The organism is Corynebacterium tuberculostearicum, from assembly GCF_046097255.1.
In the GTDB taxonomy this organism is placed as follows: domain Bacteria; phylum Actinomycetota; class Actinomycetes; order Mycobacteriales; family Mycobacteriaceae; genus Corynebacterium; species Corynebacterium tuberculostearicum_J.
On the sequence record NZ_CP175770.1, the window covers coordinates 2218499 to 2274838 of the forward strand.

Sequence of the window (56340 nt, forward strand, 5' to 3'; positions counted from 1 at the left end):
CGCGGTAGTGGATCCAGACCTAAAACAGACATGCCTCTAGCATTCCATACTCTCTAATGCGCGGTTGCGCTACGTTGTCGCCTAGACTCAACCAAGTGACTATTGCTACCGCTGCCCCATCGCGCCCCACGCACGACACCGTGGCTCCGCCAGCACCCCGCGCCTATCAGTGGGGCAAGGCTGACTGGATAAGCACTAGCGTCGTCGGCGTCCTTGCGCTCATTACCCGTTTTGTCGGACTTACTGCGCCCGTTTCCAAGGGCACGCCCGTCTTTGATGAAAAGCACTATGTTCCCCAAGCCTGGGACATGGTGCGAAGCTGGGATAACCTTTTTATCGGCGGCATTGAAACCAACCCCGGCTACGGGCTGGTGGTTCACCCACCGCTGGGCAAGCAGATCGTGGCACTTGCCGAATGGATCTTTGGTTATTCCCCAATGGGCTGGCGTTTTATGACGGCGCTTTTCGGAGCAGCCACCGTGCTCTTGACGATGTCCCTGGCCCGCCGAGTCTCTTCATCCTGGCAGGTAGCAACCCTAGCTGGCCTCATCGCCGTATTTGATGGCGTGCTCTTGGTCTCCTCCAAGTTCGGCATGCTGGATATCTTCCAGGTCTTTTTCGTGGTAGCCGCCGCCTGGGCGCTCGCCCGCGATCATAACCAGATGCGCGAGCGCCTCCACAACGCGTTTGTGAAGGACCGGATGGGCTCGTCCGCCTTCGGCCCGCGCTTTGGATTCCGCTGGTGGCGCCTCCTTGCAGGCGTCTGTCTTGGCCTTTCCCTGGGCGTGAAGTGGTCCGGGCTGTACTTCATCATGTTCTTTGGCCTGATGTCCGTCTTTAGCGACCTTGCCTTGCGCAAGCGCTATGGGGTACGCCGCTATATCCTCGGCACCCTGGTGCGCGATACCCCTGCTGCCTTGGCCTCCCTTGTGCTCGTGCCGGTACTGCTCTACGCCTGGACCTGGCGGGCGTGGTTTTCCTCCGAAACCGCCGTGTACCGCCATGCCAAGGTGGATGGCACCATCGAGGATGGATCGTGGCTGCTGAACCTGCCCGATTCCTTAGCCGGCTGGTTCTACTACCACTCCTCTGTCCTGGAATTCCACGCCAGCCTGACCTCCTCCGGCGGCCATCATCACCCGTGGGATTCCAAGCCTTGGGCCTGGCTCGTTGCCGCCCGCCCGATCTTGTACTACTCCTCCACCGACCTGCAGTGCGGTGATGGCAGTAACGAATGCCGCAAGATGCTCTACCTCTTTGGCACCCCGGCCATCTGGTGGCTGGTCATCCCGGCCGTGCTGTGGGGCCTGTGGTCGCTCATTATTCGCCGCAACCGCGCCTTTCTTATCCCCTTGGTGGGCTTTGCGGCAGGCTTCTTGCCTTGGCTCGCGGCCTTTGACCGCCAGATGTACTTCTTCTACGCCACCGCTTTTATCCCCTTTGTCATCGTGCTTATTGCGTTAGCTTTAGGCCAGCTCATCGGGCATGGCAGGCCTGTGCGGTGGGGATGGCTGAAGAGCTTGGCCGGCGGCCCCGTACGTTGGGGCACCATCGCCGCCGTGTTCTACCTAGCCCTGGTAGTGGCGATGTTCTTCTACTTCTCCCCCATTTTGTACGGCTACAAGATTCCAGATTCCTGGTACCACTCCATGATGTGGCTGCCTAGCTGGACTTAACCTGGCCAGAGCGGAGTTTATTGCGGCTGCGCGTTGAGGGACTTCCACCACGCGCGCACCAGGTAGCCCTTTTCCGCCGCCCAGGCCCACGCCAGGCTCAGAGTTGCCAGTGCGGTGGCGATAAGGAAATACACCTGCTCAATGGTTACGGTACCCAGCGCTATATCGCGCATGCCAAAGCCGAAGAGGAAGGCAAACATGGTCGCTGAGACTGGCAGCAGTCCGGTGACCGCGGCGGGGCGCCAGGCGCTGAAGAATAGACCACAGGCCATGCCGAAGCGCACTGCCGCGCCCTCCATCAGCAGGTTGGCTCGCTCCGGATCCGCAGTAGGATCCAAAATCTTTCCTTCCGCGCCCAACGGTACGAGCCCGGAGGCGTGCACAATGAGCACCACTGCCCAGATCGCAAAGATTGCACCCATAACCACCATGGCGGCGCGTGCGACCGTGAGGTTAGCTTGGCGCGCGCTCGAGGTACGCCGCCATTCCGGCTCCACACCGGCCAAGATGACATCAGAAAGATCCGTGGGCGGCGCCATGCCGGAATCCGCAGGCTCCACAAAGCTCAATGAACGCGATAGCGCGGCCGCCTTGTCGCGGAAAGCGCGGCATTCGGTGCAGCTTTCCAGGTGGGTATCAATGACGTCCTGGGACAGATCGGAGTGCTCTCCATCCATGTGCGCGGAGATTGCCGCCTGGACCTGGCTATGCGTCAACATTGCTGAGCACCCCGTCCATGCTGGCTCTACCGGAGCCAAAAATTACGATCATCAGCAGGGATAGCAGCAATACCAGTGGGTATTCGATTCCGCCGTCGGCAGCAAAAAGCCCGTGGCCCAGGTGCACGAAATAGAGGGCACACCCCATGAGCAATGCGAGTGCCCCGGCGACAAAAGTGGTGAGCAGACCAACGACGAGGAATGCACCGCCGGCCATCTCCCCGATGGCGGCGATATAGCCGGAAAGCTGTGGCTGCGGCACCCCTAGGGCGGAAAATTGCCCCACGGTTTCATCCATGCCGGTCATAAACATCTTGTCCACGCCGTGTGCGATAAAGATTAATCCGAGGACCGCTCGAAAAATAAGCAGTGCGGCATCGCGTACGGCAGGTCTATTCATGCTGAACAGATTACCCTGAACCCCTCACCCGATGCGAAGGCAATGGACTACACCCATACTCCTGGGAAATTCACCCTTTGGCGGGGGAAGGAAAAGAACACGGCCGCGCAGGCTGTTTCAATGGAAACCACGCACAAAAGATAAAAGGAGAACACCATGAGCGAACCAACTACGCAGTCCGAAGAGCGCACCACCTTGGTCTATGACGATGATGGCCTGGGCCGCCCGCCTTGGGCGATGTCCTCGCCGATGTTAAAGGAGTATTACGACACCGAATGGGGCCTGCCCATTTTCGATGAAGCTGCACTCTACGAGCGCTTGAGCCTCGAATCTTTTCAGTCCGGCCTTTCTTGGGCGGTGGTGCTCAAGAAGCGCGAGGCCTTCCGTGCGGCCTTTTGCAACTTCGATCCGGACAAGGTCGCCCAATTCGACGAGGCGGACGTGGAGCGTTTGCTTGGCGACGCCTCCATTATCCGCAACGAAACCAAAATCCGCGCCGCGATTAATAACGCCAAGGCGACCATCGCTCTGCGCGAGGAAGGCGGGCTGGCGGAGTTCATCTGGGCCTACCAGCCTCCGGAGAACCTCTACCCCACCGTGATGGAAGATATTCCGAAAAAGAGCTACGAGTCGAAGCTCATGTCCCGCGAACTCAAGAAGAAAGGCTTTCGCTTCGTTGGACCGGTTACCTGTTTCGCCCTCATGGAGGCCATCGGCATGATTGATACGCACCTTATCGGCTCCCATCGCCGCGGTACCTCCGGCGTGTGGCTGGAGAGCGGCGTGCCGAATTATGGCCTAGCGCAGGAATACAACGCGCTCGCGAACTCGCAGACAGCGGGCGCTGACGAGCTTCACGACGCTGCTAGCTAGTCCGCCTCGCGCGCTTATCCAGCGCGGCGGGCCGCTAGGTCATCGCGACGGCCATAACCATCGGGCCCGGCGTGCGGGCCGTCAAAGTCGCCGTCCTCACCATCGCTATAGCTCAGCGGAAGGTGCACGAAGTCCGGGCTCTCATCGTCGATTTCCACAACCACGGCGCCCGGGCGGCGCAGGTTGCGCGGAATCTTTAGCTCTTCATCCTCGGCGTTGCGCACGCCCAAACGGGCGCGGCGCAGGTGGCGCACACGGCGGCGCATCAGTGCCTGTTCCTGGCGTACCTGAGAGCGAAGGGCGATCAAGTAGGCCACGGTGAGCACGCCAGCGACGGCAGCCAACCACCAAGTCCAGCCACCGACCACAATGCCCAGGGCTACTGTGAGCACCACGGCCACAGCCAGCCCCAACAGGGTGCGCTGACGTCGCTGGTAGCGCGTTGCAGACTTTTCCTTTTCCGCTACCGGATCCCAGCCACCGCGGCCCAAGCGACGCTGGGCAAACTCGACCTCGTCCTCGGACAGGTCAGTATCCATGCCGGCTTCGTCTGCGTCCGCGGCCGCTGCTTCGTTCTCGGAGCCCTCAGCCTCGTCTGCCGTCTCCACGCCGGCGGGATCTGCGGAGTCATTCTCACTGGCCTCGGCCTTGTCAACGGCTCCCGGATACATGAGGTCTACCGGCGAGGTATAGGTTTCGTCGTAGGCATATGCATCGCTCGCCACGCTTGAGACAGCTGGGGCGCTAAAGACCTCAGCCTCGGCGGCGGCAACATCGGAGGCTTTGTCCTTAGTGGGCTCGTCCGCGGCGTCGTCCTCGTCCTCAAGGAGCACGTCATCGACATCGTCCGTCTCTGCGGTGTTGGCTTCCTTGTCCGCATCAGCCTGCTGAGAGGCAGGAACCGCAGTTGCCTGAACCGCAGCTGCCTGGGGCTCGACTGCAGACGAGTCTTCTTCTGCAATCGCTTCTTCCACCAATTCGCCGTCGATAGTTTCTGCCTGTTGCGTGAATTCTTCACCGGCGGTGGAAGCGGATGCAGCAGTAAACGCCCGGCTTCCGCTACCGAAGGGCTGGGACTTGGCCCGGCGTGCGGCACCGGCAATGGTTACGGAGCGCGACGAGGACTTGGTGGCCTCGGTATCGGATTCACTGTCGGCAGCGTCTGCAGCCTCGACGACTTCGTAGTCCGCCTCGTCCTCATCGTCACGGCGGTGGACGTCGCCGGCACGCAGGCGCGGACGACGCCGGCCGGCGACCTTGCCGGAATCTCCTTCAAAGAGGACCCGGGTATCTTCAAAGGCCTCACCGGTATGGCTCATTGGGCGGTTATTCCTACCCAGTAGCCACGGTGCGAGTACGAAGAGCCACACCACGATGATCGCGATAATCGGCACAGCTGTCGACACGAAAAGGACCTTCCCCTTGAATACAGATGATTACTCCACCTTAAACGGTGAAACCGCACCGTAGCACCCCAAATTCGCGCAAATTACAATGTTGTGACTTATGTGAAAAATGAGGTCGGATTCCCAGCGATTGGGACGCTATTTCACGCCAACCGTCCAGCTTGGCGGAGACGCTCCACCGCCGTAGAGGCAAAGTCTTCTTTCACCAACGCCACGTAGTGGTGGTCCTGCCACGCGCCGTCGATATGCAGATTGCGCCGCAAATACCCCTCATGCCGGAATCCGTTGGCGGCCAAGACGCGACCCGAGGCCGGATTGTGCTCCAGATAGGTGGCGGTCACGCGGTGTAAACCCACTCGCCCGAAGGCGTGGTCCACGCCCAAGGCGGTGGCCGCCGTAGCCACTCCGGCGCCATGAACCGCGGAATAGACCCAGTAGCCAATCCAGCAATCGCGAATGCTGCCATGCTGAATATTTCCTAGGGTCACCTGCCCGGCGAACTTTCCCTCCACCTCAATGACAAGCGGGATCACCAGCGCCTCACGCGCGGCGGTGCGCAGGTACATCAGGTGATTCCACCACGCCTGCTGGCTATGCGCCGCCGCCCACGGTGCGGCTTGGGTCGGCTCGACCGGGCGGAGGGAGCATTCATCGTCGATGCGCTGACGCCGCCACTCGTGGCCGTCGGAACGCAGCAGGGGGCGCAAACGCATCCGCGCCCCCGAGGGAAAGACAGAAGAGGAGGGAAGCTGGACAATAGGAGTGGATTCCGGCCACCCCGGATGCATGTCATCGGTGGGGCCGGTAGCAGGATGGCGGAACCTATCCGCCGCGTTGCCGAAAGGATCGAGCATTAGCTGCGCTGGGTCAAAAACAACACATCAACCACATCGCCCGGGCGGATTTCCGTGACCTCTTCCGGCACGCGAATCATGGCGTTGGCCTCTGAGAGGCCGGCCAAGAGGTGGGCTGGGGCACCTGCGGCACCGCCGAGGCCTTCTACCAAATAGTCCGCAGTTTCGGCATCGCGCATCAGGCGAGCACGGATGAAGCCGCGCCGGCCGGGGCGGGAATCGATGTGGTTCAACGCGCGCGCACGCACCACGCGGCGGTGCGCATTGCGCTTGCCCAGCGCCAAGCGGATGAGCGGGCGGATATATACCTCAAAGACCACAAGCGCGGACACCGGATTGGACGGCAGCAAGAAGGTAGGAATGCGCTCCTCTCCCACCAGCCCAAAGCCTTGGACGGAGCCGGGGTGCATGGCCACGCGGGAGGTATCGACATCACCAAGATCGTCGAGGATCTCGCGAATGGCCTCGGCGCCAGCGCCGCCCACTGCGCCGGAGATAACCAGCACCTCGCTGCGGGCAATGTGCTTTTCCAATGCTTCGCGGATGCGGCGCGGCTCGCCCTCGGCAATGCCCACGCGGTGCACCTCCGCCCCGGCTTCGCGGGCCGCGGCGGCCAAGGAATAAGAGTTCACGTCAAAAACCTGGCCCAGTGCCGGTTCTTGGTCCAAGTCAACCAACTCGCGGCCAAAAGAAATAATGGTAATACGCGGCCGCGGGTACACCAGCACCTTTGAGCGGCCTACCGCGGCTAGAAGGCCAATCTGAGCTGGACCCAAGACGGTGCCGGAGGATACGGCGACATCACCAGGCTGGATATCGTCGCCCACTCGGCGCACAAAGTCACCAGAGCGCACCGGGCGGTGGGCGGTAACGCGCTTGCGACCGCGGTCGGTCCACTCGAGGGGCAGGACGGCGTCGGCAAGCGTGGGCAAAGGCGCACCCGTATATACGCGCACCGCTTGCTTAGGTTGCAGGCGCAGCGGCTGCTTGGAGCCGGCCGGAACCTCACCCACCACGGGCAAGGAACGCTCTACCTCCGGCTGCGGGGAATCCGCATCCTCTTCGCCCTCGGCGGACTGTTCTTCCTGGTCCTTGTGGCGGCGCACCCGCAGGCCCCGCTCGCCACCGATATCCACGGCGCGCACCGCGTAGCCGTCGATAGCCGCCTGCGGGAACCCCGGCAGGGGTTGATTAGCCTGTACCTGCTCGGCGCACATCAAACCCAGCGCGTTGGAAATACCGATGCGCACCGGCTCCGGCGTCGTCGCCGCATCCGTTACCAGCGCCAACTGGTCATCAACTGAACGCATAAGGTCTATGCCCGCCCTTTCTTCGCTTCCACGTCCTTGGCCACTGGGAAGAATCCCTAGGCTAGGCCGTGCTCGTCCTCATACTCGGCCATGATTTGCTTAATCGCTTTATACAGCGTGGGACCATACTTTTCATCGCGCAGGCCAAAGTCCACGTTGGCGGGGATATAGCCGCCGGGATTGCCCAAATCATGGCGCTTTCCTTGGTGGACTACCACGTGGACGGGCTCGCCTTCCTCAATGAGGAGCTCGATGGCGTCAGTCAGCTGCAGCTCGCCGCCCTTGCCCGGCTTAATGCGGCGCAGGGCATCAAAGATCTTGCGGTCCAAAAGGTAGCGGCCGGTGGCCACGAGGTTAGAAGGAGCATCCTCTACCGCTGGCTTTTCCACCATGCCCACGACCTTCTTCACGCCAGGGGCATCGGTATCCTCCACGTCAAAGACGCCGTAGTTGTAGGTCTGCTCGCGCGGGACCTCGAAGGCGCACAGCACGCTGCCGCCCAATGCCGCGCGCACGCGCGCCATATCCGCCATGACGGTGGCGGGCAGCACAATGTCATCAGGGAGCATGACGGCGAAGGAATCCTCGTCTTCCCCAAGCACCTCTTCGGCAAGGCCCACCGCGTGGCCCAAGCCCAGCGGCTTTTCCTGCTCCACCGCAACGGGGTGAATGATCTGGTTGGCGCGCTTGACCTTGGCCACCTGCTCGTCCTTGCCGCGGGATTCAAGGGTCTCTACCAGCTCGGGGAAAGCCTCGAAGTGGCGCATGACCTCTTGCTTATCGGGCGCGGTAATCACCGCAAGGCGGCGCGCGCCGACAGAGGCCGCCTCCTCTGCGATGAGTTCGATGCCGGGAGTATCAACAACGGGCAGCAGTTCCTTGGGAACCGTCTTGGTGGCGGGCAAAAATCGGGTGCCCATACCTGCCGCTGGAACTACAACCGTGGTGATTCCGCGGGCGGAATCTTCGCGTTCTATAGCCATGCACAATAGCGTACAACGCCACATTATTTTCCCGTGCACCGCTACGCCGCGGGGTTATGATTTATTTATGACCTCTTCCATCACCGCCAAAAACGAGCTGCGCGCCCGCTTGGTCCAGGCCCGCCGCGAACTTTCCTCCGAGGACCACGATGCTTTCACCGCCGCCGTGCGCAAGCATCTCGAATCCGAGCTCACCGAGTCCATGACCGTGGCCGCCTACTGGCCTTTGGGCTCCGAGCCCGGCGGTGCGGACTTTGTGCCGTGGCTCAAGGCGCATGTCTCCCGCGTCCTCCTGCCAATTTCCGGCGAGAATGGCACGTTGACCTTTGCCGAATACCGCGGCAAGGAAGCCATGCACACCAGCCCACTGGGATTGAATGAGCCCCAGGGCCCAAGCTTTGATAGCAGCGTGCTGGCCGAGTGCGACCTGGTGCTCGCCCCTGCCATGGCAGTAGATGCCAAGGGCAACCGCATGGGCAAGGGCGGCGGCTACTATGACCGCGCGCTAGAGCCGCTTCCCCACGGCAAGCCGCCGGTTTTCGCCATGGTCTACCCCTCCGAGTTTGTAGACGAGCTGCCTACCGAGGACCATGACCGCAAGGTTGATGCCGCCGTCACCGCAGAGGGCATCACCCGCTTCTAGTTTTTAGGGTGCGGGAACCATGCGCGGTTTCGGGCAGTCTAAAAGAGTATGCCCACTTCGCGTATGCCCCGCCTCGTTTCCACCCTTCGTACCCCTGGCCACCGCCGCGGCGTTGTAGTGCGCCGCGCCATTGCGGTGGCCCTTCTTATTGCCGCGCTGGCTTCGGCCTTATCTGCGGCCAAGGAACTGCCGCGCGTTCCCGTCTTTAGCCGCGATCTGCCTGCGGGCGCGGAGCTGGCGCTTGCCGACGTCGACTTGGCCCGCCTTCCTTCCTCCTCCATCCCCGATTCCGCGGTAGCGGCAAAGCCAGAAGAACTCACCGGCCGCGTTATTACCGCCGCAGCCGGCAAGGGCGAAGTGATTACCGATGCTCGCCTTCTAGGAGAAGAACTTGTCTCTAGCTTGGTGGGCGGCTCCGAAGACGCGGCCGCGCGGATGATCCCGGTCAAGCTCGCCGAGCCAGACATCATCCCCCACCTACACCATGGCGATACCGTGGACGTGGTAACCGCCGTCGATGCCGCCTCCTCCCCTTCTGATGTTGGAGAGGGCGAGGCGCCCACCGCACCCACCGCGCGCGTTATCGCCACCGGCGGGCGCGTGGTGTCAACCTCCAGCGCCGAAGGCGAGGCCTCTTCCTCGACCGTTTTGCTCGCGCTGCCCCATGACCACGCCAATGATGTAGCCGCGGCGTCGTTAAGCCAACCACTCACAGTCGTTATTGTGGGTGACCGCGCCCACCCACAGCAGAGCTAGACCTTTTCAGACACAGCAGTTGTGGTTGGTTACCGGCTGCACTAATGTTTCGCGGTGTCCATGGTTTTTAACTACCCTTAGTTATTCCCAGAAAGGTTTGTGCATATCACCATGCTCAAGGGTTTCAAAGACTTCATCATGCGCGGCAACGTCATCGAACTTGCCACCGCAGTCATCATTGGTTCTGCCTTCACCGCAATCGTCAAGTCCGTCACGGACTCCATCATCCAGCCGATCATTAACTCCCTCGGCTCCGCTGAGGTTGGTGCCGTTGGCTTCCACATCACAGATGCCGAAAACACCTTCGTGGACTTCGGCGCCGTCATCTCCGCAGCGATTAACTTCCTCATCATCGCCGCAGTGGTCTACTTCCTCATCGTCATGCCGATCAACAAGCTCACCGAGGCCGCTAAGCGCCGCCACGGTGTGGACCCTGAGGCCCCTGCCCCAACCTCCGAGGAACTGCTCGCGGAAATCCGCGACCTGCTCGAGGCCCAGAATGTCTCCGATAAGGACATCCCGGGTACCGGCATCGACGGTTCCACCCGCGGTGCTACCGACGCCGATTACGGTTCTACCGGCGGCGGCCGCCACCAGGCCTAGTTCCCTTCGCTGCCTGCGCAGCACAGAGCCCGTGGTTTCATTCTTCGGAAGAAACCACGGGCTTTTGTATACCTCTGTAGCTACCTACCTGCGGCCCGCCCTAAGCACTAGCCGCCGTAGTGTGGGGGCTGGTTTTCTCGGTAGAACTGTTCATCGCGCTGGCCAGACTCCCCCTCTGCCGCCACCGAATCCGCGTCATCGACGGTAACGATTCTCTCTTCATCAACACCGTGGGAAGCGGGTACTCCGGGCTTATCAGCACTACGGTCATAGCCGGCAGCATCGGATTGGCGGAATACTCGCCGGCGATTTCTCCGCGACGTCATAGAAACTGCCCTGCGATTACTGCACGCTCGATTGCTGCAGCTGGTCAATCAGGTGGTGCACCAGAGGCGCCAAGGTAGCCATGCCATCACGGACCGCAGCACGCGAGGAAGCAAGGTTGACCACGACGGTAGAACCCGAAACGCCCGATAGGCCGCGAGACGTGCAGGCATCCACCGCGCCGCAGGCTTGGCCAGAAGAACGCAAAGCTTGAGCTACGCCCGGCACCATCTTGTCGATGACAGACCGGGTAGCCTCCGGAGTCTTATCGCGCGGGCCTACACCGGTACCGCCCACGGTGAGGACCACGTCCACGCCACCGACCACGGCGGTCTCAATGGCCTGGCGGATCTTGGATTTCTTGGAACGCACCACGATGGCGCCATCAACGCGGAAATTAGCTTCCGCGAGCAACTCGCTTACCAGCTGCGAAGTGCTATCGGATTGCTCACCAGGATGGTCAGTGACAATCACAATAAGCCCACGGCGCGGGGCAGCAAGGCTATCCTCCTGCTCGCTTGCCAGCAGGAAGGCATCATCGGGTTCGGCTACATCCATCAAGGAATCGCGCATATTCGCGCTGTCGGGCTGCGCGGAGTCGGTCACATCGTGCTGCGAATCTGGCATTTTTCTCCTTAAGTTAAGGCAGTACGGCCTTATGGCGGGGTGAGGTACGGCGCATTCAGCACCTAATGAGGTCTTGCACAGTAATTTACTCGCCTGAGAGGGTTACCTCTACCTGACGAGAATCATTCGAGTCTTCGCGGGTAACCTCCAAGGTCACCGTCGCGCCAAAGTCCTGCGATCGCGCCGCCGCGATGAGCGCATCAGCGTTTTCAATCAGGCGATCGTTGACGCGGGTGACAATGTCGCCATCCTTCAAGCCCGCCTTATCTGCTGGACCGCCCGGCTCCACCTCGGCGATGCGGGCACCATTGCCGTCGTCACGCGCCAGCACCTTCACGCCAAGGGTCGGGTGGGAAACTTTGCCGTCATTAATGAGCTCATCTGCCATGCGCTTGGCAAAATTGGATGGAATTGCAAAGCCCAAGCCAATGGAGCCGCCCTCGCCGGAGGAGTCATTAGACAGCGAAGCAATCATGGAGTTCATGCCCACGATATTGCCGTCTCGATCCACCAGCGGGCCACCGGAGTTGCCAGGGTTTACCGCAGCATCGGTCTGAATGGCGTCAATCAATGAGGACTCGCCACCCTCCTGGGACGCGCGCACGGGACGGTTCTTTGCCGACACGATGCCCGAGGTCACGGTAGCGTTCAGGCCCAAAGGTGAGCCCACGGCCACCACCTCTTGACCCACGGCAACGGAATCGGAGTCGCCGAACTGCAAGAAGGGCAGGTCCTTGACGTCCTTGATCTTCACGATGGCTACGTCCGTATTCGCATCCGAGGCCACCACGTCAGCTTCATGCTTGCTGCCGTCATTCATGGTCACCTGCATCATGCCACCGTGCTCAGCACCGGCAACCACGTGGTGGTTGGTCAGTACATAACCATCTGGGGAGATGACAGAACCGGAGCCTTCAGCCCCACCAGTACGAGTCATCGTCTGGATAGAAACCACCGCCGGCAAAACCTTAGAGGCAACTTCTTCAACGGAACCCTGCTCCGGTTCCTTACCGGTGCTATTGTTGGCCGGCTCAGCCTTGAGGGCTTCATTGACTACAGAGGTATCGTTATTGCCTCCCCCGGAACTCATACCGACCACAGCACCGGCAATCGAGCCTGCGGCGATGGCGGCAACGGCCGCCAAAGCGGTGGCGGCACCCAAGCCGATTTTCTTCTTTTGCTCCGGCTGCGGAGGCAGCGGGGTGACCATCGGGCCTTCCTGCCCCTGACCGCTAAAGCTTTGGGTCTCCGGTGCATTAGGATAGGGGCCCAGCGAACCTAGCGTTCGCGGGTCATCACCTTCAGCACCGCCGCGCGGCTGATTCCAGCCCTGCGAATAGGAACCGGTCTCATACGCCTGCGCACCGACGCCACCATAAGGACCAGTGCCATTGCTGTAGGGGCCAGCATTTCCGGCACCCGCATCCGGCTGTCCGGTCTCCCCAAAGTTCGGACCACCCTGAACCGGCTCGGCCCTACCCGGACCTTCCTGGGATTCTCCCTCTGGGGAGTTTCCATCAAAGCCGCGGTAATCGTCATTCCTCATGTTCATGAGAAAACTATGCCTCACTTCGCTTGGTCAAGACTGATACTGATCTGCCAACCTACTAGGAATTCCTGAAAGGTTGCTGCATTACTTCACCAGTATAAACGCTTATACGCTAGCCCTGGTTAAACCAACGCTGCGCAAAGATTTCACCCCGGTCGCTTGGGTCTTCCTTACCACCCGGCAGCCCCTCATGCGGGTCTGCCAAACCGTCCACGTAAATCTCACCCGGCACAGGCTTGCCCGGCAAGATGACTTCCATGCGGGTGCCACCATCATTAGACTCGCGGATCTTGATCGTGCCATCGTGGCGTTCAATTACCGATTTCACAATGGCCAAGCCCAAGCCCGATCCCGGCATGGAACGCGCTTCCGCCGAACGGTAGAAGCGTTCAAAGACCTTCTCCCGCTCCTCCGGTGCAATGCCAGGCCCAGAGTCATCAAAGCGCAGGCGCACCTCGTGGGAGGATAGCTGCTCCATAGATACACGCACCGTGCCAGTTGCCGGCGACCACTTAGCCGCATTGTCCATGAGGTTAAGCGTGGCACGGCCCAATGCGAAGGGGTCGCCGTCCAGCTCCCACGGGATAAAGCGCACCAAGAACTCAACATCGGGACGGCGGCGGCGCGCACGCTCCAGCGAAGCCATCATGACTTCACAAAGGTCAACCGGTTCCGGTTCGCGCTCATTGCCGTCCTCGCGCGCCAAATCAACGAGGTCTCCAATCAAGGTGGAGAGCTCATTCATCTGGGACATGACGTCATCTTCGAGGTCCTTGCGGTCCTCATCGCTCATGCCAAAGCCACCACCGGCGCGATTGAGCATCATCAAAAGCTCAATATTGGTACGCATAGAGGTCAGCGGGGTCTTTAGCTCGTGTCCAGCATCGGCTACGAACTGAGACTGCTGCGAACGGGATTCCTGCAGTGCCTCCAGCATCTGGTTAAAGGAGGTGGTCAACTGCGCCATCTCGTCGTTATTGGAGACCTCAATAGGACGCAGGTCGTTGGTCTGCGTCACGTAATCCACCGCTCGCTTCAGCCGGGCGATGGGTTGCATACCGGTTTTGGACACGATGAGGCCTGCAAAAATGGCGAGCACGATACCAAGGGCAACGATAATCAGTAGCACCGTGCCCAAGATGGCTATGAGCTCTTGCGTAGATGCGAGAGACTGAGCGACGACCACGGTAGAGCCGAGATCATGACGCTTGGCCAACACCCGCTCGCCGCCGACGGTACGCACGGAAGTTTCCGTGTAATTCTCCGTCCGGTGGAAGTCCCCGCCCACAGGAATGGTGTCGCCGTAGGAAAAGCTCATGGAGGGCGGTGATAGGGCTACACGGGTGCCAGGGTTATAGGACTTAAAGTCCTCGATTTCCTGGTCCACGTTATCCATGAACCGCGGGTCTTGGCTTTGCCGCAACAAGACATCGGCCTTGGCCTCCAAGCGGTCATCGACGGAGGCGGTAAGGGACATAGAAACTACCCAATACGTTGCCAACGTCATCAAGGCAACGGCTACGGCCACCACAAGGCCAGTAACAGTAGCAAGGCGCCACCGCAGTGGCGCCCGTGAAGCCCAACTCCCCTGACTATCAGAGAACTCGGTAAGAGGGGTGGACTGTGCTTTCCCGGAAGCCACCGCAAGGGAAGCGGGCTTCCTTAAAATCACGGATTAGACTCCCTCAAAACATAGCCCACACCACGGACGGTGTGGATGAGGCGAGCGTCGCCCTCGCCCTCGGTCTTCTTACGCAGGTAGCCGATATAGACCTCGAGAGCATTGCCGGAGGTAGGGAAATCGTAACCCCATACCTCTTCCAGGATCTTGCTGCGGGAGAGAACCTTGCGGGGATTTTCCATCAGCAATTGCAGCAGCGCAAACTCGGTGCGGGTCAAGGAAATGGCGCGGCCACCGCGGCTTACTTCGCGGGTATCGGCGTCAAGCTCAAGGTCCTCGAAGCTGAGCTTGCTTTCCACCGGGGCTTCAGCCGCGATGGAATCTGCAGAGGCACGCCGTACCAAGGAGCGCACGCGGGCCAAGAGCTCTTCCAATGCGAATGGCTTTGGCAGGTAATCATCCGCGCCGGCATCGAGGCCAGCCACACGGTCCGAAACACCATCGCGCGCAGTCAGCACGAGGATTGGACGGTCCCAACCCTCACTGCGCAGGGTGCGGCATACCTCAAGGCCATCCATGTTGGGCATCATGACGTCCAGAATCAACAATTCTGGATTCTCAGCGCGCACCGTCTCGACGGCTTCCAGGCCGTCGTTAGCGGTCAGCACTTCGTAGCCGTTAAAACGTAGGGAACGGCGTAGCGATTCGCGGACGGCTTGTTCATCATCCACCACAAGGATTTTCATAGTCCTAATTATTACTGATGGCAGTCAACTTCATGAAGTTAAGAGAAATATTTACCCCCCATAGCCCCCCAAATACGGTTAAAACATGCTTATAGGAGGTTTCTAAAGCTAAAAAATCCCCGCCCAGCCCTCTAAGGAGAGCGGACGGGGAGATTTAAGAGCCAGCTTAGAACTGCTCTACGTCAACCAGGCCCAGCTTGGCAGCCTTAACCAGGCGGCGCGGGATGCGAACGGTCTGGCCGTCGATGGTGACTTCCTGGAGGGCTACGTTGTCAGCCTTCCACTGGGAACGGCGTGCGTGGGTGTTCGCACGGGACTTCTTAAACTTAGGAGTTGCCATTTTCTACTCTCCTCCTTACGCGTTCTTCTTCTTGCGGCGTGCCATGCCACCGAAGCGCTGGTTGAAGCGCTCGACGCGGCCGGCGGTATCCATAACGCGCTGTGCACCAGTCCAGAACGGGTGGGACTCAGCGGTAACGTCAACGACGATCAGGGGGTACTCGTTGCCGTCTTCCCACTCAACGGTGCGGTCGGAGGAAGCGGTGGACTTGGTCAAAAAGGAGTGACCGGTACCAGCATCGCGGAAGACTACCGGGTGGTAATCCGGGTGAATATCTTTCTTCATATATATTCCCTCAGGGTTGGACTACGGGTCGGTTCCACACGCTTAGTGAGGATCGTGCCCGAGTTGGGACGTACAAATTTCACTCTGTTAACCGCGCGCCGCGTGGCACGGGTCAACAACCTGAATTATCCTACAGTCAACTAACCCATATACGAAATCCCCGACCAGCGGCGACCACACATTTCACTCACGTTTCTTGCATCACGCTTGGCGGCACCCCACAGGCAAACACCACCCCAGCACGGCAAACGGCTCACTTGCCACAGCAAGATAGCGATTAGGTAATTCGCGTCCGAGGCTGTAAGATTTTCCCTTGCTGTTGTCAAAATATACGTTTTACGCCCCGTCTACTGGTGTTTGACAATGGCGCCGCACCCGCTCACACCTCACTTTTGAGCACTGCCACCCTCACACGGCAGTCGGCGCTTCATTGTCTATAGCCATGATGTGGGCGGCTAGGAGAAAGAAGACCCATGTCGGCTATTTGCCAGGTAACGGGCCGCAAGCCGGAATTCGGCAAGCAGGTCTCGCACTCGCACCGCCGCACTTCGCGCCGTTGGAACCCCAACGTGCAGCGTCGTCGCTACTACCTGCCCTCTGAGGGCCGTACCATCACCCTGAATGTTTCCACCAAGGGCATGAAGATCATCGACCGCGATGGCATCGAGTCCGTTGTGGCTAAGATTCGCGCACGTGGGGAGAAGATTTAAGTATGGCACGTAACGATATCCGCCCAATCATCAAGCTTAAGTCCACTGCGGGCACCGGTTACACCTACGTGACCCGTAAGAATAAGCGCAACAACCCGGATCGCATCACCTTGAAGAAGTTCGATCCGATTGCCCGCAAGCACGTCGAATTCCGCGAGGAGCGATAATCAATGGCTAAGAAGTCCAAGATCGCTAAGAACGAGCAGCGCAAGGAAATCGTCGCCCGCTACGCGGAGCGTCGCGCTGAGCTCAAGAAGATCATCAAGAACCCGAACACCCCGGATGAGGAGCGCCTGGAGGCTCAGTTCGAGCTGAACCGCCAGCCTCGTGACGCTTCCCCAGCCCGCGTACGTAACCGTGACGCTGCCGATGGCCGCCCACGCGGTTACCTCCGCAAGTTCGGCCTGTCCCGTGTCCGTATGCGCGGCATGGCTCACCGTGGTGAGCTGCCGGGCGTTCGTAAGTCCAGCTGGTAAAGGGGTAATTGCACAATGGCTAATAAGCGCAATAACCAAAAGAAGTTCCGTATGGAGCAGAGCCGTCGCCCGAAGAAGAACCCTTTGAAGGCTGAGGGCATCGAGAAGGTGGACTACAAGGACACCAAGACTCTGCGTCTGTTCATCTCGGATCGTCACAAGATCCGTTCCCGTCGCGTCACCGGTCTGACCCCGCAGCAGCAGCGTCAGGTTGCTACCGCAGTCAAGAACGCACGCGAAATGGCTCTCCTGCCGTTCACCACCCGCTAAACAGTAGCTGGGTATCAACAGCGCACTTTTGCCGCTGGCAAGTGTGACACGGTAAAAGAACCATAAACTTTCGCCGCCTCCCTCCTCGAGGGCAGGCGGCGAAAGTCGTTTTGGCCTCCCACTCCTTCCACCCGGCCCACATGCCCGGATCACAGAACTGAAGTGTTAGATTGAAAGCATTCGTGCACCCCGCAGCCGGCGGGGAAGCACCGGCCCCGCACTAGTGAAAGGCAGTGAGCAATGGCCCTGCACCAATCCCTACTCGATCTTTCCGAGCTCGCCCCGCACTGCCAGTCCCGCGCTACGGCCCGCGGACTGCTCGCAGAGGCCCAAGATATCTTGCGCAACGCGGTCGCCCACCAGGACAATGAGATTGAATTGGCCCACTGGTATTCCCGGCTGATTACGGATATTGTTCGCTCCCCGGGGGTCAACTCCCCAGTCCGCCTCAGCGGCGCTGCGGCCCGCGGCGACCAGCTGCCGTCCATGCCTGTGGAGTGGATGGGCGACGATGCCGATCTCCAAGACGTCTTCGCCGATGTCGGTCTCCAAGCTCACGCAGCCGCCGATTCCATCGCCGCGCGCGTCGACGCCGGCCTGCCCCTCGGAAACGGCGGAGAACAAGCACTACTGGAAGAAGCCTTGGCCCAGCGTCCGCCTGCCCTCAAGATGGTCGATGGGCTGCCGGACCGCGATGCAGCGGTAGACATCAAGGCCACGCTGCTCTCCCCCATTGCAGCTATCGCGCGCTGGGCGGCACCGGGGCCGCGCCCGACGGTGGATCGCCTGGCGATTGGCGTGGAACGCGATCTCCTCAGCGCCGCAGACGCAGAGTCTTTGGACCTAGCGTGGCGCACCGGTTATGCGTTAGAGTTGCGCCGTTGGTATGAGGGCGTTAGCGATCGCCCGGCCACGCTGCGCGATCTCCCCCCGTTGGACCGCACTGCTTATGGCTCCGCGTGCCGCATTGTCTCGGCGGCGTTTGAGTCTATTTCCCGGCGGGCGGAAGAATATAAATAGTCTCTACGGTGCGGATTCGGAAGCAGTACCTAGTCGGGCATAAGATTGTACAGTTGATTATTAAAAGCGATTTCTCTTTTGTGAAAGGAGGCGTCCCACCGCATGGCAGGCAATGTCGGTAGGCCGCGTAAACACAGCCCGCGGCGCAGGGGCAATAGCGCCCGTGAGGAGATTTTGGACGCCTCCTCCGAGCTTTTCACTACTCAGGGTTTTGCTACCACGTCCACGCACCAGATCGCAGACGCGGTAGGCATCCGTCAGGCGTCGCTGTACTATCACTTTCCGTCCAAGACGGAGATTTTCCTGACGCTGCTCAATTCCACCATCGAGCCTTCCTTGGAGTTGGCCGATGAGTTGGCGGGCACCGACGCGGACCCGGCACAGCGCCTGTGGTCTTTGGTCGCCGCGGAATCGCGCCTACTGCTCACCAGCGGCTGGAACGTGGGCCGCCTGTATCAGTTGCCGGTGGCCAATTCCCCGGAGTTCTCCGAGTATCACGAGTCACGCGACCGCCTGCAGAACCATTTCCGCTCCACCGCCGCCGCCATCGTGGGCGAGGATGACCCCCGCGTGGAGCTGCCCTTCCACATCGCGCTGTCCGTTATTGAAATGCGCCCCAATAACGGCACCCCTCCGTTCGACGCTTCCCAGTCGGTTCCGGAGACTGCCGCCATGCTTGCCGACGCCGCCTTGGCCGTCCTCGGCGCCTCCGTCCCCGAAAACGCCGAGGAAACCACCTTGGAGCTGCTGAAGAATCGCAACGACTCCATCTCTGCGGCCGCCGCAGCGGCGGCCGACCGCAAGAAGAAGTCGCGCTAGCCCCTCGCTTTCCGCGTTAGCGCTGCCACGACTCCGTGAACTCGCCCGTGGCGGCCAATCCGCCACCCTCGCGCACGCTTACGCCACTCGGCGTCACCACAATGATCGACGGATCCGCATTGACGTAGTAGTTGTTGCCGTCTTGGGTAACGTCACCCGATTCAAACTGGCCATCAAACATCGACGAGCGATAGAACTTGTAGCCACCTCCGGTCTCGCAAATGATAACCCTGCCGTCAGGACCAGACCCAGCGAACAAGGCACGCTCAAAGCGCTGACAGTTGGCGTAGCCGCCATCGAGCCATCCGTACTCATTGAAGTCAGAAATGTAGTTTCCCACACCAGTCTTCTGACCCCCACCGGTGGACGACGGGGCCTCCTGCTTTTCCGTCTGCGTGACCGTGACTACCGGCGGTTCCTCTGGGGCTTCCTCTTCCTTGGTTACGGTCTTTTGGGCGGCCGTAGTTTCCTCAGCGTTCTCCTCTTCTTTGTCGGAGTTATTCACCGTGGTCATGCCGCTACCCTCGCCTTTGAAGCTCGGGGCGTTTTCGTCCGTGGAGTCGCTGCAACCGCTCAGCGCGAGGCTGGCGGCCACGAGCGGAACGACGCCTGCGGCAATAATCGGGCGGAGGCTTAAGCGAGAAGTCATGAGTTTTCCTTTCTACTGACAGGCTTAGCAGGCGGGGCTGGGCCACTGGGTTTCGGCCTGCGCTAGGGCTTCGGCCATGGAGGTAAGCACCGTTTGGGTGGAGGCGTACTGGCCATCAGGAGACGAGGCAATCAGCGCCACGGCGACGTCGTGCCCGCCCAGCTGCACAATGCCCATCTGCCGCACGTCGTAGGCGCCGGCGGGGCTCGGGCCCCAGCCGCCCTTCATCAAGGCGCCCGGTAGGGTGCGCAGGCCGTAGGCTTGGGCGGGATCGGCGACACCCATGGCGTCGATAATCGGCTGGGCTCCTTCAACGCAGCGCACCCCGGCCATGAACTTTGCTTGGTTACCCACGCTCCACATGGTTTGGCCAAAGGCCGTAAATTCCGGACGGGTGACCTGGGATTGAACTTGGGTGGCGGTATCGCCCGCCTCCGCGATGACGCTTTGTGCGGCCTGCGCGGCTGCGGTGCCCTCCCCTAGCCCCGCCCACGCGGCCTTGGCGGCCTCGTTATCGGAGTAGGTGATTGCAGAGGACACTAGCTGGCTATCGGCCGCACCCGTGCGATTCGCCGCGATGAGGACGGGCACCTTGGAGGTTGACCACGCGGCTTCGGGAGCGGTGCGCCCCGCTTCAATAGTGGTCGTGCCATCGGAGACCGCGATGCCCACATCGCCGTGTTCGGCCACGATGCGGTCAAGCACGGCTTGGACGTCTCCGGAAGGCGCCGCGGCCGATGGCTCCGTAGAAACGGCCGGCGCAGACGAGGCGGCTGGTGCTGCGGATGAGGCCGCGGGCGCTGCGGACGTGGTCTCTTTTCCGTAGAGGGGATCGGCCGTGCCGCGGGCCTCGGTGTTGACAAAGGTAGGGGAATTATTCGCCGCGTCCTCGTCACCGCAGGCGCTTAGGGTGAGCGCGCAGGCGACGAGGGCGGCTGCCGGGCGCAGGGCCCGGCGGATAGGGAATGTCATGGCATTTAGCTTAGGCTAGTGCGCGAAGTGACGGGTACCGGTCAGGTACAGGGTAACGCCGGCTTCCTTTGCGGCAGCGATGACTTCTTCGTCGCGGATGGAGCCGCCGGGCTGGACAACGGCCTTAACGCCGGCGTCGAGAAGCACCTGCAAGCCATCGGCGAACGGGAAGAAGGCGTCGGAGGCGGCGAAGGAGCCCTCGGTGCGGTTGGCGCCATCGGCCAGGGTGTTGGCGCGCTCGACGGCCAGCTTGGCGGAGTCAACGCGGTTGACCTGGCCCATGCCCACGCCCACGGTGGCATTGTCCTTGGCCAGCAAGATGGCATTGGACTTCACCGCACGCACGGCGCGCCAGGCGAACTCGAGCTCAGCCAAGTCGGACTCGTTGAGGGCCTCGCCCGCAGCCAGGGTCCAGTTGGCCGGGTTATCGCCCTCGGCCTGGTAGGTGTCTGGCTCTTGGGTGAGCACGCCGCCGGAGATGTACTTGCGCTCCTCGTGCTGGTCTTCGTGCTCTGCCTGCAGCACGCGCAGGTTCTTCTTGGCCTTGAGCACCTCGATGGCGCCGTCCTCATAGGAAGGAGCGACGATGACCTCGGTGAAGATCTCCTTGACCTGCTTGGCCATCTCTACGGTGACCTCGCGGTTGACGGCAATCACGCCGCCGAAGGCGGACATGGGGTCGCACGCGTGCGCCGCGCGGTGGGCGGCGGCGATGGATTCCTCGGACACGGCAATGCCGCATGGGTTGGTGTGCTTGATAATCGCCACGCAGGGGCGCTCGTGGTCCCACGCGGCGCGCCAAGCGGCATCCGCATCCTGGTAGTTGTTGTAGCTCATCTCCTTGCCATTGAACTGGGTGGCATTGGCAAGGCCCTTGGAGCCGATGCGGGTAACGGTGGCCGCCTGGTGAGAGTTCTCGCCGTAGCGCAGCGGGGTGGTTTGCCCCTCCTCGCTGAGCTGGTCCACGAACCACGCGGAGACGGTCGCATCATAATCCGCGGTGTGCAGGAAGGCGTCGCGCGCCAGGCCGCGGCGCTGCTCTAGGGTAAAGCCACCGTTGTTCACGGCCTCCACGGCCTCGTCGTAGCGGGCAGGATCCACGACAACGGCAACAGACGGGTGGTTCTTGGCGGCCGCACGCACCATGGATGGGCCGCCGATATCAATCTGTTCCACGCAGCCATCAAAGTCCGCGCCCGAGGCCACCGTCTCACGGAAGGGGTACAGGTTGACCACGACGAGCTGGAAAGGCTCCACCTCGAGCTCGGAGAGCTGGTTGAGGTGGTCGTCCTTGCGAGTATCGGCCAAGATGCCGGCGTGCACGCGCGGGTGCAGCGTCTTGACGCGGCCTTCCAAGCACTCCGGGAAGCCGGTGAGCTTTTCTACCGGAGTGACCTCGATGCCAAGGTCCGCGATCTTCTTCGCGGTGGAGCCGGTGGAGACGATTTCCACGCCTGCCTTATCGAGGGCGCGGGCTAGATCCTCCAGCCCGGTCTTGTCGTACACGCTGATAAGGGCGCGCTTTACCTGCTTGCGGTCTTCGCTCATGAGGAGGATTAAGCCTTTCGAAAAGTCTTAGTCTGCGAGTTGAATAGTTAGTTTCTCGTCGTGGACGTTAGCTGCACGCAGCACCTCCACGATGAGATCGCGCTCTACTTGTTTAATGCGCTCGTGGAGGGTGGACTCGTCATCGTCGGCGTTAATGGCAACGGGGCGCTGCGCGATGATGGGGCCGGTATCCACGCCCGCGTCCACAAAGTGGACGGTAGAGCCAGTGATCTTCACGCCATAATCCAGGGCGTCGCGCACCGCGTGCGCTCCCTTGAAGGCAGGCAGCAGCGCCGGGTGGGTATTGATGGTGCGGCCTTCGAAGCGGCCCAGGAATTCCTGGCCCAGGATCTTCATAAAGCCCGCAGAAACAACAACGTCTGGCTGCGCAGCATCTACTGCGTCAACCAGACGTTGATTCCATTCGGCGCGATCCGCACCCAGCGCCACAACCTCGGTATCAATACCGTGGTCCTGTGCGCGCGAAATACCGTGGCATTCCTTATCCGCCACCACCTTGACTACCTGGTAGTGCCCGGCCTGGGCATCCACGATGGCTTGCAGCAAGGAACCCGTTCCAGAAACGAGCACCACCACTCGGAGGCGTTCAGGGTCAGCGGTATAGCGCGGAGGCATCGGTGAAGTCACGCGCTATAGCCTAGCCCCTCTCCCCCTCCTCGGGGGAATCTTCGCCCGCAGAGTCCTGCTCACTCTCCCCCATTTGGTCCTTGAACTGTTGGCTCAGCGGCTTGGCGACGCCCCTTTCATCGCCCTCCTCAGCCTCTTTTTCCGGTTCCTCTTCCGGCTCCTCCGCTGTTTCTTCGGCTGGAGTGCCCTTTTCTTCCTGCTCTTCTTCCGGTTCCTCTACGACCTCGCCAGGTGCGGAATCCTCGGGCTCGTCCTCGACTACCTCGGCGTCCACGATTTCCGGATCGGTGATGGGCTCGCGCTCCGAGTCGGTGGGAGCCTCGTCGGTTTCGGCGGCGGCTACATCGGTTGCCTCGGTAGTGACATCATCGGCGGGGTCCGCAACTGGTGCCGTGCGGGCCGCGCGCCAGGCTACGAAGGCGAAGCCTGCGGCAACGGCGCAACCAACGACGGCCATCCACAGGGCGGTAAGACCTGCGGCAGTCCACAGCTGCGGGCCGGTCGCGCCATAGTAGCCAAGGTCACCGCTGACGAGGTAGCAGGCAGCCAGCATGATTACTGCGGCGGCCACCGTAGCTACTAGTACGTCCTGAAAGTTCGGACGCTTCTTATACAACGAGTAGATTGCAGCGCCGAGGGGGACGATTAATAGCGCCACCGCCCAGCTGGGCGCGGATGCTGGAATGCCGCCGGTAATGGGCAGCGGCGGCAGCGGCACGAGGTGGGCGCTAAAGAGGCTTACCGAGCCTTCACCTACGGAAAACTCCGAGCCCACCAATACCGCCGCGGTGCTCACGATGGCATTGGGAATATACAGCAGACTCAGCAGCACGAGACCAGCAATGCCTAAGCCGGAAACCGCGGGATAGTCATTCATCATCTCACCCTGACGGGAGATGTTGACCAGGAATACCACCGCGAAGACTACGGCTGCGCCGATGGCCAGGTAGGCGAGATAGCGAAGGGCGATCTGGGTGGCGTCGACAAGCGGGCGCGGCACACCATAACGCTTGGCCAACGCCCGCCACAAGCGCCAGCCCATGCCGGCCACCATGGCGGCCAGATGCAGAACAATAACGCGCAGCAACGCCTGCGCCAGGTTTGGCGGGGAGACGTCATAGACCTTGCCCGCATCCCACAGCATCAGCCACGCAATAATGGTAAATACCACCGGGACCCCAAGCACACAGGCCAGAAGCGTCAGCAAGTCGTTGACGCTAACCTTATGTTTTACCGCGCTGCGCACCCGAACCGCCACCACCGCGGCAAGGATAAGCGCTGGCAAAGCCGGCAAGAAGGAAATATTCACATCGGCCGCAGAGACCGGGGCGAGGTTAAAGACCATCCAGGCCTCCGCCACGATGGTGTACCACCACGCCATGGGAGAGCCGGCGAGCATGAGACCGCCCAGCGCGATGACCATAATGATAAGGACAATAACCACGTTGGGTACTGCCGCAGTGATAAGCATGCGGCGAATGCGCCCGGCTTTGGTCAACGGCGCGGGGGTACGGCGCGCCTTGGCCTTGGAGCCGGCTTTGCGGGCGACGCGCTGCGCCGATCCAGAGGACTGGCGTGACCCACTGGGATGAGGCGCGCGTGGGGTGCGCTCCGCGCGCACCGTACGGCCCCGCGCCTGGCTACGCGGGCGGGGCGTTGACCGAGATTGGGGGCTGGTGTTTTTGTTCATCGGCGTCCACTTTGCCACTTTCCGGCAGCAGATCTGGGGTGGCGCGACGAGGTAGCCATAAAATCACCGGTGACACCCCTGCACCTTGACCACACATATATATTAGGAGTATAAAATCTACCCTGGTTTCACACCTTTAACTCTGGCTGCAGTAACATGAATGGAAAGTCATCGGTTTTATATGACCCACACGCAGCCCGAGTGGGATCTTGGTCGCAGTAATAATATGCCATTCGGATTATGTTGCCTGCTCGTGGGCAATTCCCTCGAGCAACGCCTAAAAATTTCTTAATTTGGGTTGCTGTTATCTTTTCGAGACGCTACTGTTACATCTCGTTGGTAACAAGAAGGTCACAATCTCGTAACTAACTCGGCGGGGACGTAACACCCGTTCTGCGCAGATTGTGAAAATAACGAAAGAAGACCTAATGCGAAGCAAAGTTCAGCGTGGCGCCGGCCGCCATCGCAAGATTGTCACCTCGCAGACCGCGAAGGGCCGCATTGCCGTAATGACGGTTGCGGCAGGTGCAGTTTCCACGGCCGGCGTTGGTGGCGCAGCCGCTGCAAACATCCAGTCTGATGACGCGGCCACCACCAAGACGCAGTCCGTTGACTTCGAGCTCGCTTCTGATTCCACCCAGGTTGAGGACGCTGCCGAGGCCCCCGTTGATACCACTCCGCAGATCCTCAACGTTGCTGAGGCTAAGCCGGTTGCCGATCTGACCGATCAGCTCAACAAAGCCATCCAGGCTTCTGAAGAGCGCGCCGCCGCCGATGAAGCCGCTCGCGCACCATCTGTAGCCCGCCCTGCCGAAGGCGCATTCACATCTCCATTCGCTATGCGCTGGGGCACCTTCCACAAGGGCGTCGACATCGCCAACTCTCCCGGCACCCCAATCCTTGCCGTCATGGATGGTACGGTCATCGACTCCGGTCCAGCTTCCGGCTTTGGCCAGTGGATCCGCATCATGCACGACGACGGCACCATGACCGTTTATGGTCACATGCAAACTCTTGACGTGGCCGTTGGCGAACACGTGCATGCCGGCCAGAAGATCGCCGGCATGGGCTCGATGGGCTTTTCCACCGGCTCCCACCTCCACTTCGAAGTTCACCCGAACGGTGGCGAGGCAATCGATCCGCAGCCTTGGCTGGCTGAGCGAGGCATCGACCTCTAAGGCCCCTACCCCAACACCTTCTTGTTAAGCGCCGCAGTGGCTTTCCTGCGGCGCTTTTTCATGTCCACAATTGCCCTAAAGACACCAGCGCCGGCTCCCGACCACCGCGGCTGCAGCCAACCTTCCCCAAGACGACTCAAATGCGTCCCAGCCTTCCCATTGCGCCTCCAACAAAAGGCAAGCCCCGTCAAGACAAGCGCTCCACCACCGGACCCTAGACACAAATTGCGCCGCACAGCCAAGTCCAGTACGCAGCCTTGTCGCAGGTAAATACACATTTACACTAATCACTGGGCTTGAACGCAACACGCCATTTCCAGAGCGGCACGCCCACCCCCAAAGTCTACCCCCAGACCCTAAACCAGTACTTTACAGACGCCACTCCAATCACATTCGTAACACGCGCAACAAGCTGGCATGTTCGAATGATTTCGAAATATTTCCGCCGCTACCAGCGTTTTCTAAGATTGCGCGGGCCGTTGGAGCGGGCTAACTTTTAACTCGTTGCCACGAGCGATTACGAGCGCAAGCATTTCGGCTTTCGGCGTGTCGCGGTTGGCAGTTGAAAGACGCCGCCCCCTCCAGGGTGCGGGCGTCCCGAGACCATGCACAGCCATGAAAAGGACTTTAACTATGAAGCGCATGAACCGCGCACGCAAGAACGTGGCGCTGAGCATCGTTACGCTTGGCACCGTACTTGCTACCGGCACCACCGCTTTTGCTGCAGAGCCAGTGGCTAGCGTGGACGTATCGGACGGCTCCTCCGAGCCCACCGCTACCAATGTAGATAACGCCGGCGTGGTCGACGCCCTTGTTGGCCTGGCCACCACCACCGTTGGCGTATTGAACGGCGAGGCTACCCCGCAGGTAGATGGAAACGAATCCGGCGGCGTCAATATCGTCCTAGACCCGGGCACTGTACCGGGCCTGAAGGAAGCTTTCGCACCGCAGGGGAATCACTCGGGACTCACCACGAAGCGCGGCACGGACTCCGCGGGCAATACCGTGGTCTTTCCTACCTCCGGCACGCTTACTTCTGGCTTCGGCCCGCGCTGGGGCACGATGCACAACGGCATCGACGTAGCTAACCCGGTGGGCACCCCGATTCACGCGGTCATGGACGGCACCGTCATCAACTCCGGTCCAGCGCAGGGCTTTGGCAACTGGATCCGCATCCAGCACGATGACGGCACCATCTCCGTCTACGGTCACATGCCGGCAGACCTGCTCAAGGTAAATGTGGGCGAGCGCGTGACCGCGGGTCAGGAAATCGCCGGCATTGGCAGCGAGGGCCACTCCACTGGCCCGCACCTCCACTTTGAGATTCACCCAGGCGGAGGCGCCGCCGTTGACCCCGTTTCCTGGTTCAACGAGCGCGGCATTTCGGTCTAAAGCTTTTCCATCGGCACTCCGCCGATGAGCATCAGCCGGACCTTACCGGAAGAACCAAAGTCCACGGTGACCGTGGCGCGCTTGCCGGAGCCGGACGTCTCAATGACAGTTCCGAGCCCGTACTTGGCGTGATTGACACGGTCACCCACGGCTAGGTTGAGGTTATTGTTCTTAGGCATCGAGGTCGCCGCCGGCTTGCTGGTGCGCTGCGATGGGGAAGACGCAGCGCGCCCTGCACCGCGCGACCCGGACCGGGAACCACCACTGCCCCACCCGGACCAATCACGGCCGTAGGAGCGACCATATTGGTAGTCGTCCTCGCCCCACGCTCCGGTCAGGGAGCTATCGGAGTCTTCTCGCCGCCAGTTGATGAGGTCTTCTGGGACCTCGCCGAGGAAGCGGCTGGCGGGATTAGTCACCGGATTGCCCCACGCCGAGCGCAAAATGGCGCGGGTAAGATACAGCTGCTCGCGAGCCCGGGTAATGCCCACATAGGCGAGGCGGCGCTCCTCGCTTAATTCCTTCGGCTCACCCAGTGAGCGCATATGCGGGAATTGGCCATCCTCCCAGCCGGTCAAAAAGACCACGGGGAACTCGAGGCCCTTGGCCGTGTGCAGAGTCATCATGGTGACCACACCAGTCTCAGAATCCGGGATCTGGTCAGCATCGGCCACCAGCGACACCTTTTCCAAGAATGCCTGCAACGAGCCGGGCGCAGCTTCGCCCTCCTCTACTAGCTCGGAGGGGTCCACTGCATCCGCACCGGATGCAGCAAGCTGGTTAGCCGCCTCCGAGGTGAATTCGCGGGCCACCGATACCAACTCGTTGAGGTTATCCAGGCGGGCACCGTCCTGCGGGTCATTCGAATTTTCCAATTCCGCCTTGTATCCCGTGGCATCCAAAATGGCGGAAAGCAGCTCGCCCAAATCCGGCTGGCCGGTAACCTCATCGCGCATGGACGGGATCTGATTGCGGATGCCCTCCATCATGTCGTTGAATTTGGTGACAGCGTTAATGGCCCGAGTGCCCAGGCCAGGGACGTCGCCCCGAGGGACATCGGCAAGCGCCTTGCCAAAGCTAATGCCGTGGTTTTCCGCATGGAGGGCAATATGCCCCTGCGCCTTGTCACCAATGGCACGCTTAGGCACGTTGATAATGCGGCGCAGGCTCACCGTATCGTCCGGGTTATCCAAGATGCGCAGGTAGGCCACCATATCGCGGATTTCGCGCCGCTCATAAAAACGCGTGCCGCCCACCACCTTGTACGGAATTCCGGAGCGGATAAAGATATCTTCCAGCGCACGGGAGGCGTTATTGGTGCGGTACATGACCGCGATATCGGAATAGCTGCGGCCTTTATCCGCCAAGGAGTCGATTTCAGAGGCGATGAACCGCGCCTCATCATGCTCATTATCGGCAACATAGCCTACGATCTGCTCGCCCTCACCGTGGGCGGTCCACAGGTTCTTCTCGCGGCGATTCTCATTCTTGGCGATCACGGCATTGGCCGCGTTGAGAATGGTCTGCGTGGAGCGATAATTCTGTTCCAGCAAGATCGTGTGCGCCTGTGGGTAGTCGCGCTCGAATTCCTGAATATTGCGGATGGTGGCCCCGCGGAAGGCATAAATGGACTGATCGGAATCGCCCACTACGCACAACTCGGGGGCATCGGGGCCGAGCTCTCCCCTGCCCACGAGCGCGGCAACCAGCGCATACTGGGCGTGGTTGGTGTCCTGATACTCGTCGATAAGCACGTGCTTGAAGCGCCGGCGATAAAAATCCACCACCTGCTGGTGCTGGGTGAAAATCCGCACCACCTCACCGATGAGATCATCAAAGTCCACGGCATTGGCCGCGCGCAGGCGGCGCTGGTATTCGGCATAGACCTGGGCCACGGTGGTTTCAAACGGGTTCTTCGTCTGCTGTGCCTTTTCCAGTGCGGATTCGGGACCGATGAGCTCATTTTTGTGATTAGAAATCTGATTAGCCAGCACGCGCGGGGTGTACTTCTTCAGATCCAGCTGCATATCCTTAGCAATCATGGACAATAGCCGGCGGGCATCATCGCCATCATAAATGGTGAAATTGGTATTAAGCCCCGGCACCAGCTGCGCATTTTGGCGCAGGATGCGCACGCAGATGGAGTGGAAGGTAGATACCCACATGCGCTCTGCCACGGGGCCGACCAGCCCGCCCACGCGCTCCTTCATTTCCGCGGCGGCCTTATTAGTAAAGGTAATGGCGAGGATCTCCCACGGATTTACCCCGCGATGGCGCATGAGATAGGCAATGCGGCGGGTAAGCACGGCAGTCTTGCCGGAACCAGCGCCGGCCACGATGAGTAGCGGGCTGCCCGAGTGGGTAACGGCCTCAAGCTGCTGTGGGTTGAGGCCGTCGGTCAAAGCATCGGGGGATTCGGATTGCGGGCTCGCTGCGCGCGGTGCGCCGAAGCCGCTAAAGAGGCTAGGGTTCGAGGCACCACCGGTGGACGGGGAAGGGCTAAAAGGAGAGTTTTCGTTCATAGTGCCTTCCAACCTACTAGCCCCACCGGACACGACCCGTTTCCGCCGTGCGAGCTGCTATTTCCTTTTGCGCGGGCGGGTGGCACAATATGGTCTTATGACCGCAGAAGATAACAAGGACATCGTCGATAACGGCCTGGACATCCGCACGCCTTCGGGTACGGATGATCCCCTTTCTGATGCGGAGATCCAGCAGTATCGCGAAGAAATCAACCGCATGGACCGCATCATCTTGGATGCTGCCAAGCGCCGCACAGAAGTCTCCCAGGCTATTGGCCGCACCCGCATGAGCTCTGGCGGCACCCGCCTGGTCCACACCCGCGAGATCGCCATTTTGAATCAGTTCCGCGATGAACTTGGGGAAGAAGGCCCCACCATCGCTTCGGCGCTGCTACGGATGGGCCGCGGCCGGCTGGGCTAGCCGTATAATTACTGGCCAGCCGATACTATGCAGTACCCTGAATTAGCATGAATGCAGTTCTCGTCGCCGTCATAGTCATGCTCGTGCTCGCCCTCCTGCGCGTGCATGTAGTGGTAGCGCTCTTCCTAGGAGCCATCGTCGGCGGGCTCCTGTCGGGCATGGGGCTTGATGCCACCATGGTCGCCTTCCAAGACGGCTTGGGCGGCGGCGCCAAGATTGCGCTGAGCTATGCCCTTTTGGGAGCTTTTGCGATGGGTGTGGCCTCGGCCGGGCTGCCACAGGTCCTGGCTAATTTCCTCATCCGCAAGCTCGGCGGCAGCGGCGAAGCAGATCCCAAAGCGGCCCTGGCTACTAAATGGATGCTCATCCTCGGGCTCATTGCCATGTCCGTGATGAGCCAGAACCTCATCCCGGTCCACATCGCCTTCATTCCGCTCATCATCCCGCCGCTGCTGACAGTGATGAATAAGCTGCGCCTGGACCGCCGGCTGATTACCACCTGCCTGACCTTCGGCCTTATCACCACCTACATGTTTATTCCGGTGGGTTTTGGCTCCATCTACTTAAATGACATCCTGCTCTTTAATATCCAGCAGGCGGGGCTTGATACCTCCGATATCAATATCATGCAGGTCATGGGCGTGCCAGCGCTCGGCATGCTCGCCGGCCTACTCATCGCCATCTTCTTTAGCTACTGCAATCCGCGCGACTATGAAAACTTGCCCATCACGGCTGAGGAGCACCAGGAGGCCCCCTCGGCCTATAAGGTGTGGGTGTCCGTCGTGGCCATCATTGCCACCTTTGCGGTGCAGATTGTCATGCAGGCTCTCGACTTCGAGTCCGATGGCCTCATGGTCGGCGCGCTGACTGGCTTGGGAATTTTGCTGCTTACCGGCGCGGTGGATTGGAAGCACGCGGACGATGTCTTTACCAATGGCATGAAGATGATGGCGCTCATCGGCTTCATCATGATCACCGCCCAGGGGTTCGCCTCGGTCATGACGGCCACCAATGAAGTCGGCCCACTGGTCGATGCCACCGCCAACCTCTTTGGCACCAATAAGGTCCTCTCCGCCGGCGCGATGCTGGTGGTGGGCCTCGTGGTCACCATGGGCATCGGCTCGTCCTTTTCCACCCTGCCCATCATTTCCGTTATCTATGTGCCGCTGTGCATGTCGCTGGGCTTTAGCCCCGCGGCCACCGTGGCGCTCATTGGCACTGCAGGCGCGCTTGGCGACGCCGGCTCTCCCGCCTCCGACTCCACCCTCGGCCCCACCGCGGGCCTCGGCGCGGACGGCCAGCACGACCACATCCGCGACTCGGTCATTCCCACCTTCATCCACTTCAATATTCCGCTGCTTATCGCCGGCTGGACAGGCGCGCTCATCCTCTAAAAGGCCCCGACGCGGTGGCGCTTTCTGGACTACGGTGGGAGGGGTACATGTTGCCAATGCGCTAGTTGCCAGAAAGGCCTACCACCATGGATATCACCGCATCTGCCCAGTGGAGCGAGCTCGCGAAGGTATATGAGGACAAGAAGGACCTCAACCTCCGCGAGCTTTTTGCCGCCGATGCAGACCGCGCCCGCAACTTCACCTTCGACGCCGCCGGGCTGCACGTCGACCTGTCGAAGAACCTGATCGACGGGGACATCGTCAAGCAGCTGGTTGAGGTAGCCAAGGCCGCTGACCTTGAGGCCCGCCGCGAAGCCATGTTCGCCGGCGAGCACATCAATAACACCGAGGATCGCGCCGTGCTGCACACCGCGCTGCGCATCCCGGCCGAAGATGACTTGAGCGTTGATGGCCAGGACGTTGCCGCCGATGTCCACGAGGTCTTGGGCCGCATGCGTGATTTTGCCACTGCGCTGCGCTCCGGCGCCTGGCTGGGGCATACCGGCCACACCATCAAAAAGGTGGTCAACATCGGCATCGGCGGCTCTGACCTGGGCCCGGCCATGGCGGCGAAGGCACTGCGTTCCTATGAGGTCGCCGGCATCTCCGCCGAGTTCGTCTCCAACGTGGACCCGGCCGATATGGCAGCCACGCTCGATGGCCTCGATGCAGAATCCACCCTGTTCATCATCGCCTCCAAGACCTTTACCACCCAGGAGACGCTAACCAATGCGCACGCCGCCCGCCGCTGGCTCATCGAGCAATTCGATGGTGATGAATCCGCCGTGGCCAAGCACTTCGTCGCCGTATCCACCAACGCGGAGAAGGTAGCCGAGTTCGGCATCGATACCGAGAACATGTTCCCGTTCTGGAACTGGGTCGGCGGCCGCTACTCCGTAGATTGCGCCATCGGCCTGTCCCTCATGTGCACCATCGGCCCGATGGACTTCATGCGCTTCCTCGAGGGCTTCCACGCCATGGACGAGCACTTCCGCACCACCCCATTGGAAGAAAACGTCCCCGCACTTATGGGCCTCCTCGGTGTCTGGTACACCAACTTCTTCGGCGCCCAAACCCACGCCGTGTTGCCCTACTCGCAGGACCTCGGCCGCTTCCCGGCCTACCTGCAGCAGCTGACCATGGAATCCAATGGCAAGTCCGTGCGCCGCGATGGCACCGCGGTTACCGCCCCATCCACCGGGGAAATCTACTGGGGCGAGCCGGGCACCAATGGCCAGCACGCCTTCTTCCAGCTCATGCACCAGGGCACGCACCTCATCCCGGCGGACTTCATCGGGTTTGCCCGCCCGAAGCAGGACTTCCCCACCGCCGATGGCTCCGGGTCCATGCATGACCTGCTCATGGGCAACTTCTTTGCCCAGACCAAGGTCCTGGCCTTTGGCAAGACCGCAGAGGAAATCGCGGCCGAAGGCGTAGACGAGGCCGTCGTGCCGCACAAGGTCATGCCGGGCAACCGCCCGACCACCACCATCCTGGCCGAGGAGCTGACCCCCGCCGTGCTCGGCGCGCTCATCGCCCTCTACGAGCACATCGTGTTCACCCAGGGCGTTATCTGGGATATCAACTCCTTCGACCAGTGGGGCGTGGAGCTGGGCAAGCAGCAGGCCAATGACCTGGCCCCGGCCGTCTCCGGCGCTGAGGCTGCCGACTCCGGCGACCAGTCCACCGATGAGCTCATCGGTTGGTACCGCTCCAACCGCTAAAGGCCCACTTTGAGCCGCGTTATCCCCTCCCACCCACTCGGCGGGGCGGATAACGCGGCTGCTTTATGGCCTCGCTCGCCCCACGGCGATGTAAAACAAGCACGTTCTGCCCCAAATCAGCGCGAAATCGGGCGAAACGTGCTTGTTTTGTCAGTGGTCCGCGGAGCTTAGAGCTTAACCATCGGCTCCCAGCCGAAAGGAATCTCCTCCGAGTTCACAATCCGGCGGCCGAACGGGAAGCAGGTCACCGGGATCATCTTCAAATTGGCCAGCGCGGCCGGGATGCCCACGATGGTCACTACCTGTGCCGCTGCGGTGGTGACGTGACCAATGGCCAGCCACAGGCCGGCGACGAGGAACCAAACGATATTGGAGAAGGTGGACATGGAGCCGCTTCCCTTTACCGGCTGCACCACCGAGCGGCCAAATGGCCACAGGGCGAAATTAGCCATGCGGAACGACGCCACGCCCGCGGGGATAGTAACGATGAAGATGCAGGCAATGATGCCAAAGATGAAATAGGCCAGGGCGAGGAGGAACCCGCCGGTGATGAACCAAATGATATTGAGAAGGGTACGCATAACCCCCACCCTAGCGGCCTAAACCTAGGAATGAAGCGGCTGGCAGTGCGGGCACCACCAGATGATGCGCTCGAGTTCACCTTCGTCGCCGCCCTGGTCCACACCGCCGAGCGCGCCCTTGGTGATGAACGTGCCGCAGCGGCGGCAGCGCTTGCGGTTGCGGCCGAAGACATAGGTGGTCTCCCCGGCGCGGCGCACGCCGGTGGTTACGCGCACCGGGGAGGTGCGGTTGGCCCACATGATGCGCCGAGAGATATCGAGGATGCGGGCGGTATCGACCTCGGCTACTGGCGTGGCGGGATGCACGCCGGCCAAGAAACACGCCTCGGCGCGGTATTCATTGCCGATCCCGGCGACGACTTTCTGATCGAGCAGCGCCGCACCAATGGCGCGCTGCGGCCAGGAGTTCAGGCGGCGCAGGGCCTCCTCGCGGTCCCAGTCGGGGTCGAGAATATCCGGACCGAGGTGCGCGATGCGCTGATGGTAGTGGTCGGCGGGATAGATGTCCACGAAGCCCAGCTGGTGGCCGACGATCTCTATATCGCGCGGGGTGTTGGCCAGCTGCAGCACGATGCGGGCGGTATGCCCAGGCTTGCGCCAGCGATCGCCTGCGTAGTGGATGGCCCAAGTGCCCTCCATCTTGAGGTGGGTGTGCACGATGGTCTGGTCGAATTGCATGAATAGGTGCTTGCCGTAGGGCCAGACGCGCTCGCACACCATGCCTTCTAGGTGCACGGTGGCATAGCGCGGCACGCGCACGGAGCAGCCGGTGACTTCGCGGCCGGCCATGAACTGCAGGCGGTTGGATAGTTGCAGGACGGAATCGCCTTCGGGCATAACACCTCCTGTAGATCTTTAGCGACGGTACCCGCCGCGCGGGCGGAAACCACCATTATTGCGCGAAGCGGGCGGCGGATCATCAAAGCTGAGCTCTTCGATGGCCTCGCTGGCCCGGCGGCCTGCGCGTGGGGCGCGCGGGGCGGCTGCGCGAGCAGAGATGCGCACGCCCTTAGGCGTAATCCCGGCGCCGGCTTCGCGCAGATGGGCCGCCGCATCGGTTTTATGGATGGGGCTGCCATTGCACTTTTCGACGACCAACGGGGACAACACTCCCCCCGCCACCATGTCTGTGAGCGCGGAAACCAAGCGGGGATATACCTCGGCGGGGTCGATGCCATCGGGCAGCGATTCGAGGAAGGTGGTGAGAGTTTTGCCGCCGCGGGTGAGGTGGGCGATGGGCAGGCCGTCGATAAGCACTACCAGCGCACCGGCCGAACGGGTGGGCCCGCCGGTGGCTTTGCCGTCGGCATCATCGCGCTGCGGCCAGGGCAGGGCCGCGCCGTATGGGTTGGCCGGGTCGCAGGCTGCGAGGACGAAGGTCTCGGGCTCGGTGGTGCCAGAGGGCCAGCCGGTCACATCCGGGGAATCGGCCAGCCCACGCAGGCGGTCGATGATGGCGGGCGTGGAGAATTGCGCGGCGCCGAGCCCATCGATGACGTAGCCGCGCATGGCCTTGCCGGATTCCTCGAAGCCGGAGAGCACCTTATAGGCCAGCGCGAAACCGCCGAGCACATCCTCGGCCACGACAGAGCCACGGGTGAGCACGCCGTAGCGGTCGAGCCAAGCTTCGCCGTGGGCAACAGACCGGGAGGTGGCATCGGTGGCGGCAGACACAGCAAGGGACCACCGGCCCATGACATCGGGCGGGGTCCCCGCGCCAGCGGCGTTCTGCGCCTGTGCGAAGGAGGTGCGCCCCATGCGCAGGCGAGAGCGGGTGGGCCGCCGCTTCGAGCGATGCGCGGTGCGGCCCGAGCGCGAGCCGCCGGAAGACAGTCGGGTGCGAATAGGCGCGAAAGAATCGGGACTCACCAGGCCCATCTCCACTAACCCCCAGAGGGCCTCGCGGGTTTCCTCGGTGGTACCGGGGGCCTCGGCGGCAATATCGGCAAAGAGGAAGCCACCGCCACGGCCTAGGACATCGAGGATGGAGCGCTGCACCATGCTGACCCCCTCGGCATCCGTTTCCGGGGCGAGTTGAGCAGCATAGTCTGAGGGCAACAGCATGATCCAGGGGTCGGCCGCGCCGGCCTTGCCAGCACCCACAATGAGCACCTCGCCATTGGAGGTGAGCTCATCGAGCATGGTGGGTGAATAATCGCCCACCCGGGCGGGCAGGATGAGCGATTCCCACGCGGAGGCGGGCAGGCGCACCCCGGCGAGCTGCTCGATGACGGAAAAGACGCCATCGGTACCGCGCAGGGCCGGGCGCTTTCCGGCTGGTGCGATGCTATGCCACTCCGGCAAGAAACGGGCGAAGGTAGCGCCCGAGACCGGCTCGGTAGCAGCCCGCGCGGCGGCGAGCGAGCGCGAGCGAATGGTCTTCAGCACCGCGGCGGCGCAGTACTCCTGCTCCTCCACTCCCTGTCGGTAGCGGCCTTCTACTACCCCATCGAGCGCGCCGAGGACGGTATGCGCGGCGGAAACAGATATGCCGAAGGCCTCGGTGAGATCGCGCAGCACAAACGGTCCGCGGGTGCGCGCCCACCGCGAGACCAGCTGCGGCAGGGCATCGGAAATGGTGGCCACTTGGGCGGGGATGCCGGGAGGAATGGGGATACCCAGGGCGTCGCGAAGCAGGGGTGCGTCCTGAGCCTGGGCTAGGTGCTCGCGCCCGCCAATGCGCACGCGCATAATCCGGGTGCCCAGCTGGTCCAGGGCGGATAACGGGACGTCGGTGTGCTCGCCCAGCTCGTCGACGGGAATCGGTCCCAGCACGCGCAGCAGGTCCGCAACCTCCTCGGTGGTGCGGGCCCGGCGCGAGGGATCGGTGCGCTGCAGCTGGGCATGGACCTCGGCGATGATCTCTGGATCGAGCAGCTCGCGCAGCTCTACCGTGCCGAGCAGCTTGGCTAGAAGCGCTGGGTCGAGGGCCAGAGCGGCCGCGCGCTTTTCTGCTAACGGGGAATCGCCCTCGTACATAAACGCGCCGGTGTAGTTAAAGAGCAGCGACGAGGCAAAGGGCGAAGGTTGCTCGGTGGTGACCTCCGCGATGCGGATGCGGCGATGGCCCAGCTCCCGCATGACCTCCGTAAGCGCCGGCACATCGTAGACGTCCTGGACACACTCGCGCACCGTCTCCAAGATGATGGGGAAGGACGGATACTTGCGGGCGACGTCCAAAAGCTGCTCGGCGCGCTGGCGCTGCTGCCACAACGGCGCGCGCTTGCCGGGATTGCGCCTGGGCAAAAGCAGCGCGCGGGCGGCGCACTCGCGGAAGCGGGAGGCAAAGAGCGCGGAATTGCCCACTTGCTCGGCCACGATATCGGCGATCTCATCGGCATCGAAGGCGAAGATGGACCCATCGGGCTCGGATTCTGCCTCCGGCAGGCGCAGCACGATGCCGTCATCGCCGGCCACCGCCTGCGGGTCCATGCCGGTGCGCTCGCCCACCCGGGCGCCTACCGCAAGCGCCCACGCGGAGTTCACCGGCCGGCCAAACGGGGTATGCAACACCACGCGCCAGTCCCCCAGCTCATCGCGGAAGCGCTCGAGCACCAATGTCTTTTCATCCGGAATAACACCGGTGGCCTCGTTTTGCTCCTGCAGGTAGGCCACGATATTGGAGCGCGCATTATCATCGGCATCCGCGATAACTTCCGGCGAGCTAAAGACCTCGCGGCGGTACTCGCCCAGTGCCTTGCCCAGCTCATAGGGGCGACCTGCGCCATCGCCATTCCAAAATGGCAGGCGGCCGGTATGCCCCGGGGCGGGAGTGACCAGTACCTGGTCGCGCGTGATGTCCTCGATGCGCCAACTGGTCGCGCCCAGGGTGAAAACATCGCCCACCCGGGACTCGTAGACCATCTCTTCATCCAGCTCGCCCACCCGGCGCGGAGCACCACCGGAGCCCTCGCCCGAACCGGTATAGAGGAATACCCCAAACATTCCCCTATCCGGAATCGTGCCTCCACTGGTCACGGCCACGCGCTGGGCGCCAGGCCGCGCGGTCATCACTCCCGTCACACGGTCATAGACCACGCGGGGCTTGAGTTCGGCAAAGTCCGTGGACGGATACACACCGCTTACCAAGTCCAGTACGGAGTCGTAGACCTCGCGCGCCAGATCGCGGTAGGGCCAGGCCCGGCGGACCATCTCGTACCACTCATCGGCATCGAGCCCGTCCTCGCCGGCCGCGGCCACGGCCGCCACCGTCTGCTGCGCCAGCACGTCCAACGGGTTGCGCGGGGTATGCATTTCCTCAATGAGCCCGGCGCGCATGCGCGCTACCGTCAGCGTGGACTGCACCAGATCCGCGCGATGCTTGGGATAAAAGGAGCCGTGCGACACCGCGCCCACAAAGTGCCCGGCGCGGCCCACGCGCTGCAGGCCCGAAGCCACGGAGGGCGGCGATTCCACCTGCACCACCAGCTCCACGGCACCCATATCGATGCCCAGCTCCAGCGAGCTCGTGGCCACCACGGCCTTGAGCGTACCCTCCTTCAGCATGGTCTCGGTCATCGCGCGCTCGTCCTTGGACACCGAGCCATGGTGGGCGCGGGCGATGACTGCCGGGGCCTTGCCGGCAACGTCGATCTGCTTCATCAGCTGGGCCGGGTCGCGCCGAGTCGCCGGCGAGAGCGATTCCGGATCGTGCTCGGCCGCATAGAGCTCATTGAGCCGGCTGGTCAGCCGCTCGGCCGTGCGCCGAGAGTTGACAAATACCAGCGTGGAGCGATGAGCCATGATTTCCGTATAGAGGTCATCCTCAATAAACGGCCAGATGGACTTGGCCGTGGGCAGCGCGGACTCATCCATGGAAGGAGAGCTGATGCCAATCGCATCATCCACCGTCATCTCCCCAATGGTGGAGCCTTGCTCCGGTGTGGGCAGATCGGACATATCCTCCACGGGCACGTGCACGTCCAGCTGCCACTTCTTCTCCGCGGCCGGCGCCAAAATTTCCACCGGCCGGTTGCCACCCAAGAAATTCGATACGGCAGACAACGGCCGCACGGTGGCGGAAAGGCCGATGCGCTGGAAGTCTCCTGCCACCTGCTGCAGGCGCTCCAAGGTCAGCGCTAGGTGCACGCCGCGCTTTGTACCGGCCAAGGCATGGATCTCATCGATGATGACGGTATCCACCGTCTTCAAAATCCCTGCCGCCTTGGAGGTCAGCATCAAATAGGCCGACTCCGGGGTGGTGATCAAGATATCCGGCGGCTTGCGCACCTGCCGTGCGCGCTCGGCAGACGGCGTATCGCCCGAGCGCACGCCTACCGAAATATCCGGCACGTCTAGCCCTAGGTTTTCCGCGGTGCGTGCGATGCCGGTCAGCGGGGCGCGCAGGTTATTTTCCACGTCCACGCCCAGCGCCTTGAGCGGCGAGATATACAGCACCTTCACCCCGGCGGCGGAACCAGTTGTCCCAGAGCCCACCGGCAGCGCCAGCTGGCCCTCGCGCTCGACCAAATTATTCAGCGCCCACAAGAACGCAGCGAGCGTCTTACCGGAGCCGGTAGGAGCCACCACAAGGGCATGCTCACCGCGGGAAATCTTCTCCCAGGCCTGCGCCTGCACGGCGGTGGGGGCAGCAAATACATCCTGAAACCACTGCGCTACTTGGGGGCGGAAGCGGTCGAGGATGTTTTCTGGCATGCCCACACTCTAGTCCGCGTTGTAATGTGGGCACCATGACCGTCGAGATTTCTGATTCCCGCCTGACCAATTCCCTCGCCCAGGGCTGCGGTGAGATCCTGAAAGGCGTGCGCAACGGGGGCCTGCTACGGGGCCTTTCGCTTGGCGACGCCGGCGATGAAGCCGCCCAAGAATGGATCGCCCGCGTCCTCGAGCAGCACCGTCCCCAGGACGGCATGCTCTCTGAGGAAGCCTCCGATGACCTGGCCCGTTTGAAGAAGGACCGCGTGTGGATCGTGGATCCGCTCGACGGCACCAAAGAATTTGCCACCGGCCGCCAGGACTGGGCCGTGCACATCGCCCTGGTAGAGAACGGCATCCCTATCCACGCGGCTGTGGGTCTGCCGGATCTCGGCGTTACCTTCAAGTCCTCGGATGTCAGGGCGGTCACCGGCCCACTGTCTAAGAAGTTCGTTGTCTCCCGCAACCGCCCACCCAAGGTGGCCGACTATATTGCGGAGAAAATGGGCTATGAAGTCGTGGGCGTCGGCTCCGCGGGCGCCAAGGCCATGCACGTGCTGCTGGGCGATTATGACGGTTATATCCACGCCGGTGGCCAGTACGAGTGGGATCAGGCCGCTCCGGTGGGCGTCGCCCAGGCGGCCGGCCTGCACTGCTGCCGCCTCGACGGATCCGAAATCCGCTTCAATAATGAAGACACCTTCATCCCGGATATCCTCATCTGCCGCCCCGAGCTCAAAGACGAAATCTTGGAGCATGCCCAGGCCTTTGCCGCAGAGCACGGCGGATTCTAAACTAGTGCGCATGATTGAGACCCCGTACGAGGATCTGCTGAAGAAGGTCCTAGAGACCGGCACGCCCAAAGGCGATCGCACCGGCACCGGCACGCGCTCCATCTTTGGTGCGCAGCTGCGCTATAACCTGGCCGAGTCCTTCCCGCTGCTAACCACCAAGAAGGTCTACTTCCATGCGGTTTTGGGCGAGCTTTTGTGGTTCCTCAAGGGCGAGTCCAATATCAAGTTCCTGCAGGACAATAAGGTCCGCATCTGGAATGAGTGGGCGGATGAGAACGGCGAGCTAGGCCCGGTCTACGGCGTGCAGTGGCGCTCCTGGCCCACCCCGGATGGCCAGCACATTGACCAGATCCAGCAGGCGCTCGATACTCTGAAGAATAATCCGGACTCGCGCCGCAACTTGGTCTCCGCATGGAACGTCGCGGAGCTGGACAAGATGGCGCTGATGCCCTGCCACTTGCTCTTCCAGCTCTACGTGGCCGATGGCACCTTGTCCATGCAGGTCTACCAGCGCTCGGCCGATATGTTCCTAGGTGTTCCCTTCAATATCGCCTCTTACGCGGCGCTGACCCACATGTTTGCCCAGCAGGCCGGCCTCAAGGTGGGCGAGCTCATCTGGACCGGCGGCGATTGCCATATTTATAACGACCACGTGGAGCAGGTCAAAGAGCAGCTTTCCCGCGAACCCCGCCCGTACCCGCAGCTCAACCTGCACAAGGCGGAAGACATGTTCTCTTATGACTTCGCCGATTTTGAGATTGAGGGCTACGACCCCCACCCCACCATCAAGGCGCAGGTGTCCGTCTAATGTTGGGCGCAATCTGGGCACAGTCCCTCGATGGAATCATTGGCGATGGCGAACAAATGCCCTGGCACGTTCCGGAGGATCTCAAGCACTTTAAGGACGTGACCATGGGCGCGCCGGTCATTATGGGCCGGAAAACCTGGGAGTCCCTCAACCCCAAGTTCCGCCCGCTTCCCGGACGCGAGAACTACGTACTTTCCTCCCGCACCCCCGGCCAGTGGTCTGCCGGCGCCCAAGTCCTCACCGAAATGCCCTCGCTTTCCGACGCCTGGGTTATCGGCGGCGGCCAAATCTACACCGCCACCTTGGACCAAGTGGACCGCATTGAGGTCACCCTCATGGGCGTTAATATCGGTAGCACCTACGGCGAAAAGTCCATCTACGCCCCCGACATCCCCGAGGAATTCGGCCTGGCCCACAGCACCGACTGGCTCACCTCCGCCAAGGGCCACCTGGCCCTGCCAGATAAAGAGGCCAGCGATCTCCCCATCAAGTACCGCTTTTTAACCTACGACCGAAAGGATGCAGCCTAATGACTGTACAAACCCCCGAAACCACCGCTGACGTCACCATTTTCTACGCGGACTGGTGCCCTTTCTGCGCCAAGCTCATCAAGAACCTGGACCGCACCGAAACCCCGTACGCGCTTGTCGACGTCGAGGGCGACAACACCGACGACATCAACGCCTGGATTGAATCCGTCAACGACGGCAACCGCATCATCCCCACCGTCCTCTACTCCGACGGCACCCACGAGACCAACCCGCCAGCCTCCTCCGTGCGCAATAAACAGAAGGAATTGGCCGAAAGCTAACCCACGCCCCAGCCATTTCGGGGCGCTCCTGCCCCACTGCTATGATTAGCCAAGTTGCACACGCAACCCCGCCCCAGTAGCTCAGGGGATAGAGCACGGCTCTCCTAAAGCCGGTGTCGGTGGTTCGAATCCACTCTGGGGCACCATGTGAAGTCTCGAGACATCGTTCCGGTCGATGCCTCGAGATTTTTCGTTTTCAGTTGCCCTGTTGGGGGTCAAGTTCGTTGTCTTTCTTGTTGTAATAGATCTTTTCTTCGGTGAGTGTGTAGGCGGCGATTTGTGCCCCAGTGGTGGTTATTTTGATGCTTACGCGGTTGTCGATGCAGACCATGGTGATTGGTTCGCCGCCCCATCGGCGCCCGATGTAGAGGCGGCGTAGTTTGCCACCCCATCGCAGGGTTGTCTTGCCGTTGGTGCCTACTTTGTCAGTGCGTAGGCGGTAGTCGTGGTCTGGTTTGATGTCTGCTGGGAGAGCTTTGGGCAGTGCTGTGTAGGCTTCTGCGGGGGTGGTTCTGTTTAGGGCTCTATGGGGGCGTTTGTGGTTGTAGTATTCGATGATTTCTTTTAGCTGAGAGTTGAGTTCATCGAGACTTTGAGCTGGTATTTTGCTTGCTAGGGCTAGTTTAAGGGTGTAGTGGAAGCGTTCAACTTTTCCTTGTGTCTGGGGGTGGTAGGGTTTACCGGGTCAAGTCCTGGGTAGTGGTGTATCTGTTTTTCGAATCTGGAGTTAGTTTCATGGCGGTGGTTTAGGGGCCATCTCGGGGATAAGGGGTGAGGGTATTCACGCGGCGATCTCCTGGTTGTTGTCGCGGTCCTCGTCGATGACCCCAGCGGCGATGATCTCTTTGGTCTGTGCCAGGCTGGTCAGTGACATATAACGCTTCTGTTGGATCCAGTCATCGTGCTGTTCGGCCAAAACCGCCCCAACAAGGCGCACAACAGCGTCTCGGTTTGGGAAGATTCCTACGACATCGGTACGCCGGCGGATCTCCCTATTGAGCCGTTCAGTGGGGTTATTCGACCAGATTTTGGTCCACACCGCTCTCGGCGCAGCGGTAAACGCCAACAGCTCGTCGAGACACTCCTCGAGGTAGGTGGCAACGTGAGGAAATTTCTGCTGGCAGAATTCAATAACCTCACGAGCTTGGGCCCACACACTAGCGGCATCGGGTTGCTGAAAGATTGTGTGAAACATCGCTGACAGAGTCGGCCATTGGGTTTTGGGAACCTGGGCCGAGAGGTTCTTCGCGAAGTGCGTTCGACACCGCTGCCAACTAGCCTGCGGCAGGCAGTCACCCACGGCTGCTTGAATACCAAGATGGGCATCACTAGTAACGAGGAATACCCCGGTCAGGCCACGGGCGATGAGGTCCCGAAAGAACCCGGTCCACGACGCGGTAGATTCCGCGGTGGCAACCTGCATGCCCAAAAGCTCTCGGTAGCCGTCAGCGTTGACACCTGTGGCCAGCAACACGCTGGTCTTTACGACACGTCCTCCTTCCCGCACCTTCATTGTCAGCGCGTCGCAGGAGACAAAGTGGTAGGGGCCTTGGTCAAGCCGGCGGGTGCGGAAGTCATCGACCATGTCATCGAGTTCTTTGGCCATCTGGCTGACCTGAGACTTCGACAAGTTGTTGATCCCAAGGGTGGCCACCAAGTCGTTCATCCTGCGAGTGGAGACTCCTTTCAGGTAACAGGTGGCGATGACTGTGGTCAGGGCACGCTCGGTGCGGCTGCGGCGCTCTAGCAGCCAGTCAGGGAAAAATGCGCCGGTGCGTAGCTTCGGGATTGCCACATCAATGCTGCCGACTCGGGTATCAAGTTGGCGATGACGGTAGCCATTACGTGTGTTGGTGCGCTCGGCTGACACGGTGGCGTAATCAGCCCCGCAGACGGTGTCTGCTTGGGCGGAAAGAATCTGGTTGATGAAGTCAGTGAGCATTTGGCGCATCAAATCTGGGGACGCTTGAGTCAGTAGCTCTTCGAGATACGCGGTCGGATCGATATGATGAGGGTCAGCGGCCATCGCAGGGTACTTCCTTTCGAGGATAGGTAAGAGTTGATTCGAAAGGTACCCGCGATGGTCGCCTTCATGCACACCGGCACAAGACTTACCGCGGGCTACAGATACACCACGTTAGGGGACGCAACCAGCATGGAGGATCGATGTCTCGAGACATCACTTTTTGTCGCGGCCGGGCAAATTTAACTTCAGAGTTTTCTACCGGATCGATGTAATGAGACATTAGTGCTGGTTAGACCGGAACTATCTCATAAGACATGCGGAACGATGTCTCCGAACCAGACACACTCTGGGGCACCGTGTCATGAGTCGCGACATGTTTGACAGATGAGTCGCGACGTCGTTGACAAACCGGCATCTCAGTTGCTTTTTGTTCTGGGGTGTCGGTTTCTTCGATCGGACGGACAGTGCAAGGGGCCATTGTTCCAAGCAGCAGTATCAAGACGCTGTAAAGAACACTTACGCCCAACAGTCGGGGAACTTCTCTCTCGGATTTTAGAAAGGGCCTTAGGTCCTAAGTGGCCACACTTTGTGTCGACGCCACCGGGCTGCAGTATTGATGGCGTACAGCTTTGACGATGACCCTAGTGCGGTTGGGACTATTCATAGTGTCAAACATGCCCCGACTCACCAGTCAAACATCACCCGACACGGTAAGGTATCCCTAAGCGTCAAATATGTCGCGGCTGATCTGTCAAGCATCACGACGAATCCCTCAGGCACAGACTGTCAAATATGTCATGAACTCAGACACACTCTGGGGCACCATCTGCCGCCCTGAAGCATCATCTTCTTGGCGCATCAAGACATTCTGCGCGCAAATTTTTCACGCTAGCCAAACGCGTGATTATAGCGAACAGCCCCCTCGGGGGTCTCTTGCCCAAACGGCAGGACAGTAAAATACTCCGCCGGCGCGCCAGGAAAATGCACTCCTGGTACTTGCTTGAAGCCGAAGCGGCAGTAATACTCCGGATCCCCTAAAACAACTGCGCCGGCAGCACCAGCCTTCTTTAACTGGTCTAAAGCGGCTTTCACGAGCTCACTGCCGATGCCAATTCCCTGCTGGTCCGGCAGGACTGATACGGGACCAAGACCGAACCACCCTTCCGTGGAACCAAACGTAGCTGGGGACGCTGCGATATGGCCCACGACTTGCTTATTCTTCTCCGCTACTAGGGACACGGTCAGCGCGTTATCATCGCGCAGTCTAGCGACAACATCTTGCTCCGTATGATCCGAATGCTCGACTGGGCGAAAGGCCACTTCAATCACTCGGTGGATGGACTCTATATCGTCACAGGTTTCAGGGCGAAGGGCGACCATTAGTTCTCCATTCTGAGTCTTCGTCTTGTGCTGCAGCTGCTCGCTTTGGTCATTGAAATACCGCTTCGAGACTACGCTAGGCCTGTTTGTGTTTTCTGCGGCCCGGGAGTGCGTCAAATATGTCCCGACTCACGAGCGTGATGCTCCTATGTTGTGTCAAGCTGATTTGAGAAGTTCTTCATAAGCCAACCTCAACTCCGGCAAAGGGCGCTTGCCGGTTTCGATATCACTGATTCTCGCCGGGGCACACCCGAGTTTTTCAGCAACCTGGGCTTGCGATAACTGCCTCTCGATCCGTCGAGCTTTGAGTTCATCAACCTCTACCTGGCCCGTTGGAAGAACGGCCTGACCCAAGCACAACACCCGGTAGACCTCCCTGACAATGGCGCGTTTCAGACACCGTAAGATCTCCTTTTTCGACAATCCTTCCTTGGTGCGTTTGGCTACGTAGTCCCTGGTGCGTTGGTCATGATGCATCCGCACCAACGCGATCCGATGCAACGCAGAATTCGCCCGACGATCACCACCCCGGTTGAGACGGTGCCGATGAGTCCGTCCAGAACTAGCCGGAATCGGTGCGGCCCCGCACAGATGAGCTAATGCTGCCTCGGAGTGAATCCGGCCTGGATTATCCCCCACACTGACAATCAGATCAGCAGCCACCACGGAACCACACCCAAATATCGAGGTCACATGCGGATTGATCATCTCAACCAGGATACTGATGTGTTTTTCCAGCTGCGTACCCTGTTTCTGTAAATCACGATAGGTGGTGGCTAATGTCTTCAACGCGAGGAGCACCCCATTTCTGGGGTCGGCCAGGTCAGCTGATGGTCGGCACCGGGACAAGGCCTCCACCATGACCAATGTGGACATCGCACTATAGCGGCGTCGAATCTCATCGGGTGCTGTGACCAGCAACGATTTGATCGTTGTCATCAGTTTCGCTGCTGTCATCACGAGCTGACGGCGGGTGATCTGCAACCCACGGAGGGATTCCACTGGCCCGGAAGTGTCTTTCGGGATGCTTAAGGCTTCCCCGGTGAGCACCTGGCGGGCGGCAGCGACAGCATCAACGGGGTCTGATTTGCCGTCCCGGCGTCGGACGGCCCGGGTAGGGCGTAAGACTTCTACGACTGAGTATTTCTGGGTGCGAAGGTGGCGTGTCAGGCCTGCTCCATAGGAGCTGGTTCCTTCCACACCGACGGTGGTGACACCGTAGGTTGCCATGAACTCTGAAATCGCCACGTAGCCAGGGTTGGTGGCGGGGAAGGTGTCGGTGGCGATGTGCCGGCCGGTGTCCGAAATAACGGCAACAGTGTGGGTATCGGTGTGGGTGTCGATTCCGGCAACGGGGCCGGTGGGGCAGTCGAAAGTGGTAGACATTGGGGATCAGGTCCTGTCTGTGAGCAAACGTGCGGGTGACCCGCGATCCGGGGTTTCCGGGCAGACAAGACGCTGATGGGACGACTACACTAGACACCTGCCGGGGTGGTCACGGTGGAGACGTCACGCTCCTATAAGGTCATGGGCGGATTCACCAGATTGCGGTACAGGGTCGGAACTAACATGGAAGACAGATCACGCTGAAGGCACATGAGGAGATCATGGCCAGTCAAGAAGTGGGTCATTCCACGTGGTTCCGATCCTGTATTCCCATTATCAGCGTCAAGTTGTTTGTGTGTGTGGGGCTAGGTTTATAGGTATTTGTCGAAGCGGTCGGGGTAGGCCACGGCCATTTGGTTGATGGCTTGTTTCCAGCCGGAAACTCGGGCTCCTTCCATGAGTCTGCCGGCTGTCGCTGAGACTCGTTTGCCCTGCTTCGCCCTCTTGGCAGCTCGTTTGTCCTCGATATTGCAGATCATCAGCCACAGCGTCTTGAGCGCTGATTCATCGTTGGTGAAGTGCACCCTGTTGCGGGTAGCTTTACGCAGTTCATTGTTGAATGATTCAATCGAATTCGTCGTATAGATAACCTTTCTGGCCGCTGGTGGGAACTGCAGAAACGGTACGAAACGCGCCCAAGTATCTCGCCAGACCTTGACTGAGCGTGGATACTTTTCTCCCAATTCAGAGGCTTCAAAATCGTCTAAAGCAGCCTTAGCTGTGGGTTCATCCGCGGCGGTGTAAATCTTTTTCAACGCGGCCGATACACCCCGGCGATCCCCATAGGCTACCCACCGGTTAGCGGCACGAATCAGGTGCACGATACAGGTTTGCACCATAGAGTTCGGCCACGTTGCCTCGACTGCTTCAGGCAGGCCTTTAAGCCCGTCACAGCAGACGATAAAGACATCTTTGACCCCACGATTGGAAAGATTGGCGGAGAGTGTCTGATGTAGAACCTGACCCGTTAGGCCCGAGCATCGTAACTCAACAGCCTCCCCTATTGCAGTATTCCTACATTGACTACAAATACACGAGACAGATCTACCCAAAATTCGTGCCCCTGAGATGTGTGAAAAGAATGAGGACTGCTGATTGAAGCAGATCACCAAGCCCTTTACATAAAGACTGAGAGGTCCCTACAAAGCCAAAGTCCCGAAAAATCCGCCCAGACTAAAATTAATGCACAGACACAATCGTCCTTGGCCAGAGTTCAACTCCTTTTAGAAAGATGCAACTCTCAGATTTGTTTTAAAATTCCTTATCCGGTCAACCAAATCCTTCTCACGGTCGGAATTTTTCAATCCCTCTCTCCTTCATTCAAAGTGGTCAATCTACTTTCGCACTCTTCCTTTCGCTGATTCATTCGCTGAATGTAATCAAGAATCTCAAAATATCGGGATTCGGCTCGGGTTTTAAGTTGCCTCTTTATCCCCACTATGCAATTCGATTTTTTGGAGGAAAGAAAATGCTGCACCCACGCGAACAAGGCTATTAACGACAGCACACCCCCCACGAATAACGTTACAGCTATTTTCTTGTTTGTAATTTCTAATACTTGATAATTAAAAGCGATTAAGGCCAAATCTACTAAAACGATAACCAGTAACAGCCAAAAGAGAAACAAAATAATTGCAACGTAGATATCAAAATCGCGAGATTTTCGGGGAGAAATTCTCCAGCCGATCCTAAGTAATCTAATATGATGAATTAAAATACCGGAAAGTACTATAATTAGGATCCCTTCACAGACTACACTGCGATTCAGTTGCGATGACGATTCGACTTCACCGCGGATACTAGGATCGAACACAGCTAAGCCCAGGTAAAATACCAGTAGACCTACAATTGCACTAACCGACGCTTTAAACGTTTGACCTTTTGGTCGCTTTACTGACTCCCAATCTGCATCGGCTAGCTTCAGCGTTCTCATAATTGGCGAACTTAGAAAGTTATCTTTATCAATCTCGGCCGAACGAATACTATCCTCAATAGACGAAAGCTCGATTTCGAGCTCTCCCCTACTATCCGGCAGCACATGCTCCCAAAGAGCCGGCACAAGCACCAAAATCATTAAGACTACAAAATGAGGTATCCATTCTGAAGTAAACAAAAGGGCTGGGTTCTCTACCCCTATGCTCGAAAAGCTTCCCTCAAGGCCATAAAAAGTCCTAAACCCGCCCTGTAATTCAAAAGCTCCTGAAATTCCTGCAAATACTGGCGCAGCCCGCAACAGAGCCATCTTGCAATTATGAGCAAGAATTCGGGCGCTTTTACTACCCCTATCTTCAATTATCTGAAGTACAACTGGCACCAAAGCTAGTACCCCAATCAGCGTCGATAAATCTAGAGGATTCGAATGCCGCTCAAACATTTCCTGAGACTTATCTTCGGGAAAGATGTTCAGGAAGAATGAATCAACGAACGCTAAGGCAAAATAGGAATATATTGTACAGGCAAAGAACAACGCCAAATCCCGGCTTATTTTCTTTTTCATCATTCTCACCCTTCGAAACAGTCAATTCCCTTGACGAAGCAGGGTTTGCCCAAGTCTTCAGTAGTGCCTGAAGATAAAACTCAAACAAATCCTTTCCACACACGACCAAAAGACCGATGCTAGCCAGTGCGCAAAACGTCAACGTCAAGCAGTTAAGATTTTACAGGAAGTTACCTAGCCCTAAGATAGAAGGACCCTGCAAAGTGAGCACCGCCGAGCTAAATCAGTCCGTCGTGTGGAACACCGCCGACAAGTACCTGCGCTCCATCGTCGAGCCTGAGGACTACGGCGATTACATCCTGCCGCTAACTGTCCTGCGCCGCCTCGAGTGCATCTTGGCTCCCACCAAGGACAAGGTCGTAGAACTGGCCACCAAGCTCAACGCCGAAGGAATGAGCGAGGCCTACTTGGATTGGGAAGTAGAGTCGCAGTTCGGCCTGTCCTTTTACAACACCTCGCAGCTAGACTTGACCCGCATCGCGGAAACCGACGACCACGTGCTTGACTCTCTCATGGATTACGTAGCTGCGTTTTCTCAGTCCGTGCGCGACATTTGGGATGCGTTCGACTTCGAGGTAAAGATGCGCACCCTCGATCAGGCTGGTCGTCTGTGGCCAGTGATTAAGCACTTTTCCACCATCGACATGTCGGTCGAAGCGCTGCCGGACGCGCAGATGGGTGACCTATTCGAGCACGTCATGTACCGCGCCTTTAATACGAAGGGCAAAGCCGCGGGTGCCTTCTACACCCCACGTGACGCGATCCGCCTCATGGTGGACATCCTGTTTGCCTCTGATGACCTTGGCCTGACTTCCCCCGGCGCGTCGCGTACTGTTTACGACCCCACCGCGGGCACGGGCGGCATGCTGCTCGTAGCAGAGCGCGCGTTGAAGGAACTCAACCCCAACATTGAGGTTAACCTCGCAGGCCAAGAGCTAATGCCCACCGGCTATGCCATCGGCAAGGCCGACCTGCTTATTCAAGGCGGTGAGCCGGACGCAATCCGTCACGGTGATACCTTGCTCACTGACCTGTACGAGGGCGAGCAGTTCGAGTACATCCTCTCCAACCCGCCGTTTGGCTCCGACTGGTCTGTACAGCAGTCCGCAGTCAAAGAGCAGGCCAAGGTGCCTGGCTCCCGCTTTAGTCATGGCCTTCCCACCAAAAGCGATGGCCAGATGCTGTTCTTGGCGCACGTGGCCGCCAAGCTCATGCCTGCAGGTGAGAACGGATCCGGTGGTCGTGGCGCGGTGGTATCCAACGGCTCGCCGCTGTTTACTGGCAGCCCTGGTTCCGGTCCTGACCAGATCCGCGCGTGGCTGCTAGAAAACGACCTAGTGGACGCAATTATCCAGCTGCCCACCAACATGTTCTACGGCACGGGCATTTCCACCTACGTCTGGATCCTAGACACCAACAAGGAAGACCACCGTAAGGGCTTTGTACAGCTTATCGACGCCTCCGAATGCTGGTCTGTCCCAGACAAAGGCCTTGGCGACAAGCGCCGCGAGATGCGCGAGGCCGACCGAAACAAGGTGCTGCAAGCCTACAGCGACTTTGCCGATAGTGAGATGTCCAAGGTCCTCACTCCAGACGATTTAGGTTTCCGTGATGTGAAGGTCACCAAGCAGGCACGGCTAGGAGTTCAGGTCACTGACGAAGCAATTGATGAGGTACTAGCACACAAGCAGGCCGTTGATGCACACGCCGACGTAGTGCGCGCGGTGGCTGACACTTCCTACAACGACCTCCCGGACGCGCTCAAGACTGCGGCCAAGGAACACGGCGTGAAGATGCCCGCCACGCTTATCGACGCCATCTCCAAGGCCATCGCCGTCTCCTACTCAAACGCAGAGCCAGCAGTAGACCGCAAGGGCAACCCGGTTCTTGACCCGTCGTTCACCATGACCGAACGCGTTCCTCTTACCGAGGACATCGACGAGCACATGCAGCGCGAAGTAATCCCATTCGCGCCCGAAGTCACTTGGGATGCGACCAAGGCTGTTACCGGCTACGAGATCCCGTTCAAGCGCGTGTTCTACACCCCAGAGCCGGTTCGTCCCCTAGCCGAGATTGATGCCGACGTAGCCGAGGTCATGGGTCGTCTCATGGAGAAGTTCGGGCAGGTGAGGAAGTAATGGACGAGACTAACCGTCTGGCACCGCTTTGGAAGTTCGCGGAGGTATCACCACCTACCCCAGGGTTCACAGAACTCACACGCAACGACGAAGTGACCTTTATCCCCCTAGAAGATGTTTGGCCGACGCACACTGCCGAAAACTTTCAAACCGTCGGCTGGGAGACTCGTCTGACGGGGTACACGCCCTTTAGGCGCGGAGACCTCCTGTTACCCAAGGTCACACCCACGGTGACACACGGTCGAACCATGATTGCCGACATCACCACCAATCTGGGCGTTGCTTCCACTGAGGTTTATACAGTTAGAACCCGACCGAACACTGACCCACGCTGGCTAGCTTATGTGCTGGTAGAGACTGAATTTCTGGGACTCGCAGGGGCTTCCGTACAAGGCACCGGAGGTTTGAAACGTATCAGCACACAATTCGTGGAGTCTTATCCACTTCCCGATGCCACGCCAGATGAACAGCGCGCCATCGCTGACTACCTCGACCGTGAAACCGCCGAGATTGACGGGATGCGCGCCGATTTGGACGAGATGGAGCGGCTACTGACAGAAAGAAAGCAAACGACCGTTACTGAGTCCATTGCGGTTTTAGAAGGCGACCCTAACGGTAGAAAGGCCAGTCTGAATTCAGTAGCCGAGCTCATTTCATCAAACGTGGACAAGAAAAGCCGCAAGGGTGAAAAGCCAGTTCGCCTCGTCAACTACACCGATGTTTACTATGGCGACATCCTCACAGCTGATGAAACGTACATGGCGGCAACCGCTACTGCGGAGCAGATTCAGCGTGTCGGTGTAAAAGACGGAGATGTAATCTTCACCAAAGATTCCGAAACTGCTAATGATATAGGTATCCCAGCGTTAATCAGCAAGCCTGACCCTGACATGGTATGTGGCTATCACCTCACTATTGCTCGCCCACGTACCTCGCTTGTTTATCCCCGATTCCTTTACTGGGCGTTCATGTCGGGGCAAACCAAAAGGTATTGGGAAAAATCAGCCAACGGTGTAACTAGGTATTCAATCGGCTCTACCGTGACGGCTGGTCTCCGCATCCCCCTACCTCCCCTCGCCGAACAACGCAGTATCGCGGACGAAATCGACCGTGAGACCGCCGAGATTGACTCGATGTTGTCAGACATCACGAAGTTGCGGGACTTGCTGGCGGAGCGTCGCGCAGCGGTGATTTCGGCAGTGTTGATTGGCCAGATTGATATTCCTGTTTCCCCTACCCACAAGGACGAAGCCCATGCCCAATCGTGACATTATGCGTGAAGAGCGCTTGGAAGAAACTATCTGCGAATCGCTTCAGGCAAGCGGCTGGATCTATGAGCCAGGGATGAAGGACACTGGCTGGAATCCGCGTCTTGGTCTGTTTCCGGCTGATGTGCTGCACTGGCTGGAAACCCAGTATCCCGAGGACTACGCCAAGGCCGTGCCGCAGGACGCGACCGAAGCAACGCGGGAGAACGCACAGAATTTGCTGCTGGAATACGTCGCCAAGCGGCTAGAGTCCGCAACCCGTAAGGACGCCCAAACCGGGCGCATCCGCGGGGGTTTGTTGGGAACGCTGCGCGAGGGTTTTAAGTACGCGCAAACTAACGCACGCTCGGCGACCTTCGGCCCAATGGTGGCATTCCCACCGGCAAATCCATTGAGTGTAACTGCAGCCAAGCGTGCGGAAGAGAACCGTCTGCGTATCATCCGCCAGGTGCATTTCGAGCCCGGCAGTAACAAGACGCTCGATCTCGTTGCTACGGTCAACGGCATTCCGGTGGCCACGTTTGAGCTAAAAACGGACAACACCCAATCCGTGGCACAGGCAATGAAGCAGTATCGCAGCGAACAACGCAAACCTTCGCAGAAACGCCGTGTGCTGCAGCCGGGCCGCGCGCTAGTCCACTTCGCGGTCTCGAACGACGAGGCTTACATGACCACGGTGCTCAAAGGCGAGGAAACTGACTTCCTGCCGTTCAACCAGGGACATGACGGAGCAGGCGGTAACCCTCCAATTGCGGGCAAGTCCGCGACTTCCTACCTGTGGGAGCAGGTATTGCAGCCTCGGCTCCTTCTACGCATCTTGAGCGACTTCGCTGTGTGGGAACCGGATTCACAGGCCGGGCGCGGAACGCAAGGCAAACTTATTTTCCCGCGCTTCCACCAACTGCGTGCGGTGGAGCGGGTGACAACCGACGTCGCCAAGCGCGGTGCTGGCGGCCGCTACCTCATCGAGCACTCCGCGGGCTCTGGCAAGACCAAGACAATTGCGTGGCTGGCCCATCGTTTGATTAGGCAGGTAGCCGATGACGGAACCAAGACGTTTGATTCCGTCATCGTCGTTACTGACCGCACTGCGCTGGATACCAATATCCGCCAAGACATGCAGGCGCTCGCCGCTTCACGCGGCCTGGTGGTCTCCGTAGGTGAAAACTCCGGCTCGAAGTCACCCCAGCTGCAGCAGGCGTTGGTAGAGGGCGGCCACATCATTACCTGTACGTTGCAGACATTCCCGTATGTACTCTCGCTCCTTGATAGTGACCCGGATATTCAAGGACGTAACTGGTGTGTGATTGCCGATGAAGCACACTCCTCACAAACCGGTTCCTCCGCCTCGGCGCTGCGTGAACTGCTAGCAGAAGTCGACGTGGATGAGACGGAAGAATACACCGCCGATGACCTGCTTGAGCTGCGCCAGGAGGCAGTAGCTAATGCTTCCAATATGACGTTCGTGGCGTTTACTGCCACTCCCAAGGGCAAGACCCTGCGCCTGTTCGGTTCGCGGACCCCGGATGGCCACTACGTCGCTTTCGACACGTATCCCATGGGCCAGGCTATTGCCGAGAACTTCATCATGGACGTGCTTACCAACTACTCCACTTACACCATGTGGGCGGAAGTCCGCGATGAACTAGGCCGAACCGAGGAGGTAGATCAGTCTGCCGCAGTCACGGACATGGTGCGCTTTGTCCGCCTGCATCCGACCTCCATTGCCCAAAAGGTAGAGGTGGTTGTAGAGCACTTCCGCCGCAATGTTGCCCACCACCTTGATGGCCAGGCCCGGGCCATGGTGGTGACCTCATCGCGCAAGGCCGCAGTGCACTGGGCGCGTGAGATGAACCGTTACATCACCGCGAAGGGCTACGGGTTCCATTCGCTGGTGGCCTTCTCCGATTCTGTAACCATGGAAGACGAGCCAGAGCCTGTTACCGAGGTAAGCCTCAACGGCGAGTCCGACGTGGAACGCGCGTTTAAGGATGATGGCCGGCCTTACCGCGTGCTCATTGTGGCGAATAAATTCCAAACCGGCTTCAACGAGCCGCGCCTATGCGCGATGTACGTGGACAAGCACCTCTCTGGTGTGGCAACGGTACAAACTCTATCTCGCCTGAACCGAATCTATCCGAAGAAGCCCGCTCCGATGGTGGTCGATTTCATCAATGATCCCGAACTCATTGAGGCCGACTTCAAGCGCTACTACCAAGGCGCTTCGATTGATACCGACATTGACCCAAACTCGCTGCACACGCTCGCCGATGAACTCGATACCTCCGGCTATTACGATCCCGACGAGATGAACAAGGTCGCCGAAGCCTATATGGCCGGCGAAGACCCGGAAAAGCTACGCGGTGCCGCTGATGCCATCCTTAGCCGCTGGCGCGAAGACCGCAAGTCAACCGACAAGGACACCGTCGAGCATGCGAAGGACTTTAAGGCTCACGTACTAAAATATCGGCACGCCTATGAGTTTCTCTCCCAGATCATTGCTTACGCAGATGCCGACGTCTCGCGCCGTGCCATGTTGTGTAGCGTTCTGGAGCCGAATCTGCACATAACAGAGGACGTCGAAGACGAAGATTTCCTGACTGGTGTCACATTGGCTGGCGTTGCCATTGCGCAAGGTGAAGTCGAAGAAGATCACCGCGTTTCCGATACCGAGCCAGAGCCGCTCAAGGTACCGGAGTTCACGGTCCGCCTCGGTGAGCCCCAAACTCCGTTGCGCAGTGCATTCGACGAAGCCGTTGAAAAGGTCAATGACCTGTTCTCACTCGCGGGTGTCGACGTCGATAGCAGCGAAACCGGACAGATGATTGTTGCCGCATGGGGAACCCTCTCCAAGCAGCCGGTTGCGGTAAAGCTCGGCAAGGAAAATACCAAGGAGCAGCTAAAGCGCTCCAAGAAGTTCAAGACCGAAGCCACGCGTGCGATCTTTAGCGGCATTGAACAGCGCAAGCAGCGCGATGCTCTGGTCTCTAGCGACCGCAACGTCCTCGAGAGTCTGGTCGATGCCTTGGCTAACATCATGGCGTCGGCGAACGAAACTGGGCAGCTAGAAGAAGGCTAATAGAAGGAGTGGCCTTGCGGAAGTATCCAAGCGTGAACTTTCAGCCGGGCCGGTCGCCTTTCAAGCGTCAAAGCCAGTCTACTGATTCATCCCTCCGAAGACGTCGATGTTGCTGGAGGCTTCGTCTATTTAAGCGATCCGCGCTCTGCAGCATCGCCCTGACCCGCAGCATTGCGTACTTGCAGAGCACCAACAAACCCCAAAGCTAGGAATGCGGACGCAGCAAGAAGGGAGTAGACATCGGCGTCAGTATGGTTGCTGGCAGTGCTACACCATGCCGTCCAAGACGATAGCACCGAGGCCGACGGAGAGAACCGCGAGATCTATCCAGTCTCGCCGAGTAGGCGCTACGCCCTTTTCAGTGTCAGCCTCGGCCATCGTTAGTCGCCTGCTACAGCTTGAGACTTTGCTTCTTGGGTCTCGCTAATGGCATTGCCAAGCGCTGCAATGAATGCAATTAGGCCCACCGTGATGAGAATGTGTCCAAGACCAGCGATACCAGAACTCATTGCAGAGGACTCCTCCCCTAGTACGGTCAGACATCCGTGCCAGATCATGACACCAACGGTAACGACCACACCGACGTTATAGAGCCAGAAGAATGCGTTGAACTGACCGCGGCTGCGCGACAGACTAAAGACTTTCTCCAATACCAAAAAGATAAGGCTCATCATGAAACCGAGCGCTAGCAAGTGAGTGTGCGCCACGCTGAGCTGAGTGAACTCACCCGCGGGGAAATCATTGGCACGCGTGAATTCACGGTAGAATACGCCAGCACCCAAGCCCAACACGAGGTAGAAAATAGATGCCCAATACAAAGCTTTCATGG

General features: G+C 59.8%; 51 protein-coding genes, 1 tRNA gene and 2 pseudogenes (1 of these 54 running past the window's edge). 24 read left to right on the forward strand and 30 right to left on the reverse strand.

Features of this window, described 5'->3' with window-relative positions:
• On the reverse strand, window positions 1-32 hold the 5' end (the start) of the coding sequence (gene rsmI / locus ACKFRY_RS10545) for a 16S rRNA (cytidine(1402)-2'-O)-methyltransferase (RefSeq protein ID WP_408922824.1). It extends 823 nt beyond the left edge of the window; only the first 32 of its 855 coding nucleotides appear in the window; it begins with the start codon at window positions 30-32; its stop codon lies off the left edge, out of view.
• 24 nt (window positions 33-56) lie between these two features.
• On the opposite strand from rsmI, the gene ACKFRY_RS10550 reads away from it, so the two are divergent.
• Window positions 57-1676 carry a dolichyl-phosphate-mannose--protein mannosyltransferase gene (locus ACKFRY_RS10550; RefSeq protein WP_408922825.1) on the forward strand — a complete coding sequence of 540 codons (1620 nt, stop codon included), beginning with the start codon at window positions 57-59 and terminating at the stop codon, window positions 1674-1676.
• 17 nt (window positions 1677-1693) lie between these two features.
• On the opposite strand, the gene ACKFRY_RS10555 is transcribed toward ACKFRY_RS10550, so the two are convergent.
• A complete protein-coding gene (locus tag ACKFRY_RS10555) occupies window positions 1694-2395 on the reverse strand; it encodes a zf-HC2 domain-containing protein (protein ID WP_408922826.1) in 702 nt (233 codons plus the stop codon).
• Complete coding sequence (locus ACKFRY_RS10560; protein ID WP_049379053.1) at window positions 2382-2795, reverse strand: DoxX family protein; 414 nt, start codon at window positions 2793-2795, stop codon at window positions 2382-2384. The genes ACKFRY_RS10555 and ACKFRY_RS10560 overlap by 14 nt, the downstream gene beginning before the upstream one ends.
• 156 nt (window positions 2796-2951) lie before the next feature.
• On the opposite strand from ACKFRY_RS10560, the gene ACKFRY_RS10565 reads away from it, so the two are divergent.
• Window positions 2952-3668: a DNA-3-methyladenine glycosylase I gene (locus tag ACKFRY_RS10565; protein WP_408922827.1), complete on the forward strand. Its 717-nt coding sequence runs from the start codon at window positions 2952-2954 to the stop codon at window positions 3666-3668.
• 14 nt (window positions 3669-3682) lie between these two features.
• On the opposite strand, the gene glpR is transcribed toward ACKFRY_RS10565, so the two are convergent.
• The 4 genes from glpR to ACKFRY_RS10585 form a co-directional block, all read right to left on the reverse strand.
• Window positions 3683-5074, reverse strand: a complete 1392-nt coding sequence (gene glpR / locus ACKFRY_RS10570; protein WP_408922828.1) for a gephyrin-like molybdotransferase receptor GlpR — start codon at window positions 5072-5074, stop codon at window positions 3683-3685.
• A gap of 143 nt (window positions 5075-5217) precedes the next feature.
• Window positions 5218-5928 (reverse strand): GNAT family N-acetyltransferase, encoded by a 711-nt coding sequence (locus ACKFRY_RS10575; protein ID WP_408921355.1) that lies wholly within the window; start codon window positions 5926-5928, stop codon window positions 5218-5220.
• Complete coding sequence (gene glp, locus ACKFRY_RS10580) at window positions 5928-7238, reverse strand: gephyrin-like molybdotransferase Glp (RefSeq protein ID WP_005329134.1); 1311 nt, start codon at window positions 7236-7238, stop codon at window positions 5928-5930. The genes ACKFRY_RS10575 and glp overlap by 1 nt, the downstream gene beginning before the upstream one ends.
• 56 nt (window positions 7239-7294) lie before the next feature.
• The gene (locus ACKFRY_RS10585) at window positions 7295-8221 is read right to left on the reverse strand and encodes a UTP--glucose-1-phosphate uridylyltransferase (RefSeq protein WP_179386230.1); all 927 of its coding nucleotides are present in this window, start codon (window positions 8219-8221) and stop codon (window positions 7295-7297) included.
• 67 nt (window positions 8222-8288) lie between these two features.
• Here ACKFRY_RS10585 and ACKFRY_RS10590 point away from each other — a divergent pair, with 67 nt between their 5' ends.
• The 3 genes from ACKFRY_RS10590 (at window position 8289) to mscL (ending at window position 10223) form a co-directional block, all read left to right on the forward strand.
• Window positions 8289-8864: a 5-formyltetrahydrofolate cyclo-ligase gene (locus ACKFRY_RS10590; RefSeq protein ID WP_005329136.1), complete on the forward strand. Its 576-nt coding sequence runs from the start codon at window positions 8289-8291 to the stop codon at window positions 8862-8864.
• A 48-nt stretch (window positions 8865-8912) separates the two neighbouring features.
• Window positions 8913-9620, forward strand: coding sequence for an SAF domain-containing protein (locus ACKFRY_RS10595; protein WP_373366763.1), 708 nt, complete (start codon window positions 8913-8915; stop codon window positions 9618-9620).
• A gap of 111 nt (window positions 9621-9731) precedes the next feature.
• Window positions 9732-10223, forward strand: a complete 492-nt coding sequence (mscL, locus tag ACKFRY_RS10600; RefSeq protein ID WP_040425139.1) for a large-conductance mechanosensitive channel protein MscL — start codon at window positions 9732-9734, stop codon at window positions 10221-10223.
• Between the two features lie 107 nt (window positions 10224-10330).
• Here mscL and ACKFRY_RS10605 read toward each other — a convergent pair whose 3' ends face one another.
• The 7 genes from ACKFRY_RS10605 to ACKFRY_RS10635 all read right to left on the reverse strand — a co-directional run bounded on the left by ACKFRY_RS10605 (window position 10331) and on the right by ACKFRY_RS10635 (window position 15715).
• On the reverse strand, window positions 10331-10549 hold the full coding sequence (locus ACKFRY_RS10605; RefSeq protein ID WP_005329139.1) for a hypothetical protein: 219 nt from the start codon (window positions 10547-10549) through the stop codon (window positions 10331-10333).
• 16 nt (window positions 10550-10565) lie between these two features.
• On the reverse strand, window positions 10566-11120 hold the full coding sequence (locus ACKFRY_RS10610) for a molybdenum cofactor biosynthesis protein B (RefSeq protein WP_150850821.1): 555 nt from the start codon (window positions 11118-11120) through the stop codon (window positions 10566-10568).
• 139 nt (window positions 11121-11259) lie between these two features.
• Window positions 11260-12726, reverse strand: a complete 1467-nt coding sequence (locus tag ACKFRY_RS10615; RefSeq protein ID WP_408922829.1) for a trypsin-like peptidase domain-containing protein — start codon at window positions 12724-12726, stop codon at window positions 11260-11262.
• 109 nt (window positions 12727-12835) lie between these two features.
• A complete protein-coding gene (locus tag ACKFRY_RS10620) occupies window positions 12836-14395 on the reverse strand; it encodes an ATP-binding protein (protein WP_408922830.1) in 1560 nt (519 codons plus the stop codon).
• The gene (locus ACKFRY_RS10625; RefSeq protein WP_005323792.1) at window positions 14392-15090 is read right to left on the reverse strand and encodes a response regulator transcription factor; all 699 of its coding nucleotides are present in this window, start codon (window positions 15088-15090) and stop codon (window positions 14392-14394) included. The genes ACKFRY_RS10620 and ACKFRY_RS10625 overlap by 4 nt, the downstream gene beginning before the upstream one ends.
• Before the next feature lie 166 nt (window positions 15091-15256).
• The gene (gene rpmF, locus ACKFRY_RS10630; RefSeq protein WP_005279913.1) at window positions 15257-15430 is read right to left on the reverse strand and encodes a 50S ribosomal protein L32; all 174 of its coding nucleotides are present in this window, start codon (window positions 15428-15430) and stop codon (window positions 15257-15259) included.
• A 15-nt stretch (window positions 15431-15445) separates the two neighbouring features.
• Window positions 15446-15715: a type B 50S ribosomal protein L31 gene (locus ACKFRY_RS10635; protein WP_005323793.1), complete on the reverse strand. Its 270-nt coding sequence runs from the start codon at window positions 15713-15715 to the stop codon at window positions 15446-15448.
• Between the two features lie 473 nt (window positions 15716-16188).
• On the opposite strand from ACKFRY_RS10635, the gene rpmB reads away from it, so the two are divergent.
• The 6 genes from rpmB (at window position 16189) to ACKFRY_RS10665 (ending at window position 19010) form a co-directional block, all read left to right on the forward strand.
• The gene (gene rpmB, locus ACKFRY_RS10640) at window positions 16189-16425 is read left to right on the forward strand and encodes a 50S ribosomal protein L28 (protein ID WP_005279911.1); all 237 of its coding nucleotides are present in this window, start codon (window positions 16189-16191) and stop codon (window positions 16423-16425) included.
• A 2-nt stretch (window positions 16426-16427) separates the two neighbouring features.
• Window positions 16428-16592 (forward strand): 50S ribosomal protein L33, encoded by a 165-nt coding sequence (gene rpmG / locus ACKFRY_RS10645; RefSeq protein ID WP_005279910.1) that lies wholly within the window; start codon window positions 16428-16430, stop codon window positions 16590-16592.
• Window positions 16593-16595: 3 nt separating this feature from the next.
• Window positions 16596-16901, forward strand: a complete 306-nt coding sequence (rpsN, locus tag ACKFRY_RS10650; RefSeq protein WP_005279906.1) for a 30S ribosomal protein S14 — start codon at window positions 16596-16598, stop codon at window positions 16899-16901.
• Between the two features lie 15 nt (window positions 16902-16916).
• On the forward strand, window positions 16917-17171 hold the full coding sequence (gene rpsR, locus ACKFRY_RS10655) for a 30S ribosomal protein S18 (protein WP_005279904.1): 255 nt from the start codon (window positions 16917-16919) through the stop codon (window positions 17169-17171).
• Window positions 17172-17411: 240 nt separating this feature from the next.
• On the forward strand, window positions 17412-18191 hold the full coding sequence (locus ACKFRY_RS10660; protein ID WP_408922831.1) for a putative nucleotidyltransferase substrate binding domain-containing protein: 780 nt from the start codon (window positions 17412-17414) through the stop codon (window positions 18189-18191).
• 102 nt (window positions 18192-18293) lie between these two features.
• On the forward strand, window positions 18294-19010 hold the full coding sequence (locus ACKFRY_RS10665) for a TetR/AcrR family transcriptional regulator (RefSeq protein WP_005323796.1): 717 nt from the start codon (window positions 18294-18296) through the stop codon (window positions 19008-19010).
• Between the two features lie 16 nt (window positions 19011-19026).
• Here ACKFRY_RS10665 and ACKFRY_RS10670 read toward each other — a convergent pair whose 3' ends face one another.
• From ACKFRY_RS10670 to ACKFRY_RS10690, 5 genes are read right to left on the reverse strand one after another with little or no spacing between them, the layout of a single operon-like run.
• Window positions 19027-19659 (reverse strand): hypothetical protein, encoded by a 633-nt coding sequence (locus ACKFRY_RS10670; protein WP_049359251.1) that lies wholly within the window; start codon window positions 19657-19659, stop codon window positions 19027-19029.
• A gap of 24 nt (window positions 19660-19683) precedes the next feature.
• Window positions 19684-20631, reverse strand: a complete 948-nt coding sequence (locus ACKFRY_RS10675) for a hypothetical protein (protein WP_408922832.1) — start codon at window positions 20629-20631, stop codon at window positions 19684-19686.
• Between the two features lie 15 nt (window positions 20632-20646).
• The gene (gene purH, locus ACKFRY_RS10680) at window positions 20647-22179 is read right to left on the reverse strand and encodes a bifunctional phosphoribosylaminoimidazolecarboxamide formyltransferase/IMP cyclohydrolase (RefSeq protein WP_408921360.1); all 1533 of its coding nucleotides are present in this window, start codon (window positions 22177-22179) and stop codon (window positions 20647-20649) included.
• A gap of 27 nt (window positions 22180-22206) precedes the next feature.
• The gene (purN, locus tag ACKFRY_RS10685; protein WP_408923430.1) at window positions 22207-22815 is read right to left on the reverse strand and encodes a phosphoribosylglycinamide formyltransferase; all 609 of its coding nucleotides are present in this window, start codon (window positions 22813-22815) and stop codon (window positions 22207-22209) included.
• A gap of 22 nt (window positions 22816-22837) precedes the next feature.
• Window positions 22838-24517 carry a DUF6350 family protein gene (locus ACKFRY_RS10690; RefSeq protein ID WP_408922833.1) on the reverse strand — a complete coding sequence of 560 codons (1680 nt, stop codon included), beginning with the start codon at window positions 24515-24517 and terminating at the stop codon, window positions 22838-22840.
• A 428-nt stretch (window positions 24518-24945) separates the two neighbouring features.
• On the opposite strand from ACKFRY_RS10690, the gene ACKFRY_RS10695 reads away from it, so the two are divergent.
• Together ACKFRY_RS10695 and ACKFRY_RS10700 are read left to right on the forward strand one after the other, a co-directional pair.
• On the forward strand, window positions 24946-25695 hold the full coding sequence (locus ACKFRY_RS10695; protein WP_200436010.1) for a M23 family metallopeptidase: 750 nt from the start codon (window positions 24946-24948) through the stop codon (window positions 25693-25695).
• A 633-nt stretch (window positions 25696-26328) separates the two neighbouring features.
• Entirely contained in the window at window positions 26329-27087 is a 759-nt protein-coding gene (locus ACKFRY_RS10700) for a M23 family metallopeptidase (RefSeq protein ID WP_083798075.1), read from the forward strand.
• On the opposite strand, the gene pcrA is transcribed toward ACKFRY_RS10700, so the two are convergent.
• The gene (gene pcrA, locus ACKFRY_RS10705; RefSeq protein WP_408922834.1) at window positions 27084-29609 is read right to left on the reverse strand and encodes a DNA helicase PcrA; all 2526 of its coding nucleotides are present in this window, start codon (window positions 29607-29609) and stop codon (window positions 27084-27086) included. The two genes, ACKFRY_RS10700 and pcrA, sit on opposite strands and share 4 nt — an antisense overlap.
• A 97-nt stretch (window positions 29610-29706) precedes the next feature.
• Here pcrA and ACKFRY_RS10710 point away from each other — a divergent pair, with 97 nt between their 5' ends.
• From ACKFRY_RS10710 to pgi, 3 genes are all read left to right on the forward strand, one after another.
• Entirely contained in the window at window positions 29707-30030 is a 324-nt protein-coding gene (locus tag ACKFRY_RS10710) for a chorismate mutase (RefSeq protein WP_023021988.1), read from the forward strand.
• 47 nt (window positions 30031-30077) lie between these two features.
• On the forward strand, window positions 30078-31424 hold the full coding sequence (locus ACKFRY_RS10715; RefSeq protein ID WP_150850873.1) for a Na+/H+ antiporter NhaC family protein: 1347 nt from the start codon (window positions 30078-30080) through the stop codon (window positions 31422-31424).
• 86 nt (window positions 31425-31510) lie between these two features.
• Complete coding sequence (pgi, locus tag ACKFRY_RS10720; protein ID WP_408922835.1) at window positions 31511-33148, forward strand: glucose-6-phosphate isomerase; 1638 nt, start codon at window positions 31511-31513, stop codon at window positions 33146-33148.
• Between the two features lie 167 nt (window positions 33149-33315).
• Here pgi and ACKFRY_RS10725 read toward each other — a convergent pair whose 3' ends face one another.
• From ACKFRY_RS10725 to ACKFRY_RS10735, 3 genes are read right to left on the reverse strand one after another with little or no spacing between them, the layout of a single operon-like run.
• The gene (locus ACKFRY_RS10725) at window positions 33316-33729 is read right to left on the reverse strand and encodes a YccF domain-containing protein (protein ID WP_150851819.1); all 414 of its coding nucleotides are present in this window, start codon (window positions 33727-33729) and stop codon (window positions 33316-33318) included.
• 24 nt (window positions 33730-33753) lie between these two features.
• The gene (locus ACKFRY_RS10730; protein ID WP_200436015.1) at window positions 33754-34566 is read right to left on the reverse strand and encodes an Fpg/Nei family DNA glycosylase; all 813 of its coding nucleotides are present in this window, start codon (window positions 34564-34566) and stop codon (window positions 33754-33756) included.
• Window positions 34567-34584: 18 nt separating this feature from the next.
• Window positions 34585-39384: an ATP-dependent helicase gene (locus ACKFRY_RS10735; RefSeq protein WP_408922836.1), complete on the reverse strand. Its 4800-nt coding sequence runs from the start codon at window positions 39382-39384 to the stop codon at window positions 34585-34587.
• Window positions 39385-39419: 35 nt separating this feature from the next.
• Between ACKFRY_RS10735 and ACKFRY_RS10740 the strand changes: the two genes are divergently transcribed.
• The 5 genes from ACKFRY_RS10740 (at window position 39420) to ACKFRY_RS10760 (ending at window position 41943) form a co-directional block, all read left to right on the forward strand.
• Complete coding sequence (locus ACKFRY_RS10740) at window positions 39420-40178, forward strand: 3'(2'),5'-bisphosphate nucleotidase CysQ (protein ID WP_179386215.1); 759 nt, start codon at window positions 39420-39422, stop codon at window positions 40176-40178.
• Complete coding sequence (locus tag ACKFRY_RS10745; protein ID WP_408922837.1) at window positions 40141-40986, forward strand: thymidylate synthase; 846 nt, start codon at window positions 40141-40143, stop codon at window positions 40984-40986. Before ACKFRY_RS10740 ends, ACKFRY_RS10745 begins: the two co-directional genes overlap by 38 nt.
• Complete coding sequence (locus tag ACKFRY_RS10750) at window positions 40986-41516, forward strand: dihydrofolate reductase (protein WP_200436019.1); 531 nt, start codon at window positions 40986-40988, stop codon at window positions 41514-41516. Before ACKFRY_RS10745 ends, ACKFRY_RS10750 begins: the two co-directional genes overlap by 1 nt.
• Window positions 41516-41797, forward strand: coding sequence for a glutaredoxin domain-containing protein (locus tag ACKFRY_RS10755; protein ID WP_200436020.1), 282 nt, complete (start codon window positions 41516-41518; stop codon window positions 41795-41797). The genes ACKFRY_RS10750 and ACKFRY_RS10755 overlap by 1 nt, the downstream gene beginning before the upstream one ends.
• Window positions 41798-41867: 70 nt before the next feature.
• Window positions 41868-41943: transfer RNA gene (locus ACKFRY_RS10760), tRNA-Arg, on the forward strand.
• A 50-nt stretch (window positions 41944-41993) separates the two neighbouring features.
• Here the strand turns inward: ACKFRY_RS10760 and ACKFRY_RS10765 are convergent.
• The 6 genes and pseudogenes from ACKFRY_RS10765 to ACKFRY_RS10790 form a co-directional block, all read right to left on the reverse strand.
• Window positions 41994-42479 (reverse strand): annotated as a pseudogene (locus tag ACKFRY_RS10765) (integrase core domain-containing protein); the annotation flags it as partial.
• Between the two features lie 99 nt (window positions 42480-42578).
• The gene (locus tag ACKFRY_RS10770) at window positions 42579-43823 is read right to left on the reverse strand and encodes an IS256 family transposase (protein ID WP_049377104.1); all 1245 of its coding nucleotides are present in this window, start codon (window positions 43821-43823) and stop codon (window positions 42579-42581) included.
• An 828-nt stretch (window positions 43824-44651) separates the two neighbouring features.
• Window positions 44652-45143, reverse strand: a complete 492-nt coding sequence (locus tag ACKFRY_RS10775) for a GNAT family N-acetyltransferase (protein WP_408922838.1) — start codon at window positions 45141-45143, stop codon at window positions 44652-44654.
• Between the two features lie 156 nt (window positions 45144-45299).
• Complete coding sequence (locus ACKFRY_RS10780) at window positions 45300-46529, reverse strand: IS110 family transposase (protein WP_005324630.1); 1230 nt, start codon at window positions 46527-46529, stop codon at window positions 45300-45302.
• 311 nt (window positions 46530-46840) lie between these two features.
• Window positions 46841-47461 (reverse strand): annotated as a pseudogene (locus ACKFRY_RS10785) (transposase); the annotation flags it as partial.
• Between the two features lie 368 nt (window positions 47462-47829).
• Window positions 47830-49029 carry a hypothetical protein gene (locus tag ACKFRY_RS10790; RefSeq protein ID WP_408922839.1) on the reverse strand — a complete coding sequence of 400 codons (1200 nt, stop codon included), beginning with the start codon at window positions 49027-49029 and terminating at the stop codon, window positions 47830-47832.
• 200 nt (window positions 49030-49229) lie between these two features.
• On the opposite strand from ACKFRY_RS10790, the gene ACKFRY_RS10795 reads away from it, so the two are divergent.
• The 3 genes from ACKFRY_RS10795 to ACKFRY_RS10805 are packed head-to-tail and all read left to right on the forward strand — an operon-like array spanning window position 49230 to window position 55511.
• The gene (locus tag ACKFRY_RS10795; protein ID WP_408922840.1) at window positions 49230-51164 is read left to right on the forward strand and encodes an N-6 DNA methylase; all 1935 of its coding nucleotides are present in this window, start codon (window positions 49230-49232) and stop codon (window positions 51162-51164) included.
• On the forward strand, window positions 51164-52432 hold the full coding sequence (locus tag ACKFRY_RS10800; protein ID WP_408922841.1) for a restriction endonuclease subunit S: 1269 nt from the start codon (window positions 51164-51166) through the stop codon (window positions 52430-52432). The genes ACKFRY_RS10795 and ACKFRY_RS10800 overlap by 1 nt, the downstream gene beginning before the upstream one ends.
• Window positions 52419-55511: a type I restriction endonuclease subunit R gene (locus tag ACKFRY_RS10805; RefSeq protein WP_408922842.1), complete on the forward strand. Its 3093-nt coding sequence runs from the start codon at window positions 52419-52421 to the stop codon at window positions 55509-55511. Before ACKFRY_RS10800 ends, ACKFRY_RS10805 begins: the two co-directional genes overlap by 14 nt.
• A 380-nt stretch (window positions 55512-55891) precedes the next feature.
• Here the strand turns inward: ACKFRY_RS10805 and ACKFRY_RS10810 are convergent, their stop codons facing one another.
• Window positions 55892-56338, reverse strand: a complete 447-nt coding sequence (locus ACKFRY_RS10810) for a DUF2871 domain-containing protein (protein WP_408922843.1) — start codon at window positions 56336-56338, stop codon at window positions 55892-55894.
• Window positions 56339-56340: the final 2 nt, after the last annotated feature.

Excerpts from the sequence above, each read along its gene's own strand:
- ACKFRY_RS10550 (WP_408922825.1), top strand. The coding sequence starts at position 57 with ATGCGCGGTTGCGCTACGTTGTCGCCTAGACTCAACCAAGTGACTATT.
- ACKFRY_RS10555 (WP_408922826.1), bottom strand. The coding sequence starts at position 2,395 with ATGTTGACGCATAGCCAGGTCCAGGCGGCAATCTCCGCGCACATGGAT.
- ACKFRY_RS10560 (WP_049379053.1), bottom strand. The coding sequence starts at position 2,795 with ATGAATAGACCTGCCGTACGCGATGCCGCACTGCTTATTTTTCGAGCG.
- ACKFRY_RS10565 (WP_408922827.1), top strand. The coding sequence starts at position 2,952 with ATGAGCGAACCAACTACGCAGTCCGAAGAGCGCACCACCTTGGTCTAT.
- ACKFRY_RS10575 (WP_408921355.1), bottom strand. The coding sequence starts at position 5,928 with ATGCTCGATCCTTTCGGCAACGCGGCGGATAGGTTCCGCCATCCTGCT.
- glp (WP_005329134.1), bottom strand. The coding sequence starts at position 7,238 with ATGCGTTCAGTTGATGACCAGTTGGCGCTGGTAACGGATGCGGCGACG.
- ACKFRY_RS10585 (WP_179386230.1), bottom strand. The coding sequence starts at position 8,221 with ATGGCTATAGAACGCGAAGATTCCGCCCGCGGAATCACCACGGTTGTA.
- ACKFRY_RS10590 (WP_005329136.1), top strand. The coding sequence starts at position 8,289 with ATGACCTCTTCCATCACCGCCAAAAACGAGCTGCGCGCCCGCTTGGTC.
- ACKFRY_RS10595 (WP_373366763.1), top strand. The coding sequence starts at position 8,913 with ATGCCCACTTCGCGTATGCCCCGCCTCGTTTCCACCCTTCGTACCCCT.
- mscL (WP_040425139.1), top strand. The coding sequence starts at position 9,732 with ATGCTCAAGGGTTTCAAAGACTTCATCATGCGCGGCAACGTCATCGAA.
- ACKFRY_RS10605 (WP_005329139.1), bottom strand. The coding sequence starts at position 10,549 with ATGACGTCGCGGAGAAATCGCCGGCGAGTATTCCGCCAATCCGATGCT.
- ACKFRY_RS10610 (WP_150850821.1), bottom strand. The coding sequence starts at position 11,120 with ATGCGCGATTCCTTGATGGATGTAGCCGAACCCGATGATGCCTTCCTG.
- ACKFRY_RS10615 (WP_408922829.1), bottom strand. The coding sequence starts at position 12,726 with ATGAACATGAGGAATGACGATTACCGCGGCTTTGATGGAAACTCCCCA.
- ACKFRY_RS10625 (WP_005323792.1), bottom strand. The coding sequence starts at position 15,090 with ATGAAAATCCTTGTGGTGGATGATGAACAAGCCGTCCGCGAATCGCTA.
- rpmF (WP_005279913.1), bottom strand. The coding sequence starts at position 15,430 with ATGGCAACTCCTAAGTTTAAGAAGTCCCGTGCGAACACCCACGCACGC.
- ACKFRY_RS10635 (WP_005323793.1), bottom strand. The coding sequence starts at position 15,715 with ATGAAGAAAGATATTCACCCGGATTACCACCCGGTAGTCTTCCGCGAT.
- rpmB (WP_005279911.1), top strand. The coding sequence starts at position 16,189 with ATGTCGGCTATTTGCCAGGTAACGGGCCGCAAGCCGGAATTCGGCAAG.
- rpmG (WP_005279910.1), top strand. The coding sequence starts at position 16,428 with ATGGCACGTAACGATATCCGCCCAATCATCAAGCTTAAGTCCACTGCG.
- rpsN (WP_005279906.1), top strand. The coding sequence starts at position 16,596 with ATGGCTAAGAAGTCCAAGATCGCTAAGAACGAGCAGCGCAAGGAAATC.
- rpsR (WP_005279904.1), top strand. The coding sequence starts at position 16,917 with ATGGCTAATAAGCGCAATAACCAAAAGAAGTTCCGTATGGAGCAGAGC.
- ACKFRY_RS10660 (WP_408922831.1), top strand. The coding sequence starts at position 17,412 with ATGGCCCTGCACCAATCCCTACTCGATCTTTCCGAGCTCGCCCCGCAC.
- ACKFRY_RS10665 (WP_005323796.1), top strand. The coding sequence starts at position 18,294 with ATGGCAGGCAATGTCGGTAGGCCGCGTAAACACAGCCCGCGGCGCAGG.
- ACKFRY_RS10670 (WP_049359251.1), bottom strand. The coding sequence starts at position 19,659 with ATGACTTCTCGCTTAAGCCTCCGCCCGATTATTGCCGCAGGCGTCGTT.
- ACKFRY_RS10675 (WP_408922832.1), bottom strand. The coding sequence starts at position 20,631 with ATGACATTCCCTATCCGCCGGGCCCTGCGCCCGGCAGCCGCCCTCGTC.
- purH (WP_408921360.1), bottom strand. The coding sequence starts at position 22,179 with ATGAGCGAAGACCGCAAGCAGGTAAAGCGCGCCCTTATCAGCGTGTAC.
- purN (WP_408923430.1), bottom strand. The coding sequence starts at position 22,815 with ATGCCTCCGCGCTATACCGCTGACCCTGAACGCCTCCGAGTGGTGGTG.
- ACKFRY_RS10690 (WP_408922833.1), bottom strand. The coding sequence starts at position 24,517 with ATGAACAAAAACACCAGCCCCCAATCTCGGTCAACGCCCCGCCCGCGT.
- ACKFRY_RS10695 (WP_200436010.1), top strand. The coding sequence starts at position 24,946 with ATGCGAAGCAAAGTTCAGCGTGGCGCCGGCCGCCATCGCAAGATTGTC.
- ACKFRY_RS10700 (WP_083798075.1), top strand. The coding sequence starts at position 26,329 with ATGAAGCGCATGAACCGCGCACGCAAGAACGTGGCGCTGAGCATCGTT.
- pcrA (WP_408922834.1), bottom strand. The coding sequence starts at position 29,609 with ATGAACGAAAACTCTCCTTTTAGCCCTTCCCCGTCCACCGGTGGTGCC.
- ACKFRY_RS10710 (WP_023021988.1), top strand. The coding sequence starts at position 29,707 with ATGACCGCAGAAGATAACAAGGACATCGTCGATAACGGCCTGGACATC.
- ACKFRY_RS10715 (WP_150850873.1), top strand. The coding sequence starts at position 30,078 with ATGAATGCAGTTCTCGTCGCCGTCATAGTCATGCTCGTGCTCGCCCTC.
- pgi (WP_408922835.1), top strand. The coding sequence starts at position 31,511 with ATGGATATCACCGCATCTGCCCAGTGGAGCGAGCTCGCGAAGGTATAT.
- ACKFRY_RS10725 (WP_150851819.1), bottom strand. The coding sequence starts at position 33,729 with ATGCGTACCCTTCTCAATATCATTTGGTTCATCACCGGCGGGTTCCTC.
- ACKFRY_RS10730 (WP_200436015.1), bottom strand. The coding sequence starts at position 34,566 with ATGCCCGAAGGCGATTCCGTCCTGCAACTATCCAACCGCCTGCAGTTC.
- ACKFRY_RS10735 (WP_408922836.1), bottom strand. The coding sequence starts at position 39,384 with ATGCCAGAAAACATCCTCGACCGCTTCCGCCCCCAAGTAGCGCAGTGG.
- ACKFRY_RS10740 (WP_179386215.1), top strand. The coding sequence starts at position 39,420 with ATGACCGTCGAGATTTCTGATTCCCGCCTGACCAATTCCCTCGCCCAG.
- ACKFRY_RS10745 (WP_408922837.1), top strand. The coding sequence starts at position 40,141 with ATGCCCAGGCCTTTGCCGCAGAGCACGGCGGATTCTAAACTAGTGCGC.
- ACKFRY_RS10750 (WP_200436019.1), top strand. The coding sequence starts at position 40,986 with ATGTTGGGCGCAATCTGGGCACAGTCCCTCGATGGAATCATTGGCGAT.
- ACKFRY_RS10755 (WP_200436020.1), top strand. The coding sequence starts at position 41,516 with ATGACTGTACAAACCCCCGAAACCACCGCTGACGTCACCATTTTCTAC.
- ACKFRY_RS10770 (WP_049377104.1), bottom strand. The coding sequence starts at position 43,823 with ATGGCCGCTGACCCTCATCATATCGATCCGACCGCGTATCTCGAAGAG.
- ACKFRY_RS10775 (WP_408922838.1), bottom strand. The coding sequence starts at position 45,143 with ATGGTCGCCCTTCGCCCTGAAACCTGTGACGATATAGAGTCCATCCAC.
- ACKFRY_RS10780 (WP_005324630.1), bottom strand. The coding sequence starts at position 46,529 with ATGTCTACCACTTTCGACTGCCCCACCGGCCCCGTTGCCGGAATCGAC.
- ACKFRY_RS10790 (WP_408922839.1), bottom strand. The coding sequence starts at position 49,029 with ATGATGAAAAAGAAAATAAGCCGGGATTTGGCGTTGTTCTTTGCCTGT.
- ACKFRY_RS10800 (WP_408922841.1), top strand. The coding sequence starts at position 51,164 with ATGGACGAGACTAACCGTCTGGCACCGCTTTGGAAGTTCGCGGAGGTA.
- ACKFRY_RS10805 (WP_408922842.1), top strand. The coding sequence starts at position 52,419 with ATGCCCAATCGTGACATTATGCGTGAAGAGCGCTTGGAAGAAACTATC.
- ACKFRY_RS10810 (WP_408922843.1), bottom strand. The coding sequence starts at position 56,338 with ATGAAAGCTTTGTATTGGGCATCTATTTTCTACCTCGTGTTGGGCTTG.